Origin of the sequence: Paeniclostridium hominis (assembly GCF_014306135.1) — a bacterium.
In the GTDB taxonomy this organism is placed as follows: Bacteria; Bacillota; Clostridia; order Peptostreptococcales; family Peptostreptococcaceae; genus Paraclostridium; species Paraclostridium hominis.
Window position 1 is genome coordinate 57,672 of record NZ_JACRWD010000003.1, and the last position, 57,671, is coordinate 115,342.

The window sequence follows — 57,671 nt, forward strand, 5'->3', positions numbered from 1 at the left end:
CGATAATGATTTTTCTCAAGGAACAAAACTACCTACCGTAGAAACTCTTGCTTTAGACTATAATGTAAGTAAAAGTACTATAGTTAAGGCTTTAGAATCCTTAGTTCTTAAAGGAATAGTTTATCAAGTTCAAGGTAGTGGAATATTTGTAAGAAGAAGAAACCGTACTGGTTATATAGACTTAAATGTAACTGCTGGATTCACTAATACCCTAAAAGATTTTAAAGTTACTTCAAAAGTATTAAACTTTGAAGTAATAAATCCAAGTGAAGAAATAGCCCAGTCGCTTGAATGTTCTACGGAAGATGAAGTTTATTCTGTTAAAAGAATAAGATATATTGATCGTGAGATTATGTGTTATGAAGAGTCTTACTACAAAAAGAGCGTTGTTCCATATTTAACTAAAGAAATTGCCGAAAAGTCTATATTTGAATATTTAGAGGCTGCTTTAGGGTTAAACATAGGTTTTTCCGATAGATATGTTCATATAGATAAGTTAAGTGATGATGTAGCTAATATACTTGAATTAAATTCTGGTGATCCTGCTATGACTGTTCTTGAACAGATATATTTATCGTCTGGATTGACGTTTAACTTTACAAAATTGACTTATCATTACAAACATACACAATTTTTCCTTCAATCTTCGCCAATAAAATAAAGAGTATTGAAAGTAAAATTTCAATACTCTTTGTTCTATTCTGTTAAATTTTTTTCCATTTATATATTAATGTTATTTTTATTTCTTTTTTATAATATTCTTATAACACATTTTATATTTATTTAAACTAATTTTATTAGTTCTTTATCACTAATAATTAAATGTTCTCAAGTGAATTCTTTATATCCGATTGATATATTCCTCCATGATAACATATGACTTTATCAATATCATAATTTAGTAATTTATTTATAGATTTTTTAGCCTCTTTCATATTTAATGTATACTGTGGATTTGCAATGGCTAGTTTTTCATCCTCTATCACTAAAGCATCTCCGGCTATCAATGTTTTACTTTCCTTTACATAAATCGATATGTGTCCTGGCATATGACCTGGCGTTTCAATTATCTCTATACCACCACCCCAGTCAAATGTATCACCATCGTTTAAGGTTATATCTATATCAACATTATCTATTGATTCTAGTAATTTATTAAAATTAAGTGCTTCCTCTTTTTGTTCTTCTGGCAAATTATCATATATTGACTCTGCTTGTTGAAGTCTTAAAGACTTTTCTTTTCCACTAATATATTTTTCATCTTTTAATGAAGCTAATATCTGGATATTTGGATACTTTGACTTTAAATCAGCTGCTGATCCCATATGATCAAAATCATGATGAGTTATGATTAACTTTGTCAAATTACTTAAATCTATATTATTTTTAGTTGCACATTTTTCTATTAATGTTAAAAAATTAGAATATCCACAATCAATTAAAATCATTTCTTTATCATCACTTAATATAACTGGATATATTGTATTTGTCATTCCATTAAATTCAAAATTAACTTCTAATACATTTAATTTATTCATCTTACTCCCTCCATAATTAATAATCTTTTCTCTATAGATTATAATTATATCACTAAATATTTAAAGTAATATGTTCATAAACTACTCTGTATTATTCTTGATTATAAATAAAATACTTATTCTTTAATTTTTTGTTGTCTTATTATTCTTCTTATACTATTTTCAGTTAAGTAGTATTGATTTATTAATTCTTTAATCTCTATTCCTTTTTGATATTTATTAAAAATTTCTTTATTCCTTTCAGTTAGCTCTTTTTTTAATCCACTTCTTTCTCCCCAAGACTTTTTATTATCACTCTTAGTTGGGATATATAAATATTCTCCATCTACATATTCTTGAAGTAGTTCAATTATATGCTTAGGTAATATATCTTGTGTTTTTTTATATTTCATCTTCTTTGCTCCTATACTATTTTTTAATTCTATAAATAGTTGTTGCAAAGACTGCACAAAACATATAAGCCCTATATTTGATTAAGGCTCCAAACAACACTTTGCTATAATGTTTTACAGTCTTTGCTTGGAGCCTAATCCTATAATCATTTTTGATTTATTAAACATTTGAACACTTCCTTTTTTAATTTATATTAACATAAAATTAAAAACCATATTGACTATTTCATCAATATGGTTTTTGTGAATTTCAATGGTGGAGACGATTCATAGCAATCATATCCACGATTTCTCTAAAATTAAAATCAATCTCTAAGAATATTTTAATAACCTTTGTGTAAATCTATCTTTTGCCTGTTCTGTATAATTTTTTATCCTAGTATTAAAATATCTTGATGCTTCTTCTGATCTGCCCTCTATAGACATAAGTATTGATTTAAAAATTACTATAGTATTGCTAGATGATCCACTTCCATTTTCTTCAAGGTAATTTATGATGTCTTTCATGTCATCTATTCTTTTAAACTTTTCACATATATCAAATTTAACTATTCTAGCATAGTTTAACCTTGGATAATCTTGTATTGATTTGTTTACTAATATCAAGGCATCTTCTTCATTATTATTGCAGAATGCTTCAAATTGAGCCTTACATCTTAATAACATTTCATTAGCTTTCTCACTTTTAATTCTATCCAGATTAGAAATTAACTCTGTTAATATAGCCCTTTTATCGTCTATATTCATGTCACTTTTAATTAAGCAACTAAAGTATGCTTGGATATGATATGGATTTGTTTTATCATTCTCATAATGCTCCTTTGCATATTCCATAGCTTTCGAATATTCCTGCAAGTTCATAAATACTTGTACTAATTCTCTTTTAGCTTTATTGAAGCTACTTCTGATAGCTAAACTCTTATTTAATTCTTCTAAAGCCCTATCATTTTTACCTATCTGTCTAAAATAAAAAGCTTTTAAAAAATTATGGTCTTCCCCATTTATATATTGAACTTCTTCTAATAATCTAGCACTTTGAATCTTGGCAAGAGATAAGCATAGAAGATATCTTATCTCAAATATTATTTTCGCATCCATAAAGTTAATATTTTCTAAAGCTTTATCTGCAAATCTAATAACTTCCTTATAATTTCTCTTCTTCTCATATAATTCTGTCATTGTTTTTAAATATAATGATGGTATTATTAAATCATCATCAATTTTTTCACCATCTAGTAATGCCTTTTTAAGGGAAAATAGGAATTCCGGCATATTATACTCTTCTATATCAGTATTCTTTAAGAAAGAACTTAATTTTTCTTTCATTGCCTTTTCATGAATAGGAGACATCTTTATTCCATTTCTTTGTAAATAATTTCTTACAGCATCATTTACTCTAATGTACTCATTAGTTGCACCGATATTCTCACAAATTCCAAAATTAATAAATTCATTTAACTTATCACTATATTTTTCTTCATCTCCAACAATATCAAAAACAAAATCATATCCAATATAATCAAACTCCGCTAATAAATATAGAAATTCCATGCTTTCTTTATCATTTTCAAAATTTATTAATATTGTACTTACTTTTTGACTATTATAATCTACTAATAAGTGAGTGTTCTGTTTCAAATACTTTATTCCTTTAGATTTTATTATATCTACTGCAAAAAATATTTGCTCAGGATACCCATATAATAAATCACCTATGAATTTAATATCTTCAATCTCTAGTTCAATATTTTCAAATTGTGAATATCTTTTTAATAATCCATTTCTTTCTTTTTTATCAAGTTCTGAAATATGTACAGAGTATATATGCTCCTTTTTCCACAAGTCTTCAATAAATAATTTAAATTTAGATGCTATGCAGAAAGTAATTTTAGGAGTTTTTTTGATATTTTCTAGAATATCAAAAAACCACTTACTTAATTCTCCCTTGTGATTTATTATACAGCCGTTATCTCTAATTAATATTTTTTCATTAAGCTTTTGTATATCTTCTATTATACGTATTGCAATATTCACCTTATCTTCTACTGTTTTGCATATAAGATACTTTAAATCTATTTCTTCGGAGAATCCTAAGTCATATAGTTTCATAATAAAGTCTTCAAGGCTTTCATCAAAATTCAAATAAATTATAGGCATTTGATATGACTCTTTTATAATATTTGTTTTCTTGAAGCAATGCCTTATTAAGGCTGACCTTCCTATACTTTTAAATCCAGAAAAAATAAAACAGCTTGGAACTTCCTTCTCAAATGAGTCTATTCGTTCTTCAAAATTCCTTATATATTCATTTCTACCAACAAATATATTCTCTCTATCTTTTATTCTAGGATGAATCGTCCAACTTATTTCTCTCATTCTTTGAATTATCATATTTACGCTTTTACTTGGTCTACTAATATATTTTAAATTGTACTCCCTTAACCATTTTGGAATTCTTTCATCATCAAATGTTATGTTTTTATCTATTATTATAGGATATATTCTATCTAACTTCTCTCTAGTTAGTAATTTTTCTGATTTATCTAGTTCATACTTCACCCAATCTGATTCTAGAGATGAGTTTGATATGAATATTACGAATAGGTCTGACTTTTCCAATCCTCTGTCTATTTCTTCAATGGATTTCATTCCTTCTTCAAATGTATATTCATCATATACTACATTATGAAACCCCATCTCTTTAGTTAACTTATCTGCTACTATTCTTACATAACTTTCCTTATCTCTACTACTATGAGATAAAAATACTTTAGGCATATTAACCCTCCCCCTTTTATAAATTTATTTTACCATATTAAGGAATATTTTTACACTTATAGAGCATACTTTTTGTTAAGGAGTGATTTTATTGAATTATATTACATTATCTACACTACCATCATGTCAACTTAATGAGTTTAATTTAAATAGCGGTGAATTAGTATCAATTAATTCAAACACTATCTACGAAAATGTTAAAACTATATTTTTAGTTCATAACTTAAGCGGCAAATTTATAATACTTTATGATATTAATGGCTGTCGTAAAGCAAAAATTAGAGTTCCTATATCTGAAAATAACATCTATTATGATCATTCAGATTCAAATAAAACATTTAAACTATTATTTAATATGAAATGATCGTAGTTTTCTAATAGACTCATTTCATATTAAATATCATCCCCTGATATACCCCACTTAATAATGTTATTTGATAAATCAATTTTTTATTACTTTGTATAGCTTTCATCTAATAAAAAATCATGACTTACTATCTATATATTTATCTTTCTATTTTAGTAATGGACATGTAGTTTTCATAATATTAAAAACTATATAAATTTATGTACTTTGATATGCATTAAATATATACCTCCATTTGTAGTCCATTAATATAGATTTCTTCGCACCTCATATAGTCTTATTTTAATTTACTTTTTCCACACATAAAAAAACACATTGATAAAATATCAATGTGTTTTCGTGGATTTTAATGGTGGAGACGAGGGGAGTCGAACCCCTGTCCGCAAGTCTTTTCCTCGCTGCATCTACGTGTGTAGCCATCTGATTTAAATCTCGTCGCACACATCGCCCAGTGGCAAGCTATGTGATTGACCAGTCCCGATTAGTCCACTCTCGGTCGAGACACCCCGAAAGTAGTTCCCTGCATAGATGACGTCCAGGCCTAGCCGGCAGGAGGGCTTAGGCGGGACGAGCAGTCATTATGCTGCTAAAGCGTAATTATCGTTTGCGTTTATTTTAAATTCCCCAGTTTTTACGTGACCCAGAGTAACACGACACGCAGCCTCAAGTTCCAAACCCACGTCGAAACCATTACGCCCCCGTGGTAGTTTTATAGTCCTTAAGACTTTTTCGCAAACTTTTTTTCACCATTTATTATTATTAAGTTGTTATCTATATAATAAAACTTTTTAAAAACAAAAGCAATATTATCTCATTGGAATTAATACTAGTATCTACCAGATAATTCTCTTTCTATACGTCTATTAGCATCTTTTTTGGCTAAGTCTTGACGTTTGTCATATAATTTCTTACCTTTAGCTAAAGCAAGCTCTACTTTTACTTTACCATTTTTAAGATAAACACTTAAAGGAATTAAAGAATATCCTTTTATAGTAGTAGCCCCTATAAGCTTTCTAATTTCATGTTTATGAAGTAATAATTTTCTAACTCTAAGAGGATCAACATTAAAAATGTTACCTTGCTCGTATGGACTTATATGAACTTGTTTTAAAAATACTTCTGAATTATCAACAGAAGCATAACCATCAGTCAAGTTAAGCTTTCCTTGTCTAATAGACTTAACCTCAGTACCCTTTAACTCGATACCACACTCATAAGTCTCTTCTATAAAATACTCATGTCTAGCTTTTCTATTAGTAGCTAAAACCTTAACACCTGCCATACAATTCACCTCTTATCTTTATCCTTCATTTAATTACCTTAAAATATACCATATATAACCATACTAGTCAATAGTTACAAAATCCTAGTAAAATCATATATATAACTATATTTAATACTATTATATGTAATAACTACAAATCTATTACACATAATTAATATATTATTATATTAATACCCAAATAAATGCTTTAACAACATATAACTTAAATATTATTAAAAAATAATTTTTTAATAATTTAAATTTCTTATATTTTAAAATCTTTTTTATAAATCTTTTGCCCTTTCTCTTTCCCCTCAAAGTTAAGTTGCAAAAACAAGGTTTTGAATAGTTGTTGACGAAACACTTAAAGACCGCTTTTTTTAGGTCTTTGTGTGAAGGAAACAACTATTCAAAACCTGTCACTAGCAAGTAACTAACTACTCATCTATATCATTTTCAACTTTACCTAATAATGCAAAGTCAATTTCTTTAAAGTCAACATTAACCTTATCAACTCTTATCTTAACAACATCACCGATTTTATACATTTTCTTAGTTCTCTCACCTAAAATAGTAAAAGTATTTTCATCAAATATATAATAATCATCACTCATATCAGCAAGTCTAACTAAACCTTCAACAGTATTATCAAGTTCTATAAACATACCAAAAGAAGTTACACTAGAAACTATACCGATAAACTCTTCTCCAACTTTATCTTCCATATATCTAGCTTTGTAAATATCTTTAACATCTCTTTCAGCAAGTTCTGCTTCTCTTTCTCTTTCAGAAGATTGAGTTGAAGCATAATCAACTATTTGAGCTAACTGCTCTTGTCTTTTTTGACTTATCTTTCCATTTAAGAACTCTTTTATAATTCTATGGATTTGTAAGTCTGGATATCTTCTTATTGGAGAAGTAAAGTGAGAGTAATATTGTGCTGCTAATCCAAAGTGACCTATACACTCTGGTGAATATCTAGCTTGTTTTAAAGAACGAAGCATAATAGTACTTATAGCCTTCTCCTCAGTAGTTCCATGTATATTTTCTATAATCTTTTGTAATTCCTTAGGATGAACACTTTCTAAATCACCTTTTATAACATATCCAAAAGTAGATATAAACTTATTTAAAGTTTCTATCTTTTCATGTGCTGGAGTTTCATGGATTCTGTAAACAAAAGGCATGTTTAACCAGAAGAAATGCTCTGCAACAGTTTCATTTGTAACTAACATAAACTCTTCTATTATTCTATTTGATATTCTTCTTTCATATTGTTTTATATCTACAACATCCCCATCACCATTTAAAATTATCTTAGCTTCTGGGAAATCAAAATCTATAGCTCCACGCTTTTCTCTTCTTTGCATTAATATTCTTGCTAATTTTTCAGCATTATAAAAATCATCTACAAGCTTAGCAAATGTCTTTTTAAGCTTTTCATCATCTTTTTCAAGAATATCAGAAACCTCTGTATAAGTCATTCTAGCTTTAGAATTTATAATAGTTTCTTTTATATCATGTTTAACAACTTCACCTTTACTGTTTATTTCCATAAACACAGATAATGTAAGCTTATCTTCAAAAGGGTTTAAACTACATACTCCATTAGATAAAGTCTTAGGTAACATAGGTATAACCTTATCAACTAAGTACACTGAAGTAGCTCTTTTTAAAGCTTCTTTATCTAATTTGCTTTTTTCTTTTACATAATGAGTAACGTCAGCTATATGAACTCCTAGCTTGTAGTTTCCATTATCTAAAACTTCTATAGATACAGCGTCATCTAAGTCTTTAGCATCTTCACCATCTATAGTAAATATATTCATATCTCTTATATCTAATCTTCTATCTATTTCTTCTTGTGGTATTTCAATAGCTACCTTCTCAGCTTCATCTAATACTTTCTTAGGAAACTCTTCAGGTAATCCATGCTCTCTTATTACAGAAGCAATTTCAACGTATCTTTCACCTTTTTGTCCTAATACTTCTATTATCTTACCTTCTGGCTTTCTATCTTCCATTGGCCACTTTGTTATTCTACAAACAACTTTGTCATTTGCTTTTGCACCATTGAAAAACTTCTTAGGAACAAATATATCCTTATTAAATTTCTTATTATCAGGCACAACAAACCCAAAGTTTTTACTATCTTGGAAAGTTCCTACAACATCTGTTATAGCTCTTTCTATTACCTTAATTATTCTACCTTCTGCTCTTTTTTCGTCCGTTGCTGGTGTTGTTATTTCCGCTATTACTCTGTCATTATGCATTGCACCGTTTAAGCTATCTGAAGGTATAAATAAATCTTGAGTGTATTCTTCATCAGATTCTACAAATCCAAATCCTTTTTTATGAGATACTAATTTACCTACAAAAAGCCCCATCTTGTTTGGAGATGTATATTTACCTTTTTTAGTAAGTATTAAATACCCATCTTCTACTAACTCGTCTAAAAAGTTATAAAACATCGGTATTTCTGTGTGATGTATATCAAATATCATTGCTAACTCTTCTTTTTTTAGAGGATTGTATGCTGCTTCTGATATAAGTCCCAACAATTTTTGTTTTAGCTCTTCACCCATTGTTTTTCCTCCTCATTTTTATATTTGTTATTTAATTTATTCTATGCGTTTAATAAATATTTTTCCCAATTTATTTATATAAATTACATATATATTAACTATTCCTAAATTATATCACTAATTGGTTTATTTTGTAATTTTTTGTTTTTTTAAATAAAAAACAATTACGATTTTCGTAATTGTCATCTTTATTAAACAAATTTAATTTTATTATTTAACTAAAAGTAAAGCTATTGCATTTAAGAAAAATAATACTGATGTTATTTTTGTAACTCTTGATAAAAAAGCTTCTTTTCCTTTTGGCTTAAAATAGCTTTGTGTTCCTTCTCCACCGAATTCAGTAGGTACAGCATTTTTGCTATCTTGTGGCATTATACTTATTACTAAAACGATAGATAAAACTATTTGTAATCCCATTAAAACATTAGCCATGGTTATCCTCCTACGTTTATAATCTCTAATTATAACATAATTTTAGTGTAGCACAATAAAATGCTACATTCAAGTTATTAAGCCTATCTTCTTTATATTATATACCTAATATCATTAAAATTTTTTAGTTTATAAAGTTATATATTAAATTTTATTCTTATAAAGAATTATTTACATAAAGTAGTATTTTATTCTACTTATATAAAAATAAAGAGCCTTATAAAAATCTAAGGCTCCTTTTATATAAAATAATTTATATTATTATTTTTTTAAGTTATAGAAAGATTTTAAACCACAGTATCTAGCAGGTTCACCTATCATTTCTTCTATTCTTAATAATTGGTTGTATTTAGCAACTCTATCAGTTCTTGATGGAGCACCAGTTTTTATTTGACCAGCATTTACTGCTACTGCTAAGTCAGCTATTGTAGTATCTTCAGTTTCTCCTGATCTATGAGATATAACAGCAGTGTATCCAGCTCTTTTTGCCATTTCTATAGCATCTAAAGTTTCAGTTAAAGTACCTATTTGGTTAACTTTTACTAATATAGAGTTAGCAACACCAGCTTCTATTCCTCTTTCTAATCTTTCAGTATTAGTAACAAATAAGTCGTCTCCAACTAATTGTAATTTGTTTCCTAATCTTTCAGTTAATACTTTCCATCCATCCCAGTCTTCTTCGTCTAATCCATCTTCTATTGTTATTATTGGGAAGTTGTTAGCCCAATCTTCATATAATTCAACCATTTGCTCTGAAGTTAATTCTTTACCTTCTCCAGCTAAAACGTATTTTTTAGTTTCTTTGTTATACATTTCAGAAGCAGCAACGTCAAGTCCTAACATAACGTCTTTTCCTGGCTCATATCCAGCTTTTGATATAGCTTCAACTATTAATTCTAATGCAGCTCTGTTTGAATCTAAGTTTGGAGCGAATCCTCCCTCATCACCAACACCACAAGCTAATCCTTTTTCTCCTAAAACTTTCTTTAAAGAGTGGAATACTTCTGCACCCATTCTTAAAGCTTCTCTGAAAGATTTAGCTCCTACTGGTAATATCATAAATTCTTGAACGTCTACGTTATTATCAGCATGCTCTCCACCGTTTAATATGTTCATCATTGGAACTGGTAATTGTTTAGCATTTACTCCACCTAAGTATTGGAATAAAGGTAGTCCAACTTCTTCAGCAGCAGCTCTAGCTACAGCCATAGAAACACCTAATATAGCATTAGCTCCTAATTTACCTTTGTTTTTAGTTCCATCTAATTCTATTAATAATCCATCTATTCCTGGTTGGTCAGTTGCATCCATACCTTCTAATTCAGGTGCTATTATTTCATTTACATTATCAACTGCTTTTTCAACACCTTTTCCTAAGAATCTATCTTTATCTCCATCTCTTAACTCAACTGCTTCGAAAGCTCCTGTTGATGCTCCTGATGGAACTATAGCTCTACCAGTTGCTCCACTTTCTAATACTACTTCAACCTCTACAGTTGGGTTTCCTCTTGAATCTAATACTTCTCTAGCGTATACTAAATCGATTAATGACATAATTATGTCTCCTTTCAAGTTTACTATCAAATTTTTGAATTTATTTATATTATATTATATATTTTGGTAAATTATAGTTAATTTAGGCTAAATTTGCCGTATATAATTATTTTTCTATTAATGAAGTTCCAGTCATTTCTTCTGGTTTTTCTAAGTTCATTAAATCAAGTACTGTAGGTGATATATCAGATAATCTTCCACCTTCTCTTAGTTTAACTGATTTATAATCATCACCTACTACTATAAATGGCACAGGGTTAGTTGAGTGAGCAGTTACAGTAGTTTTAGTTTCAGGGTCTTGCATAAGTTCTGCATTACCGTGGTCTGCAGTTATTAAAGAAACTCCACCTTTTTCTAATATTTTCGCTGTAACTTGACCAACACATTTATCTACTTCTTCTACAGCCTTAACTGCTGCTTCTATAACTCCAGTATGTCCTACCATATCAGGGTTAGCATAGTTAAGTACTATAAAGTCGTATTTATCTTCATCTATAGCTTTTAATATTTTTTCTGTTAATTCATCAGCACTCATTTCTGGTTGAAGGTCATATGTTGCAACCTTTGGAGATGGTACTAATAATCTATCTTCATCTTTATTTGGTTCTTCTACTCCACCATTGAAGAAGAAAGTAACATGAGCGTATTTTTCTGTTTCAGCAGCTCTTAATTGAGTTTTGCCCTTTTCAGCTAAATACTCTCCTAATGTATTTTTTAAACTTTGCGGTTTAAATGCTACATTAACATTTTTTATAGTTATGTCATATGTAGTTAAACAAACAAAGTAAGTTTTCATGCAAGGTCTTTCAAATCCAGTAAAATCATCACATACTAATGCTCTAGTTATTTGTCTTGCTCTATCTGGTCTAAAGTTTCCAAATACTATAGAGTCATTTTCTTTTATAAGACCAACTGGCTTATCATTTTCAACTATTACAGTTGGTAATACGAATTCATCTGTTTTATCATCGGCATAAGCTTTTTCTATCGCTTCTTTTGCAGAAGTCGCAGTTTCACCTTTGCCATCTACCATAGCTTCATAAGCTAATTGAATTCTTTCCCATCTTTTATCTCTATCCATAGCATAGTATCTTCCTGATACTGATGCAAATTTACCCACGCCTACTTCTTTCATGTATTTTTCTACATCTTCGATATAAGTTAAAGCACTTTTTGGTTCAGTGTCTCTACCATCTGTAAATGCGTGAACATATACATTTTCAACACCATTTTCTTTAGCCATTTTTATTACAGCTTTTAAATGGTCTATGTGTGAGTGAACTCCACCATCAGATAATAATCCCATTAAATGAAGTGCATGTTCTTTTCCATTTTCCATAGCTTTTAGTAAGACTTCATTTTTAAAGAACTCACCATCTTCTATTGCTTTACTAACTCTAGTTAAATCTTGATATACTATTCTTCCTGCACCAATGTTAGTGTGTCCCACTTCTGAGTTACCCATTTGTCCATCTGGAAGACCTACATCAAGTCCACTAGCTTTTATTAAAGTATGAGGATAGTTTTCATGTAATTTATCTAAGTTAGGAGTCTTTGCACTTGCTACTGCATTTCCTACCTTTATATCACTACATCCAAAACCGTCCATTATTATTAATGCCACTGGTTTTTTCATGTTTTTCACTCCTTAGAAATTAACAAGCTCTACAAAGTCAGCAGGTTTTAAACTAGCTCCACCAACTAAAGCTCCATCTATATCAGTTTGATTCATTATTTCAGATACATTAGCAGGTTTAACACTTCCACCGTATTGTATTCTTACTTCTTCAGATATTTCTTCTCCATATAATCCTTTAACTACATCTCTAACATATGCTATTACATCGTTAGCTTGCTCAGCAGTTGCAGTTTTACCAGTTCCTATAGCCCATATTGGTTCATAAGCTATAACAACTTTTTTCATATCATCTTTAGATACGTTTTCTAAAGCTTTTTCAACTTGTACTTTACATACATCTTTAGTTTTATCAGCTTCTCTTTCTTCTAATGTTTCACCTATACATAATATTGGGTCTATTCCTGATTTTAAAGCTTTTAATACTTTTTTGTTTACTGTTTCATTAGTTTCATTAAAGTATTGTCTTCTTTCAGAATGTCCAAGTACTACATAATCTATGTTTAATTCATTTAACATAGGAGCAGATACTTCTCCTGTGAATGCTCCATTATCTTCATAGTGCATATTTTGAGCACCTATTTTTATATCAGTTCCTTTTGTAGCTTCCTTTAAATCTTTTAATAAAGTAAAAGGTGCGCATATAACTGCTTCCACATCTGTATTATTTACTTTTCCTTTTATTTCATTAACAAATTCTACAGCTTCAGCTATAGTTTTGTGCATTTTCCAGTTTCCTGCTATTATAGGTTTTCTCATTTTAATTCCTCCATTACTATAAACTCTATATAGTACTTTTTTTAACTATGGTAGTGGTGGTAGTTTTATCACTACCATAGTCATATATTTTAAATTATTGGTAACTACTAATTTTTCTTATTTGTTATCTAAAGCTACTATACCTGGTAATTCTTTACCTTCTAAGAATTCAAGAGAAGCTCCTCCACCAGTTGAAACGTGAGTCATTTTATCTCCAAATCCTAATTGGTTAACAGCCGCAGCAGAATCTCCTCCACCTATAACTGTTGTAGCATCAGTCAATGCTGCCATAGCTTTAGCAACAGCTAATGTTCCTTTTGCGAAGTTTTCAAATTCGAATACTCCCATAGGTCCATTCCATACTATTGTTTTAGAAGCTTTTACTGTATTTACATATTCTTCTATTGTTTTAGGTCCTATATCTAGTCCCATATATCCAGCTGGTATATTTGCATCTTCAGTTATAACTGGTTTAACATCAGCAAATTTATCAGCTACAGCATTGTCTATTGGTAATAATAATTTAACACCTTTAGCTTTTGCTTTTTCCATCATTTCTTTAGCATATTCAACTTTATCTTCTTCTACTAAAGAAGTTCCTATTTCATATCCTTGAGCTTTTAAGAATGTATAAGCCATTCCTCCACCTATTATTAGGTTGTCTACTTTTTCTAATAATTCATTTATAACAGCTATCTTATCAGAAACTTTAGCTCCACCTAATATAGCAGTAAAAGGTCTTACAGGATTAGCTACTGCTTCTCCTAAGAATTTTAATTCTTTTTGAATTAAGTATCCACAAGCTCTCTCAGCTAAAAATTCTCCAGCACCAACTGTTGAACAGTGAGCTCTATGTGCAGTTCCGAATGCATCATTTACGAATATTTCAGCTAAAGAAGCTAATTCTTTAGAAAAGTTTTCTTCATTTTTAGTTTCTTCTTTTCTATATCTAGTATTTTCAAGTAATACTACATCACCATTTTCCATTTTATCTACAGCAGCTTTTGCATTTTCTCCTACAACGTTTTCGTCAGCTGCAAATATAACTTCTTTACCTAACATTTCAGATAATCTTTTAGCTACTGGTGCTAAAGACAACTCTGGTTTAGCTTCTCCTTTAGGCTTTCCTAAGTGAGAACATAATATTACTTTTGCTCCGTTATCTACTAAGTATTTTATAGTAGGCATTGCCCCGTTTAATCTATTTTCATCAGTTATAACCCCATCTTTTAAAGGTACGTTGAAATCACATCTAACTAAAACTTTCTTACCACACACATCTATATCTTCTATTGTTTTCTTATTAAGCATTGACATAGTCATATCTCCTCTCAAAATAGTTCACACTATTTAGTATATCACATTTGTTGATTTTTGTATAAAAGTATATCACATTGATAAAGATTTGCTTCGCCTAAGCGACGTGTCGACGAAACATTTCATATCATCAATGACTTTATACGTTGCTAAAAAAGTCCGGAGCCCGTAGCGTTAAACTACAAACCCGGACTTTTTTGAAGCCTTTTACTTTTTATTTAAATTACTTAGCTAAGTTAGCGAAGTATCCTAAAGTTCTTATTAATTGAGAAGTGTAAGACATTTCATTGTCATACCAAGAAGTAACTTTAACTAATTGTTTTCCATCTACTTCCATAACTCTTGTTTGAGTTGCATCAAATAATGATCCGTATTCTATTCCTATTATATCTGTAGATACTAATGGTTCTTCAGTGTATCCGAAAGATTCATTAGATGCTTCTTTCATTGCAGCATTTATTTCTTCTACAGTTACATTTTTATCTAATGTACAAACTAATTCAGTTAAAGAACCAGTTACAACTGGAACTCTTTGAGCTCCTCCGTCTAATTTACCTTTTAATTCTGGTATAACTAAACCTATAGCTTTTGCAGCTCCTGTAGTGTTAGGAACTATATTAGCAGCAGCAGCTCTAGCTCTTCTTAAATCACCCTTAGCATGAGGACCATCTAAAGTATTTTGGTCATTAGTATATGCATGTATAGTAGTCATGAACCCTTTTTGTAATCCGAATTTATCATTTAAAGTTTTAGCCATTGGTGCTAAACAGTTAGTTGTACAAGAAGCCCCTGATATAACTGTTTCACTACCATCTAATATATCATGGTTAACGTTAAATACTACTGTCTTTAAGTCTCCTTTTGCAGGTGCAGATATAACAACTTTCTTAGCACCAGCTTCTAAGTGAAGACCAGCTTTTTCTTGAGATGTGAAGAATCCAGTACACTCTAATACTATATCAACATTTAATTCTTTCCATGGTAAGTCTTGTGGGTTTCTTTCTGCAGTAACTTTTATTTCTTGACCGTTAACTACGAAAGCTCCTTCTTTAACTTCTATTTCACCGTTGAATCTTCCTTGAGCTGAATCGTATTTGAATAAGTGAGCTAATGTCTTAGCATCTGTTAAGTCATTTATTGCTACTACTTCAAATTTATCAGTTTGCTCCATTAATCTTCTTAGAGCTAATCTACCTATTCTACCAAATCCATTTATTGCTACTTTAACCATTTTATTTGCCTCCCTAAAATAAATGTGTGTATATTTAGCTAGCTTTAGCTAGTTATTAACTAATTTATTTCTAATATTTTATAAGCACTTTCCTCATCTGTAACAATTACCATATTATCATTTACCTTTGAAATCGCAGTAACTGCTTCTGCTTTACTTGCTCCTGCAAATATAGCTATATTATTTTTTACAGATTTAAATGTTTCTAAATTAATTCCTACAGTATTTAATTCATATACTATTTCACCATCTTTATTAAAATAATATCCAAAAGCTTCTCCAACAGCTCCTTTAGATAATATTTCTTCTACTTGTTTTTTTGGTAATTTTCTTCTAGTAGCCATTTCATCTGCTCTTCCAATTCCAAATACAAGTATGTCTGTATCTACTATGTAATTTAAAGTTTTCTTTATCTCTGGTTCCAAACTAAGCGTTTTCATAGCCTCTACACCTAGCTCATCTGGTATATGAAGTAACTTATAGTGTGCTCCTAATTTTTTACCTAAAATTGCTACAATATTATTTGCTTGAGTTTCTACATCTTTTCCGACTCCTCCTCTAGCAGGAACTATAGTCGTTTGATTGTATTTTTTATCGCCTCTTAAACTATTTGCAAATTCTAACATAGTACTTCCACCAGTTATTGATACAATGTTTGTATCTTTTAATATACTTAAAAAATACTCTGCACCTTGTTTTGCAACATCTTTTAGTAAGCTTTCATTTTTTTCATAGTTGCCAGGAATTATTATAACTTTCTTTATTCCTAGTTTTTCTTTAACTCTATTTTGTAGCTTAGAAAGACCCATAACCTCATTCATAATATCTTTTAGTTGATCTAAAAGCTCTAATCCTTCTTCTGTAACTGTCATTCCTGATACAGCTACATTTATTAGATTTTGTTCTTTTAAAACTTCTGTTTCAGATCTTATTACTCTTTCGCTAATTTCTAGCATATTGGATAATGTACGTCTTCCTATTGGTTCAGTTAAAGATATTTGTCTTAAAATTAAATATCTTCTTTCCATAAGTTCTATTACTTGTGGAATTAACTTTTTTTGTATATTAATTAAGTCATTCATTAAAATCTTGCTCCTTCAATATTAATTAATGTTATAGGGACATTTTATGTCCCTTGTTTAATTTTTAGTCCCACAAGTTAATTTTATTTTATAGGAAATCCTTACTAATTTCAATAGTTTTTAAAATTTTTTTTATAATTTTATTATTAATATTCCCTTCTTTTGCTAGATGAAGGTATCTGAAGCTCTTCCCTGTACTTGGCTACAGTCCTTCTAGCCACTGAAATTCCACTATCTTTTAATATTTTTGATAATTGCTCATCACTTAAAGGTTTTTTCTTATTTTCCCCTTTTATTGTTTCCTTTATTATCTTTTTTATACTTGTGCTAGAAGCCATCTCATTTGAAGTAGTTTCTATAGCACTACTAAAGAAGTATTTAAATTCATATACTCCAAAAGGTGTTAGCATATACTTTCCATTTACCCCTCTGCTTATTGTCGATTCGTGACATTCTATCATGTAAGCTATATCTTTTAACTTTAATGGCTTTATAAATTGTGGCCCTTTATTAAAAAACTCTTCTTGAGATGAAACTATAGCTTCTGCAATTTTAAGTATGGTATGATTTCTACTTTGTATATTTTTAGCTAAATTTGTTGCAGAATTTAGTTTTGATTTTATAAAGTCTTTAGCTTCATTGTCTGAAGAAGAATTTTTCAAAACTTCTTTGTAGAAATTATTTATTTTTAGTACGTATGAATCTCTTTCATTTATATAAACAATAAATTCATCGTCTACTTTTTCAACTATAACATCTGGTTGCACGTATACCGTCTTGTCACTAGAACATAATTTTCCTGGTTTTGGATCTAATTTTTTTATCCTATTAACTAAGCTTATACACTTATCCATCGACAACTTATGTTTTTTACTAATTTCTTTTATTTTATTTGATGCTATTAAATTTAAATCTTCTTTTATTATTTGTATTAAATCTTCATCATAAATCCCTTGATTTTTAATTTGTATTATTAAACATTCAACTAAATTTCTTGCTCCAACCCCTATAGGATCTAATTGTTGAATCTTTGTTAAACAATTTTCAAACGTAAATTTATCTATCCCTAAATCTCCTAATATATATTGCTCTTCTATTCTTAAATATCCATCTTCATCTAAACTATCTATTATATAATTGCAAATTTCTTTTTCTAATTCTGTAAGTTTATATAATCCAATTTGGAGATTTAGATATTCATATAAATTAGTTTCTTCCCTGATAATGTTTTCTAAGTTTAAATCATTATCTGGATTATAAGATTTTTCTCCTTTATATCCATTATCAATATTATTTATATAAGCCTCCCAATTTATCTCTTCCTTACGCTCAATATCTAATAGTGGATTTTCTTCTGATTCTTTTCTTATTTCTTCTTCTAATTCAACTTTACTCATATTAAGGATTGCTAAGGATTGTTTCAACTGAGTTGTCATAACTAGCTTTTGTGATTGAACTAATTCCAACCTATTATTAAAGTTCATAAATTTACTCACCTCGCTTTATATCTATTGTCATATACTAAAAAAACCCTTTCGCATTAATATATTCTACCACTTGGTACAACACTTATGCAAAAGGGTTTTATCCAATCTTTTATTATTTATTCATTTTATCTAATATAGATTTTAATTCATCTTCATTAAATAAATATTTTGTATTACAGAATTGACATCCTATTTCTGCTTGTTTATCTTCTTCTATTATTTCAGATAATTGTTCTTTTCCTATAGATATTAAAACACCTTCAACTCTTTCTTTAGAACATTCACATTCAAATCCTACTTCACATTTATCTAATATTTGAGGATTTAAACCTTTAAGTACTATTTCAAGTATATCTTCAGGGGTCTTTCCATCTTTTAGCATGTTAGTTATAGAATCTAATCCTTTAACATTTTCTTCTAATGTTGCTATAGTTTCTTCAACAGCATCTGGCATTAATTGAACTATAAATCCTCCAGCATGCTCTACTTCTTCTTCTTTAGTTAATACACCTAAAGCTACTACTGATGGAGTTTGCTCTGATACTGCAAAGTAGTAAGTTAAATCTTGTGCTATTTCTCCACTAACTATAGGATATGATCCATTATATGGCTCTCTTAATCCTAAATCCTTAGTAACTCTAACTGTTCCTTCTGTACCAACAGCAGCTGCAACATTTAATTTTCCATTTGGATAATCTTCAACTACAACATTTGGATTGTCTACATATCCTTTTACCATTCCTTTAGAATTAGCTGTTGCTAATATGCTTCCTATAGGTCCTCCACCTTTTATTATAACTGTTATTTTATCTCCATCATTTTTCATCATAAGACCCATCATAGATGTTGCTGTTAGAGTTCTTCCTAATGCTGCAGTTGCAACTTTAGTAGTTTTATGCATTTCTCTAGCTGTTTCTACCATATTTTTAGTTGTAGCAACAAAAGCTCTTACTTGACCGTCTCCAGCTGTTGCTCTTATTACATAATCTTTCATACGTATTCCTCCAATCAATTTAAACTAATTAATATCTATTTTTTGCAAACAAAGAATATTCTCTCTGATTCTTCATTTGGTTTGTTAAATGTAAAGTCTCCATATACTTTTATATTCCCAAATCCAGATTCTTGAAGCATCTCTATTATTTCTTCTTCTGTATAAGCTCTTTGTTGATGAACTTCTTCGAATTTATCATATCTTTCATCTTCACCTTTTATAAAGAATGCTAATTCCATTTCTAATAAATTCTCTTCATCATCAAAATAGTTTTGCCATAGATATGAAACATCTTCTCTATTTTCTCCATATATATTTCCACCTAATATATTGGCAAGTTTATAATATGAACTTATATCAAATATGAATATTCCATCATCTTTTAATAGTTCATAAGTTGTATCAAATACATTTTGTAAATCATCATCATAAGTTATATAGTTAAATCCATCGCAAGCACATAATACACAGTCAAGCCCTGTTATATCAAAGTCTAGCTCTGCTATATCTTGTTGTAGTAAGACTAATTCTATTCCTTGCTTTTCAGCTTTTTCTTTAGCTACACTTAGCATTTCTTCTGATATATCTATACCTGCTATATCATATTCTTTTTTAGCTAAAGGTATAGTTATATTTCCTGTACCACAAGCTAATTCAAGTATATTTTTAACTTTAGCATCTTCATTTTTAATTATATCTTCTATATATTTAACCCATTTGTCATAATCAACATCGTTCATAAGTTCATCATAAACAAATGCAAAATCTTTATACTGATCCATCGCCTTCGTCCTTCTCTATTTTTTTCTTTTTCTTTTTACGGGACGTTAACATACCTCCAATACGCCCTGCTTCCTTGGCAGTTAATCCTCCCCAACCAAGCTCAGAAACCTTGTCCATTAAGCCAAGTTCTGATGCTATCTCATATTTCATTATATCATCATCTGTCAATATTCTTTTTTTCTTCCTAGCAGTTTTAGTTCTTGGTTTATTTATATCAATTTTTTTATCGTTCACAAAAATCACTCCTTCATTTTGTATTCTTATCATATAAGTAAAATTTATACAAAGTAAGGAGTGATTTAGTATTATAATAAAGCTTTTTTATATTTTAGTAATTTTATATATATATCTAGTGCATTTCCTAAGATGCTTTCATCAAAATTAAAATTTAAACTGTGAAGTCCATTTACAAATCCTTTTTCTTCATTTCTTGCACCTAACATAAAAAATAATCCTGGTATTACTTGTTGATAGTATGAAAAATCTTCAGATATCATTATAGGTTCTAGTTTTATTAACTTATCTTGCCCTATAGCTTTTTCAAATTCTTCATATAAAGCTTCATTATTATTAACAGCTGGATAATCATCTCTTATTTCAACGTCAATTTCACAGTTATATGCTACTTCATATCCTTTAGCAAGTTCTCTAATTCTTTTTTTGATAGTTTCATACACTTCTGGTTTAAAAGCTCTTATAGTTCCTTCTATTCTTATATTTTCAGCTATTATATTTCTTCTAGTACCTCCATGCATCTTACCTATTGTAAGTACTGCATTATCTAGGGGACTTATATTTCTAGATACTATAGTTTGTAAGCTTCCTATAAAGCTAGAAGCTAAAACTATTCCATCTATACCATTTTGAGGCATCGCTCCATGACCACTTTTTGCTTTTATATCTATGTCTAACTCCCCAACTTGAGCTAAGAAATAATTAGGTCTTGTGCCTACATAGCCTTCAGGTATTTCTGGGTATATGTGAAGTCCATAAATTTCATCTATATTATATTTTTCAACTATACCTGCTTTTATTAAAGGCTTGGCCCCTCCTGGACCTTCTTCTGCAGGTTGGAATATAAACACTATATTATCTACTAGATTTTCTCTTTGTTCATTTAAGTAAGTTACAAGTCCTAATAAAACACTCATATGACCATCATGCCCACATAAATGCATAGCTGTATCCCCCATAGTAAGAGCATCCATGTCAGATCTAAATGCTATTGTTTTAGTAGGATTTTTTCCTTTTATTATACCTACTACTGCTGTATCTAAATATTCTTCAAATTCAACACCTATATTTTTTAAATAGTTTTTTATATAATTACTAGTCTTAAATTCTTGATTACCAATTTCAGCTAGTACATGTAATTCTTTTCTATTGTTTTTCATTGATTCTTTTATATTAAATATATTGTTCATATAATTCTCCTTTTCAACAATTTATCTTTTTTTAATTATACCCAATATATATTACCTTGGTATTGCTATTAATGCTTAACTTTATAAAATTTATTGTTTTTAGTGCTATATTATTAGATTTTTATTAAAAAACAACTTAAGTATACATCTAAAAAATTAAGTTTTAGTAATAAAAAAAGATTGGATTAATCCAATCTTTTTTTACTATCTATCTTCATTAGTAACATTAAATACGTAAGGTACGTTTCTATAATAATCTCCGTAGTTTAATCCGTATCCTACAACAAATTTGTCTTCTATTTCAAATCCACAGTAGTTAGGTACTAATTCTACCTTTCTTCTACTTGGTTTGTCTAAAAGAACACAACATTTTATACTAGCTGGGTTTTTAGTTTTTAAGTGACCCATAACAAAGTTCATAGTAAGTGCTGTATCAGTTATATCGTCTACAACTAAAACATCATATCCTTCTATATCATCGCTTATATCCGCTACCATATTAACTTGGCCAGTACTACTTTCCCCATGTCCATAACTTGAAGTAGTCATAAATCCTATTTTAACAGGTATTGTTATGTGTCTTACTAAGTCTGCACAGAATATAAAACTTCCCTTTAATAAAGATATAACCATTAATTTTTTACCTTCATAATCTTTAGATATTTGTGCACCTAATTCTTTTAGTCTTTCTTGTATTTGCTCTTCAGAACATAATACTTCCCATTTCTTAGTTTCTATATCCATGTTACAACCTCCGGTATATAATATTATATCTATTTTATAGGAGTTTTCTTAATTTTGCAATGTCTTAGATAAATATTAGTTAGCTTTATTCATATCATCCATTACACTTATTATAACCTTATCAGTTGTAGTCATACCTTTATCACTTACTCTACCTAAGTTTTGTATACTTTGCTCTGCTCCAGTTCCAACTATTCCGTTCATTGGAGGTACTATACAATCTTGTTTAGCTATTATAGCACTTTGTACTGCTGCTGATGCTGCTGATGCAAGTTTTAAAGCACATCCTGCTTTAGCTCCATCACATATCATACCACTTAGGTTTGCAACCATATTTTCTATTGCACCTTCTATTTGAGTCTCGCTACATCCCATTAACCAAGCTAATCCTGCTGTAGCTCCTATACTTGCTGCTACTCCGCATCCACAAACTGCAGATAATCTTCCTGTATAGTTTTTAACGTATGCAGTTAATAAGTGAGATATAGCTAATGATCTAGCTAACTTATCTTCTGTTTGAGGGAATTTATCATTGTATGCAACTATTGGAAGTATAGCTGTTATACCATGGTTACCACTTCCGTTAGAACTCATAACTGGTAGTTTTACCCCTGCCATTCTAGCATCTGATGCAGCTGCTGTTATCATCATAGTGTAGTTCATTAAGTCATCACCTAATAATCCATCTTCTATTGATTTTTTGATACCAAATCCTACACCTACACCAACTTTTTCATTTAATCCGTACTTAGCTATCTCTTCATTCATAGTTATTCCATCTAATAAGAATTTTATTTCTTCAAAATCTACAGTTTCCATAGCTTTTACTATTTCTTTTATAGTTATAGTATCTAATATATTTTCTTTAGGCTGAGTTGATGTTGCTGCAACTTCAACTACTTCTTCATTTAATAAAACATCATCATTTTTTTGTACAAATACTATATTGTCATGTTTAGTTCTTATAACAACTTTAGAAGTATTGTTTTTACCTTCTAATATAACTTCTATATATACTTTTTCATCTGTATCTATTGGTGATATATTTATATCATTATTATCCATGAAGTCTTCTGCAACTTTAACATCATCTTTAGTTAATGTTTCTAATACTCTTAATCCATTTTCTGATTTTCCACCGATAAGACCCATTGCTGCAGATATTTTTAATCCTAATCTATCAGTTCCTGGTATACCTACGCACATACCGTTTTTATATACATTTGGGCTAAGTCCTATTGTACATTTTACTACATCTTCCCCTAATGTTTCTTTTGCTTTAGCACATGCTAATGCAACAGCAACTGGCTCTGTACAACCTAATGCTGGTTTAACCTCAGCTCTTAATATGTTAACTAATTTTTCTTGTAAATTTTTCATTTTTGATCTCCTCCTAGATAGCTATAAAATATTTATGTATTTTATTAAAAGCAAGAACCATGCCAAATGAAAATGTTTTTTTAAAGCTTGAAATTACTATATTTAAAATTATATTTCGACACTTTTTTATCATTTTAGTCTCATTTAGAAAAAAAATAGTCTCAAAATGATATTAAGTATCATTTTGAGACTATTTTATATTTATCTATTTTTCTATACAATGTAGCTCTAGATATACCTAAGGCTTTTGCTGCTAAATCTTTATCTTTTTTATAATTCTTATATTTTTCTAAAGCTTTTATTATTTCATTTTTTTCCAACTCATCTAATGTAACAATTTGTTCAGTTGTATTTATATTTAATTCATTATTTGAATGGCTATGTTTTATTCTATTTGGTATATTATCAAGATTTATTGTGCTACCTTCACATCTATTCACACTATACTCTATAACATTTTGTAATTCTCTAATATTACCTGGCCAACTGTATTCACAAAGATATTCCATTGCTTGAATATCTATACCTTCTACATTTTTACTTAACTTGTTTGAGTATTCTCTTATCATATATTCTATAAGAAGGTGTATATCATTTTTTCTTTGTCTTAAGGTTGGTAAAACTACAGGTATCACATTTAATCTATAATATAAGTCTTCTCTAAACGTTCCCTTTTTTACCATATCTTCTAAATCTTTATTAGTTGCTGCAATTATTCTAACATCTATAGTTACATTATGTTTAGCACCTATTTTGTCCACTTCTTTTTCTTGTAATACTCTAAGTAACTTAGCTTGTAAGTGTAAACTCATATCTCCTATTTCATCTAAAAATATAGTTCCTTTATCAGCTAATTCAAACTTCCCTAAACTTCCGCCTTTTTTAGCTCCAGTAAATGCTCCTTCTTCATATCCAAATAACTCACTTTCAAGTAAATTATCAGGAATTGCTGCACAGTTTATCGCGATAAAAGGATTTCCTGATCTATGACTATGATTGTGTATAGCTCTTGCAAATAGTTCTTTCCCTGTACCACTTTCTCCTGTTATCAAAACTGTAGAACTGGTTTTTGATGCCATTAAAGCTTCTTCTTTAGCTTTATTTATTGCATAACTATTTCCAATTATATTATCTAAAAATATTCTATGGTCATTACTCATTTTATTATAGTTTTTTATAGCATCTACCCTGTCTATAAAATCTAGGACATATCCTTTAAGTTCATCATTTAATATTATAGGCTTTATATTATAAATCCCCTTAAATTCTTTACTATCTCCTCTATAAATAAAGTTATAAGTTTTATCATTATTTATACTATTAAAGTTATTTAGTTTTATAAATTTTAATACATCTCCTATAAAGCTACCTATTATATCACTTTTTATATCAAATACTTCTTTAAACTTTAAGTTGTATTTTTCTATATTAGCATTTACATCTAAAGATACTACTGCCTTATCCATGTTATCTAATAAAGTTTCTAGTTTTTTCTTTTCTAATTCTACTTCATAGGTCTTTATTTCTGCTTTTAATTTACTAGATATTAAGTCTGCCATTTTATGTAGGAAATTCATTAAATCTTTTTTTCTAAATTTAATTACATCTGCTTGTTCTTTTGTAAATGCAATTAAACCTATTACCCCATAAGACTTATTATCATAAACTATCGGACAACATACTTCAGCAAATTCTTTGCATACTCCACTACTATAACATTCATTACATATTTTATTGCTTTTTGGGTCTTCTATTATTAATTCTTTTTTAGTTGTTAATGAATACTTAAATGCTGAATATGCCCTTAACTGTTGACCTATTTTCTTAAAATATGTACCTGTGCCTGCTATTCTTACTAAGTTTGAATCTACTATAGTTACATCAATTTCTAAAACAGATGATATAGCTTCTGCTATATTTTGTATGTCTCTTTTTATAAAGTTTAAATTAATCATATTTTCCATCCCTTAGTCTATCCTTGTACATTAGTAATTTCATTTCATTAAGTGTTTTGTATATCTTATTTAAAGTATACTGTATTGATACTAATATTACAAATAACATGACTATAATTATCATACTATAATGTATTTTCATTAAATTTCCTCCTATAACAAAAGACCAGGTATAACCTAGTCTTTAATAATTTTTCTTCCTATATAAATATACTTATCACTATTTAAATTTTCTAAAACACCTTTAAAGTTTGAATGTTCAAGCTTTTTTACAATCTCTTTAGGAGAATAATATTTTATACGTTCTCCGAATAATCTGTGTTTGATACATTTTAATTTTATCTTAAATTTTTCTAAATTGGGATCTTGCAAAATAACTTCTCCATCTGGATTTAAAACCCTGTGGATTTCTTTTAAAGCTTTATTTTGGTTATTAGTATAGTTGAATTGACTTAATACAATCACTTTATCAAAAAATTGGTCTGAAAAAGGTAATAATTCTAAGCAGCCCTTAACTACACTACAATTTTCATTGTGCACTAAAGAGTAGCATATGTCATGATATGCACTATCTTCAAGTATAGTAACATGGACGCCCATCATCCTTAATCTCTTACCTAAGGTACCTATATTTCCCACCAGAAGGATTTTTTCTCCTATAGTATATCTTATCATATTTAATATGTCTTCTTCGGCATCCTCTGCAGAGTAATTTGATTCGTAACTCCATTGTACTACGCTTTTCACAGTGCTCCCCCTTCTACTTTTCAGTGTTTGTTTTTACATCATAGAATAGATTATAATAAATCACGAGCAACTATTCAATAACCATTTTAAATAATTTTTTTAATATGGTTTTCCTAAACGTAATATATTTAGTTTATATTATTTTCATCTAATCTTTTTATTTTTGATATAGAAACTTCATAAGCAACTCTTTTTTCAACCTCTCCATTATCAAGTTTCTTTTCATAATCTCTGCTTTGAACCCTACCCCACATTTGTATTCTATCGCCAACTTTTAAATTCTTTGCAAATTTAGCATTTCTTCCCCATACTATAGATGGTATATAGTCAGATTTGTTATATGGTCTATTTATAGCTACAAGTAAATCTGTTATTTCTCTTCCTAAAGGAGTTTTTCTGTAAATAGGATTTTTACATACATATCCATCTAAGAAAATACTATTTGGGTCTTTAGTGTCTTCCTCTACATCTTTTATTTCTCTAGCAAAAACCGTTAATACTAATTTATTTTTGCTATCTATATTTTTGTTATATGATCTTAATTGACCAACTACATCAATTAAGTTATTTTCACTTAAATTAACTTCTTGTAATAGTCTTTCTGATATAGTTATAGGCAAAACATCATATGTATCACTTAATCTATGTATTTTAATTTTTGCACTATAAAATTTCTCCCCAAATATTTCATGGCTAAATGTCAATTCTTCTTCAAGTTCTCCTCTTAAATTTACTATGTTAGTATCTTCCTTTAAATTTATCATATTATTCCCCCCAAAATTGTTAATTACCATATTTTATCTTGAATCTATATAATAAATATATTTATATGTGCTTAATTTTATTACTGCTTTGTAAAAAGAAAATACAATAAAACACTTTTTATATGGCAAAAAATAAAAAATATACCGCATCTTAAAATACGGTACATTTTTTATTTTATCTAATTGTCTTATCTAAGCTCGTTTGCTAGTTAATGCTTTTTTTAACATAGTTATTGAAGTGTATGCTATTACAATTATAACTAACCATCTTAAGATTTCCATAGGCATTGATTTAACAAAGTAAACAGCTATTATTACCCCTATAACCCCACCTATAGATATAAGTAAAGAAGTTTTCTTAGCATATGCTTCTTCTTTTATGAACTTAACACTTGCTATTGGCATTAATAATGCACAAGATCCCATCATTATAGGGAATGCTACTTTAGGAGACATTCCTAAGAAATAGACCATAGCCATACATGGAGAATATAATCCAACTCCTGCAGTCATTAATGCTCCAAATATAAAGTTACCAACAATACCTATAACAAGCTTATAACCAGTTAATCCAGTATCATTTCCTCCTCCAGGCATTAATCCTAACTGAGCTAATAACATTAATATTGCTGTTACAGCTAATGCAAGTCCCATAACCATTTGTATTTTTCTTTCATCCATCTTAGCTATTATACCAGCTCCTATATAAGACCCTGCTACTGCAGCTGCTAATAAACTTATTAAAGTTATTGCATCTACATCTATAACAGTAGTAAATATAAAAGCCTCAACAACAACTGGTATAGTATGACATACATTTAATGTTCCTGGTAATAATCTATCATGTATATTTACTTTTAATACATTCATCATTGCCACTGTAGGCGCAAAAGAACCTATACCTAAGGCATCAAAAAAATCTGTTACAAATCCTGTTAAAAGAGCTTTCCATGCTGCTACGTTTTCAAACTTGTTTGATGCCTTAGCTTTTAATAAATCTCTAAAGAAATTAAAACTAAATAATGATATAAAAGCTGCTAATAGAAATCTTACTAAATTTAACATCCTATAATTCCTCCTACTGATATTAATTAAAAATGTCTTACACAATAAATATGATTAAATACTATAAAAGCATTTAATCATATTTATTATAAGTCAATTTTTAGCACTATACTACTTTAATATGAATCCATATTTTACCGGGTCTTCATCATCAATAACAAAATGGTTAAATCCTGTTATATATGCAGCTCCTGTTATTTCAGGTATTATAGCATCATAATCAGCTACTTTATCAGTTCCTACTACCCTTCCTTTAAATAGTGTTCCTAATATACTTTCATATACGAATAATTCGCCCTCTTTTAATTCACCTTTTGCATGTAGTGTTGCAAGTTTTGCACTTGTTCCTGTTCCACATGGAGATCTATCCACTTGTCCTTGTCCAAATATAACTACATTTTTATAAGTAGCTTCTGGATGAGTTGGCTCATCATATATTTCAACTAAATCTACAGTTTTTATATGAGATAATTCTGGATGTTGTATTTCTATAGTTTCATTTATTATATCTCTCATTTTTAAACCTATTTCAGTTAATTTTTGAGCATTTTTAGGTTCAACTTTTAATCCTAATTCGCTAGCTTTAACTATTGCAAAGAAGCTTCCACCAAAAGATATATCAAAAGTTACTGTTCCTATTTCAGGCATTTCTATTTGAACATCTCTTTTATATAAAAATGCTGGTACGTTTACTATAGAAACTCCTTTAACTTTTCCATTTTCTACTTTAGCTTCACCTTTTACTATACCTGCTGGAGTATCCATTACAACGTGAGTTACAGGCTCTTTCATTTCTACCATACCAGTTTCTACAGCAGCAGTTATAGCTCCTATTGAACCATGTCCACACATGTTTAGATATCCTCCACCATCCATGAAGATTATTCCAAAGTCTGCTTCTTCATGGCAAGGTTGAGTTATTATAGAACCAAACATATCATTATGTCCTCTTGGCTCTAGCATTATAGCAGTTCTTAAATGGTCTAGATTGTTTTCTAAGTAAGCTTTTTTCTCAGCCATTGTTTTTCCTTTTATATTAGGAATTCCACCTGTTACTATTCTTGTTGGTTCGCCCATTGTATGAGAATCTATCGCTTGTATACTTCTTGAAAATTTCATTGTACAGCCCCCTATATATTAATTTTTTTATTTCTTATTTTTCATTTTTAATTTTAGAAAAGCTAGTGCTTTTTTTGCATCTAACTCATTTACTGTGTTTTCGCCGACAACTTCAGTTTCTATCCCCTCATCTGATTTATTAAAATCTACTATTGTATCCATATATCTATTGGTAACCACAAACTTAGCTTGTGTTCCATTAAACGTAAGTCCAACTAGTGGGATATCTCTTTTTCCAATTTCCTCAATAGTATTAGCATAATCTACATGTGAGTTTCCCCACCCATCACAAGAAATTATAACTCCATCAGCTCTCATAGCTTCTAGCCATGCAGCTGTTCTTTGTCCAACAAATTCTTTATCTTTATTATCTTGTGGTGTTCCTACTACTACTATTCCTAAAAGATCTATATCTTTGTCATTCCCTACAATATCTAAAAGTGGATCTCTAAAGTGGTGTAGAGATGTTTCTTTGGTTGATGGTCCTATTCCCATAATCTCACCTCATTAAGTCATAGCTCTCAAGGCACCATCTCTATATTCATTAGGTGATATTATCATTGGCACATTTTTTATATCTATTATTGATGTACCATTCTCAAAGCCACTAGGTTCTTGAGAAAATAGCTGATTATCATACATTGCACCTTGTCCTGCAATTTGTTTTACTATGACAACTTTTTTAGCATTCGGTCTTATTCTGTCAAAATATTCACGAACTTGCGTAGCATCTCTTCCATCTTGCTGTTTTAAATCTTCTCTTATAGTTTGTATAAATTTATCACAAGCTCTAAAAGCTGCTAATGGAAGCTTTCTTTCATATGGTAAACCACCTTTAACAGTTACATCAAAATGTATTATATAATCGTTAACAGAAGGGGTTCCTGCTCGTCCAAATATCATCTGCTTTGATAATATTCCTTCAGAAGAACCAAATTCATGCATCTGTCTTCCATCTTCATCTACTCCTGTAAGCATTACATATACACCTGTCAAAGTATGTGTTATTCCTTCTCCAAGTCTTCCTAAAACTTTTGTAGATATAGGAATTATATCCATTATGGTATTAATTTCTTTGTCATAATCTCCAGGCTTGATTATATCTACTTTTATATCTGTTATTAATTCTTCCTGTTTAAGAATTTTTTTTATGTAATTGTTATTTATAGATAGAGTACCTTTTTTAATTGAGATTTTATCATTGAATTCAACATTATTTATATGAAATGGTTTAATGACTAATCGTCTAAGTATTTTCTCTTCCACGTATATCACCTTTTATATAAGCCCTCCTCTAATTATAGAGAAGGGCTATGTTATCTATTATACTTGAGCTACGTACTCGTATGGTAATTGTACTATTTTACCAGCAGATGGTATTTTAACTAATTGCTCTAAAGTATCTCTTAATATATGTGTTTGCATTTCTACGTTGTTTGGTTCACCAGCGTTAGCACCCATTGGAACTAATGGAGCAACTGCTCTTGGAGTTCCGTTTTGTCTAACTACTGGAGGAAGAGCTGCTATTATTATAGTTGGTATACCAGCTTCTTCTATTGCTCTCTGCACGATCACGGCAGTTCTATGACAAGTACCTCAGCCAGCTGTTAGAACTACAGCGTCTACTCCCTCTTCTTTTAATCTTTTAGCTATAGCAGGACCAGTTTCTTCAGTGAATTTAGTTTGGTCTCCACCACCACCCATAAATCCTATATGAACTGGAGCTACAGATTTTATGAAACCTTCTTTAGCTAATTCATGTAATCTATCTATAGGGAACATACAGTTTATATCTTTGTTAACGTCAGCATTATCATATCCACCATGAGATACCATCATCTCATCAGTAGTTGCTGTATCTGGTATTTCTCTATAAGTAAAGTCACCTGCTAAGTTAAATCTCTTATCAGATTTTAAGTGTACACCTGCTGCTGTAGCTAAAGCTATAGTCATATCCTTTAATTCTTTAGTTACAGGAGTCCAAACTGGAGGAGGTGTTATCGGAACATATATTTCAGATTGAAGTCCTTTTATTGTTGTAAGGCTCATATTTTTCCTCTCCCTTCTATTTATCTAAATCCTCTTGGTTTATTTTTTTATTTCTTTCTATTATGTCAACATATTTTTGATTAGGTTCTGGACTTAATACTTCTGGATAACTTAACATAAATCCAACCTCAAGACCAAGCTTAAGTTCATAGTCAGTTATAAGCATTCTTTTCGGTATTTTAAATTGGCCTAATCTGCCTTTTAAGTCTATAGTGACCCCACCGTCAGTTATCTCTACTATTACTCCTTCATACATTCTTTCAGTTGATATATATTTTAATCTATCCATTTTCATTCATCCTTCCATAATCAATTAACGTCTTTTACTATTTAGCGTCTTTTTCGTATATATTTTTTCTTTTTTCACTCATTGGTAATGTTTGCTCGTTTTCAACAAGATCTATTTTCTTACCAGTTTCTTTTTCTATTAATTCAACGTTATTTAATTTAACGTTAGCATTCCATTTTCTTTCAGGAGCTTTAACTTCTTCTCCACCCATTACTGTTTTTAACATTGCTAAAGATCTTATTGCATCTTCTGGGCATAATGTATTGTTTGATAATATTTCATTTTCAATACCTTGTTTAGATTTATTGTTATCTATCATGTATTTCATGTATTCGTTACCAACAACTAGAGCACCTTGAACAGCTGAGAAACTTACACCTACTACAGCTACTCCTCTTTTACCTATTTGTTCTATGTGAGAAGCAAAGTCTATATGATTGTTTCCGAATCCTTCAGTTGTTACTATAGCACCATCAACACCCATAGCCTCTATCATCATACCTAATCTCTTAGATACATAGAATTTCTCAGCATTAACTTGAGGAGATCCTACAAATATAACACCTACTAAATCTATTTCTTCATCATGCATAGCTTCTATTACTAATGGCTCTCTCCAATAATGTCTAGAGTTTTCTTTAGATGCAGGTCCTATACAAGTTAATGCATGTATACCACCATCTAATACTTCAAGTGGAGATAATACAACTGGTACGTTTCCTAAGTCAACGTTTGGCTTAGCTCCTAATGTTCCAACTGGCTCTACAGGTAATATTAAGTTATCATGCATTGCCCCTTGTCCCATTATCTCTTTAACTACAACAACTTTTTTCTTACCAGGTCTTCTATATTGAGTTAATTCTTCAGTATCAACTACTAAAGATTCATCAGCTTGTTTTAAAGCTTCTCTTATTTCTTGAGTTATATAATCAGATGCACAGTGAGCAGCTAAAGGTCCTGGTCTTTCCATGTTAGTTCCTGCTTTAACTGTTACTTGAGTTTTGATGAATATATCACCTTTGTCAGGAGCACCTGGTCTTCCCCACATTATATTAGTTTCTAGTACACCTTCTGAAGAACCGAATTCACCTATTTGAACTCCATTCTCATCTGTACCAGTTACCATCATTATAACTCCATCTATCACTCTAGTTACACCTTCACCTATTTCTCCTTCTTCTTTAGTAGCTATAGGTTGAACGTCCATTATAGTTTCGCTATATTTGTTATATTCAGCTGGAGTTATTATTTCAAGTTTCATATCAACAACTAATTCTTCTGAATCTACAGCTTCCTTAGTTAACTCTTCTGGTTTTCTTAAATATAAAGTAGTTCCTTCTATTTTAGTTTCTTCAGCGAAAACTACTTTGTCTATTTTAAAATGCTTTTTAGTTAAGCTTCTTATTGCTTTAGCTTCTTGAACAGGTTCAGCTTTAACTTCTACAGCTTCTACAGTTTCAGCTACAACTGGTGTTGCTTGTTGTGCTACACCCATACCTTGAGCTACTGATAGAGGTATTTCTAAGTTTATATCTCTACCTTCACCTATATGTATTTTTATAGTTTGTCCACTTGCTGCTACTGGAGCTACAGGTGCTACAGAAGCAACTGGTGCTACTTCCTTAACTTCTTCAACTTTAACTTCTTCTTTAGCTTCTTCTTCTACAACTATACCTTCTACACAATCAGGTGTTAGTGGAGTTAAAGCATCAACAGTTTTAGTTAATTTAGCTCCTAAAACTTGTTCTATTTTTAAACAATCATCAGTTATTGTTAATAATCCTGAATCCTCTAAGTCAGCAAATATTGCTGGATCTTCTAAATTTGATGGTTCTAGCACAGTCCCTGCTTCAAATCTACAGCAACAAACCGCTGGATCTTTAGCATGAGCTTTAGCTGTTTCTACAGTTATTGACATTTCTAATACCTCCTAGCATTATTTTTTTCTTCTATATAATCTATGTCCCGAAGCTCTTAATACATGGTCTGTACTATGGTATACAGGCAAACCTAACCTAGGCGCCACTTGCATAACTGTGTTTGTTCAGTCTTCGCAGTTACCTATTAGTACAGCTTCAGCTCCTTGACTCTTTAACTTAAGAACTTTTTCTGCTTGACCTGGGCATATACCTGGTAAATCACATCTAAATCTACCATTTACCTCTGTCATTCTCTTACATTTTTCTTCAGCTACAACTTCAGCACCCATTAAAGAGGCTATTTGTTTTAATCTGTCTTCTTGTGCCCCACATTCGCATGCTATTATTCCTAACTTTCTGCTTTCTTGTGGAAGTGGCATTGATACTAAAATTCCTCCTAGCGTCTTAGTGATAGGGCTTTCCTCTTCACCATGTCTTCCTGTGAAAGGTCCTCCTAAAACTATTTCTCCATAAGGTTTTATAAATCCACCACATTTTTGTATATATGTTATTACAGGCATTCCTATTGGAACATCCATAAATACCTTGCCATGATTTTCTGCCCCTACAACTCTTCCTCCAACAGTTATATCCTTAGTTATAAAAGGTTTTCTTTCTTCTATTGCTTCTACTATACGCTTTATTGTTTCAACGTTAGAAACTACAGTTTTAGCTTCTATTGGAAGTTGTCCTGGTACAAGAGTTATTCCTAATAATTCTCTTATTATTACTCTTTCATCACCAGCTGGGTACATATCTGGTAAATATTTTAATTCTATATTTGGTTCATCCTTACAAGCTTTTCCTAAAGCTAATATTGCTTTTTTATACTTAGGCTTTACAGCTATATATGCTTTATCTGCTTTAGTTATATCAAGCATATACTTTAATCCTTTTACTATTATTTCAGGATTATTTTCCATAAGTTCTACATTGTGCCCAAGTACTGGTTCACATTCAGCTGCATTTGCTATTATGCAACCTCCTGTAAGATCTACATTAAGTTTTATATGTGTAGGAAAACCAGCTCCTCCTGCACCAACTATACCTGCTTCTTTTATGGCTTCAAGATTATTTTCAGTTTCTTTAATCTTTACAAATTCTTCTGGTTGATTTTCATCCGCTTCTATTAATATAGCAGAGTCTGTTATATCAACTACTTTACCATAAACACTAGAGTGTATGTTAGCACCTAATCCTTGAGGTTCAGCTACAAGTTGTCCTTTTTTAACTTCACTTCCTACCTCAACTATCGGTTTACACGGAGCCCCTACATGCTGTCTTAATTCTATCTTAAGCATCATGGATTCTACCCCCTGACTATTTTATTTAACACTATTTTATTATTAGCAATTACCATGCCAACTTTTTAATGTTATTTATTTTTTTGATAATAAATCATTTATTTGTTTATAAAATAACATTTTTCGACACTTTTCCCACTTTTATATTCATATAAAATACCTACTTTATATTATTTATCATCAAAAAATCCCAACAAATTACGTTTTCCCACCTGTGCCGTCTAATTTCTGACACTTTTACAAAATCATTTGTAAAAATATTTAGTTATTTTTATCACAGACCTCTATATAACTACCCCTTAAGTTAACTTTAAATAATGTCAGTTTTTCGTCTACTGTCTATTTTTAGACACATTTATATTGTATTGTTCTATTTTATAATATAAAGTTGTTCTTGGTATATTTAATATTTTAGCGGCTTTAGCTTTGTTTCCACTTGCCATTTCTAATGCTTTTTTTATAGTTTTTATCTCTAATTTACTTATTGCTTGATTTAAATCTAGAGGATAATCTTCATTTATATTATTTTTATCGCTTGATTCTACAATGTACATAGGTATATCATCTTTCTCAATTATATTCCCTCTAGATAATACAACTATGTTCTCTATAGTATTTTTTAACTCTCTTATATTACCTTTCCAACTGTATCTTTGAAGGATATCCATAGATTCTTTGCTTATTTTTAATTTTTTTCTATTATTAGATTTGCAAATTTCTTCTATAAATTTATCTACTAATAGTAATATATCTTCTTTTCTTTCTCTTAATGGAGGCAAATCTACTTCTATTACATTTAATCTATAGTATAAATCTTCTCTAAACTTACCAGCTTCAACCAATTCTTGTAAATTTTTATTAGTTGCAGATATAATTCTAGCATCTATTTTTATATTTGTTTCTCCCCCGATTCTTCTCACTTCTTTTTCTTGTAATACTCTAAGTAATTTAGCTTGCATACTTAATGGCAAATCTGCTATCTCATCTAAAAATACAGTACCATCTTTAGCAAGTTCAAATATACCCATCTTACCTTTCTTATTGGCCCCAGTAAAAGCTCCAGCTTCATAACCAAAAAATTCACTTTCAAATAATTCTGATGGTATAGCACTACAGTTTACAGGTATAAATTGACCTTTTCTTTCGCTATAATCATGTATTGCTCTTGCAAAAACTTCTTTTCCTGTTCCACTTTCTCCATATATAAATATACTACTAGTAGTCTTTGATACCCTCTTTGCAACTTCTTTCGCTCTTTCTAACTTATAGCTTCTCCCTAAAATATTATCAAAACTTCCTTTTGATAAATTTTTCACTTCATCTTCTAAATATTTTAATCTATCATTTGCTTTATCTAATTTTTGAGAAAGCTTTTTAGCTTCAGTTATATCAACTTCCGTACATACAACTCCTACAAATTCAGAGTTTATAAATATAGGATTTGCATCTACCAATCCGTAAACATCACTATCTTCAATTTTATATATACCGCTTTCTCTAGTTTTAGTTTTTAAAACTTTAGATGATACAGTTGCTCTAAGATACGTTTCTATACTCTTTCCAACCACATGCTCTGACTTTATTCCATATCTATTTTCCATAAACTTATTCCAAAGAACTACTTTTCCATCTGTATTAATAGCACATATACCTTCTTTTATCTCACCTATAATATGCCTAATAGTTATTCCATAATCTTCTAGTTCCATGTATAAAAAATCTCTTATATGCCTTTGATTTATTACTCCTATTAATTTTTTATTTTCTAAAACAGGTAATACTCCTATATTATTTTTCATCATTATATTTCTGCATTCATCTAATTTTGCATACATATCTATAAATATTAAATCTTTACTCATAATATTTTTTACTAATTCATTTTTATAATCTTTGCATTTTGCAGATAAATTGCATATATCTGTCAGAGATATTATTCCTTTGATGCCCCCATTTCCATCATCAACCATAATCTCTCTTTCATTTTCTTTTACAATTAAATCTATAGCTTGCCCTAAAGTAATATTCTCATCTACCAATACGAATTTCTTACTCATTACGTCTTTTACAATTTTAGTTTCTGGTACAGAAAACATCATAACCTCCCTAAAAACACTTATTTATAAAATATATTATACTATATAGATTATATTAAAAAATATTTGAACCTAAATTTTTATATTTATTTAAGTGTCTAAAAAATTCACGTTATCCATATTAAAAATAAAATTTCTTTATTCATAACTACTTTACTACAAGTTTATTTTTTCAAAAAATTACTACTAAATTAATTTTGTTAATTGGGAAAATTAATTGTAATACATTATAAAGGTGGTGTTTATATTGAATAATTTAAGAAGTGAATTTGGTGTATTAAAAGGAAAAGCTGAAAATAATGAACAAAGAAGTGTAAAATTAAATAGTACTCATTTCCTAAGAGAGGCCCATGGAATACAGGAAGGTATAAGAAAAGATAGAAAAATAAAGATCAATAAAAAATTCAAATAAAATTTTTTAAATATGAATATAAAATTTTATTTTGGTTAAATTAATATCAACGATAACAACACAATTGTTATCGTAAGACATCTAACATTTAAGGAGGAAATTTACTATGTCATCATCATCTAGAAAAGCCGTTCCAGAAGCTAAAGCAGCATTAAATCAAATGAAATTAGAGATAGCTAATGAGTTAGGTTTATCAAACTATGAATCAATAGACAAAGGTAACTTAACTGCTAGACAAAATGGTTATGTAGGTGGATACATGACTAAAAAGCTAGTAGAAATGGCAGAAAAACAAATGGCTGGCAAATAAGTAGTAAATTAGACATCAAGGAAAAAGGCTACCTGTATAGGTAGCCTTTTTGAATGATTGCATATAAAAATCACATATATGGGCTTACGTAATTCTTAATTTGTACTTTTATTTTTATATGTTTTAGTTTAATATAATTATATAGAAACATTACACGGAGGATGATATTATGTTTGAAAACTCATCTGAAGAATTAGCTTACCATAAGTTATTAATTTTATATGTTTTACAAAAAACAAATATGGATTTAACTAATTCTCAAATTACTCAAGTTATTCTTGAGACAGAGGTAATGAATTATTTTTCATTACAGCAATTTCTATCACAACTTATGGATTCTAACTTCTTAAAAATATATGAAGATTCAAATAAGGAGTATTATACTTTAACGCAAAAGGGTATTGAAGCTCTAGAATATTTCCTATCTAGGATTCCTGCTCAAATTACGGAAAAGATAGATGAATACATTAAATTAAACAAAGAAAACTTATTAGCTGATACTCAAGTTAAATCTAGTTTTGTTAGACAAAGTGATAATGAATACATAGTAAATCTAAGAGTTATTGAAAATCAATCTAACCTAATAGATTTAAATTTAAATGTGTCTTCCGAAAAACAAGCTAAACTAATATGTGATAATTGGAAAAAGAACGCATCTTATATGTATGCTGAAGTAATAGACTTGCTTATTACAAGTAAAAAAGAGCCTACACAAATATAATAGTAGTAGGCTCTTTTCCTACCTTGATTTCATCCATTAACTTATTTTCATTTGTTTTATATACTTTTATACTATTATTAGTAGTATCTGTTACAAATAAATATTTGTTATCTTTAGATAACTCTAATCCTTGAGGATTTCCATCAATTTTTATACAGTTTAAATACTCATATGTATTATAATCTAAAATCCTTATAGCTTTATATCCTAAATCTGCTATATATATAAGTTCATTTTCATAGTCTATACAAATTTCAACAGGTATTAATAAATTCTCTATAATATCTACTATCTTTAATTCATACTTATCTAAAACTATTATTTTACCATCTAAGGTAGAAGTATATATTAAATCCTTTTTATTATCTATTCTTATATGCCATGCTTTATAGTCTATATTTATCTTCTTTTCTATACACTTTTTTATTATATCTATACACAATATAGAATCTATACATGGCACATATAATTTATTTGATTTATTATCAAACGCAAACCCATGAGGCATATTATCTACGCTAATAACACCTATAGGTTCTAATGTATTTTTATTTAAAACGTATATACTGTTAGAATCCTCATTTGCTATAAATAACTCATTTTCACAAAGAGATACTTGACTAAGATTTCCGCCTATAGATACAGAATCTATAATCTTGTCACTTTTCATATCAAAAACATATAACACTCCATCAAAAGAACTAGGTATATATATTATATCCTTTTCTCTATCTATACAAAAATGATGAGGATATATATCTGGTCCTAGGTTTATTTCTTTCTCCAAACTAAGAGTTTTATAATCTATGACACTTATGCTTTGTGATAAATAATTAGATGTATATAGCTTCAAAATAAAACCTCCTTACTAATAAATTGTACTACCATAGTATATTGCTTTAAATACTTGTCTTATTACTAATTTTGTTCTTGAAATAGATTGTCATTCTTTGATATTATTTATTTAACACAACTTGGGAGGAATTATAAATGAAAGTAAATTTTAAGCCATCAGGGGTTTGTTGTAAAGAAATAACATTTGATATTGATGAAAATAACATAGTGAAAAGTGTTAATTTTGTAGGTGGATGTCCTGGTAATTTAATAGGACTTAAACATTTAATCGAAGGAAGACCAGCAGATGAGATAGCTGAAAAATTAGCAGGAATACCTTGCGGAGGCAAATCTACATCTTGTCCTGACCAATTATCTAAGGCATTACGTGATCAATTATCTAAATAATAATAAAAGAGTTTGAAGCTGAGGTATTATAATCTCATTTTCAAACTCTTTTTTGTTACATATTATTAATTATTGTTCTAACAGTTCCTATCATATATAAAGATCCTGCACTTATTATTACATCTTCTTCATTAGAATTATCTAAAGCGTAAGTAACTGCATCTTTTATATTAGGTTTGCAAACTACTTCTATATTAAACTTATTTATTTTTTCTTTAAGTTTATTAGCATCTATTGCTCTTGGATTATCAGGTATAGTTGTTATCACCTTATTAAATCTAGGTATTAATATCTCTAATACTGAATCTATATCTTTATCTTCAAGCATACCTATTACTAAAATTTTATTTTTACCTTCAAAATATTTATCTATAGACTTTGCTAAAGACATAGCCCCTTCTTCATTATGAGCTCCATCTATTATAAACATAGGGTTTTCTTTAATTTTCTCTATTCTTCCTGGCCACTTAGTTTCAATTAACCCTTTTCTTATACTTTCTTCCGATATATTAATATTTTCATTTTCTTTAATATAATCTATAACATTAAGAGCTAATACAGAATTTTTTATTTGATGCTCTCCAATTAATTTTATCTCTAGACTTTCATACTTTCTTCCATTTACAATACAGTCATATTTTTGATAATTAACATTTGACTCTTTTATATTTATATCGTCAAAATTACATTCTATATATTTAGATTGTTTTTCACTACATATATCTTTTATAACTAATTTTGCTTCTTCCTTTTGTGGGTATGATATAGTTGTACAATTTTCTTTTATAATTCCACCCTTTTCATAAGCTATTTTTCCTAAGGTATCTCCTAGAATTCCTGTATGGTCTAAGCTTATCGATGCTATAACACTTACTAATGGTTTATCAATTACATTAGTAGCATCATATCTTCCTCCAAGCCCTACCTCTAAAGCTACAAAATCTACTTTTTCTTGATTATAGTAATAAAATGCCATTGCTGTTACTATTTCAAACTCAGTAGGATAGGAATATCCTTCGCTGACCATGACTTCTATCTTTTCTTTTATTATTTTCACTATCTTAGCTACTTCATTTTCAGGGATGTTTTCTCCATTAACTCTTATTCTTTCTGTAAAAGTTTCTAAAAATGGAGATGTATATAATCCAACCTTGTATCCACTCTCTTTTAATATCGTTGATATGAATGAGCATGTTGATCCTTTACCATTAGTTCCAGCTACATGTATTATTTTAAGGTTATCTTGAGGATTTCCTAATAGCTCTAATAATTTTTTTATATTGTCTAGACCCAATCTCATTCCAAACTTATGACTTTCATGTATATATTTTAATGCTTCATTATAGTTCATATCATTCCTCCATACTGCGTTAATTAAGTACTTTTATTTATATGATACTTAATTTCGTCAAAACACTTAATTAATCCTCTACAAATACATTGTTTTCACACACTAATTAATAATTTATTCTAAGTCCTTTTGGATAATGATTTTTTAATACTCCATTTGATTCTTTTCCCCATCCAATAGGAACTCCTTCTACTGATACTAAGACCCAACCTCTACTTTTTCCTGTATTTATTGTATTTCCTCTTAAATAGTCTAAAATTTGATTATCATCAACTTTGAATTCTTCTACATTCTTTACATCTTCTAATTTTAGATAATGAGATAGTGCATGAGATGGTTCAAATCTATTTTTCTTTAATACTCCTAAGTGAAGTCCATATCTTAATACCTTCAATTTTTTTGTATCTGGAGATTCTTCTGGAATTAGATATAAGTTTTCTCCTCTTAAATCAAATTTATTTCCTATATTTACATTTAAAAACTTCTTTTCAAAATCTTTATAATCTTTTATTTCTTTATCTAATCTTTTTGTTTTTAACTCTTTAGTATTACAGTCTTCATCTTCTAGTTTTTGTATTTTTGCTACAAAATGACCTTCTCCTTTTACTTTATGAGGCCATACTCTATCCATTTCTATTAGTTTTGCATTTTCAAATTCTTCTATAAATTCATTTATTATAGTTTCATTTTCTTCTTTTGCAAATGTACATGTTGAATATACTAATATCCCACCATTTTTAAGCATTTCATATCCATCTCTTATTATTTCTCTTTGTATAGATTGACACTCTAGTACCTTTGCATATGACCAATCTTTTATTGCTACTTCATCTTTTCTAAACATACCTTGTCCAGAACAAGGAGCATCAATTACAATCTTATCAAAATATCCTGTAAATACTTTTCTTAAGTTGTTAGAATCAGTGTTAGTTATGATACAATTTTTAGCTCCAAATCTTTCTAAATTTTCTCCTAGAGCTTTTATTCTTATAGGATTTATTTCATTTGAAACTAACAGTCCTGTATCATTTAATTTAGATAATATATATGTAGATTTTCCACCTGGAGCAGCACACATATCAAGCACCTTATCTCCTTCTTGTACATCTACTTTTGGTACAACACTCATAGCTGATGGTTCTTGTAAGTAATATGCTCCTGCTTCGTGAAGTGGATTTTTTCCCGGTCTATCTACAGTTTCATCATAGTAAAATCCTTCATTAGCCCAAGGAATTTGAGTTAAGTTAAATAAATTTAAATTTAGTAATTCTTCTTTACTAATTTTTAGGGTGTTAACTCTTAATCCAGTTGTTTTTGGTTCTTCATAACTTTTTATAAAATCATCATACTCATCTTTAAGTATTTCCTTCATGTCTTCTAAAAATTTTTGAGGTAGTGTTATTGTCAATGTGTATCGTCCTTTCTTTAATTCATAATACGTATTTCATGCTATATCTATATTAATCATATATATTCTATTTTATGATTTTATACAAACTATAAACATTATAATAGATTATCTACTTTATGTCATCAAACAAGATAAATCAACTATAATGGATGTATATAATCTTATTACATTTAATTTATACTTTTCTATTTTATAAAAAAAGAAGCTAATCTCTGTTACGAGATAGCTCCTTTAGATTTATTATTTTATTTTTGCTTCTATATTTTCTATTCTTTCAAGAACTGATTTCATCATTTCTTCGAATTTTTCTTTTTTAGCTTTTTCTTCATTAACTAAGCTTTCTGGAGCTTTAGCTAAGAATCCTTGATTAGAAAGTTTTCCGTTAACTCTCTTTATTTCGCCTTCTAATTTAGCTTTTTCTTTATTTAATCTTTCTAATTCTTTAGTAAAGTCAACTAACTCATCAAGCGGTATGAATATCTTAACTCCGTCTATAACAACACTTACTGCATCTTCTGGTATGTTAGTTTCATCTTCAACTATATCTACTATAGATGCAGATGCTAATGTTACAAAGTAATCACGTCCAGCTTCCATAGCTTCTTTCTTTTCAGCTGTTGGAACTATTATAACTTTAGCTTTCTTTGATGGTGGTACGTTCATTTCAGCTCTTACATTTCTTATGTTTCTTATACCATCCATTGTTAAATTCATCATTTCTTCTTCTTTAGCCATATTATCAGCTTCATTATAATGAGGGAATTCAGCCACTACTATACTTCCTTCTACAGTTGGAAGGTGAGTATATATTTCTTCTGTTATAAATGGCATGTAAGGATGAAGAAGTTTTAATATTTTTTCTAATACATATGTTAATGTATATAATGCTGTTTGTTTAGCAGCTTTATCATCAGAGTATAATCTTGGTTTAACTATTTCTATATACCAGTCACAGTACTCTGACCAAGCAAAGTCGTATATCTTTTGAGCTGCTATTCCTAAGTCAAACTTATCCATGTTGTCAGTAACTTCCTTAACAACATTATTAGCTCTAGATATTATCCACTTATCAGCTAAAGTCATATTACCTTCTACTGATTCTCTAGTTACACCTTTCATTATATCTTCATCTATATTCATGAATACAAATCTAGATGCATTCCATAATTTATTTGCGAAGTTTCTAGCAGCTTCAACTCTTTCCATATAGAATCTCATATCATTTCCTGGAGAGTTTCCAGTAGCTAACATGAATCTTAAAGCATCTGCTCCATATTGATCTATAACTTCTAATGGATCTATTCCGTTTCCTAGAGATTTACTCATTTTTCTACCTTCTGAGTCTCTAACTAGTCCATGTATTAATACATGTTCAAATGGAGCTTCTCCCATACAGAACATTCCTGCAAATGCCATTCTTACAACCCAGAAGAATATTATATCGTATCCAGTTACAAGAACACTTGTTGGATAGTAATAGTTTAATTCTTCTGTGTTATGAGGCCATCCTAATGTTGAGAAAGGCCATAATGCAGAACTAAACCATGTATCTAGTACATCTTCATCTTGTTTAAAGTGAGTATGTCCACACTTAGGACAAACTGTAGGCATTTCTTTAGCAACTACTACTTCATTACACTCTTGGCAATAGTAAGCTGGTATTTGATGTCCCCACCATAACTGTCTTGATATACACCAGTCTCTTATATTTTCTAACCATTGTAAGTAAGTTTTATCAAACTTATCAGGTACAAACTTTAATTCTTGTTTCTTTAATATATCTATAGCAGGTTTTGCTAATTCATCCATTTTAACAAACCATTGGTCAGATAATCTTGGCTCAACTACAGTTTTACATCTGTAGCAAGAACCTACATTATGGTTATGATCTTTTATAGCTATTAAGTATCCAGCTTCATCTAAGTCAGCTATAAGTTGCTTTCTACACTCATATCTGTCCATACCTTCGTACTTACCAGCTAACTTATTCATAGTTCCGTCTTCGTTCATAACATTTATCTTTTCAAGATTGTGTCTTTGACCTACTTCAAAGTCATTAGGGTCATGAGCTGGAGTCATCTTAACTGCACCAGTTCCGAACTCTAAATCAACATAATCATCTGCAACTATTATAAGTTCTCTACCTACTAAAGGAAGTATTGCATGTTTTCCTACTAAGTGAGTATATCTTTCATCTTCAGGGTTTACAGCTATACCTGTATCTCCTAGCATTGTTTCTGGTCTAGTTGTAGCTATTTCTAAAAATTCATCACTACCTGCTATTGGGTATTTTATGTGATAGAACTTTCCATCATGTTCTTCATGCTCAACTTCAGCATCAGATAATGTAGTTTTACAATCTGGACACCAGTTTATTATTCTGTTTCCTCTATATATTTGACCTTTTTCATATAGTTTCACAAAGAACTCTGTAACTGCTTCATTACAGCCTTTATCCATTGTGAATCTTTCTCTATCCCAGTCACAAGAATCTCCTAATTGTTTCATTTGGTCAACTATTTTTCTACCAAATTCATTTCTCCAATCCATAGCTCTTTTTAAGAACTCTTCTCTTCCTAACTCGTACTTAGTTTTTCCTTCTTGTTCTTTTATTCTTTCAACAACTTTAACTTCTGTTGCTATAGATGCATGGTCTGTTCCTGGTTGCCATAAAGCTTCATAACCGTCCATTCTCTTCCATCTTATAAGTATATCTTGTAAAGTATGGTCAAGAGCATGCCCCATGTGTAATTGTCCTGTTATATTTGGTGGGGGAAGCATTATTGTGAATGGCTTTTTATTTGGGTTTGGCTTAGATTTAAATAATCCTTCTTCTACCCACTTTGAATATAATCTTGATTCAAAGTCTTTCGGATTATACGTTTTTGGTAAATTAGTATTTTCCATATAGATTCCTCCTGTTATTTTTGTATTTGAAAATAATTTTTCTATAAATTAAAAAAGAGCTCTTCATCCATTTAAGGACGAAAAGCTCGCGTTACCACCTTAATTTTATATAAATCTTAAATTAAAATTTATATAACCCTTAATAAATTTAACGATTCTCACCGTCTAAACCTACTACTATTTCAGCTTAGAAACTCCAAAGCTACCTTCTGCAATTCATTTCTTAGAAAGTTTTTCAGCCGATGAACTTTCCTCTCTGTAAGTTGAGTTTGCATACTCCTCTTTTTCTTAGTTTTTAATTATTCTATTTATCTTTTAATTATATATAATCACTATTATTATTGTCAATATTTATAAATATTATATTCAATTAGTTAAGTTTTGTTCCCAATAATTTTTAGGTTTATCTCTTTCTTTTATCGGAAGTATTGTATAACCTTTTTCTCTTAATATATCTATCATTCCTTGAAGTGCCTTAACACTTTGTTCTTTTTCGTGCATAAGTAATACTACTTCTTTATGTTGTCCTAAATATGTCTCTACATTTTTTATTATCTCTTTATCTGTAGCTCTCCAATCTTGTGTATCTAAGTTCCAATCCCATATTTTATATCCAGCTTCTACTAGTGCATCATAAGATTCTTTTGGTGCATAAGGCTTACTTCCATATGGTAATCGTATTAACTTTGATGTTTCATTTGTTATTTCTTCTAGACTATTATTACATTTATCAAATTCAGATACTGTAGTCTTTGGTGTTTTGTATAAAATATTTATGTCATGACTTACGCTATGAAATCCCAAAGAATGTCCATCACTTTCTATTCTTTTTAATTCATTAGAATATCTATTCATATTTTTATCTATCATAAAAAAAGTAGCTTTTATATCATTTTTATGTAATATATCAAGTATTTCATTAGTATATTTTGATGGCCCATCATCAATTGTTATATACGCAACTTTTTCAGGCTTTGGTTTAGGTCCTCTTTCATTTACTTTAGTTGTACTAATCATAAGCTGTGTTAATGTCATATTTTCACTATTTAGTAAAACTATTTCTTCTTCATCATAACTTTTCGAAGTTTCAATTATATTATCACATTTAATAAATATTAAAAATAAAAGTACTCCTACTATAAACACATTTAAAAAAATAGGTTTTATTCTTCTACTCATCCCAAATTCCCCTTCATATTATTAATAAACACTATATTATTAATGATTATTGACACTTATCTTAATGTATATAGCCTTATTTTTTAATTTGATATTATATTTAAATAAATATGTTTATAGTCTTAGAAATATTAATACAAAAAAATAAAACTACTTAATTCTGTAGTTTTATCCAATCTCCACCATATTACCTTTTAAGGCATATATTATTTTTTCACATATATTTGTAGTATGATCTCCTATTCTTTCTAAATATCTACCTACAAATACTATACGTACGCCTTGGTCTATATTCATTTCTTTTTCATGCATTACTTTAAGTGTATGAACTTGCACACATTCATATAAATCATCTACTACATCATCTTTTAATGCTACTTTATAGGCAAGTTCTGCATCTCTATTTTTCAAAGCGTTTTTAATATCTTCTAACATATCTATACAAACATCTTTCATCTTCGGAATATCCACTAATTCCTTTATATATTCTTCACTACCTATTTTTATAACTTCATCAGCTATATTAACAGCATAATCTCCTATACGCTCTAATTCTATGGATATGCTACCTAAAGAATATATAAATCTTAAATCTTTAGCCATAGGTTGCTTTAATGCCATAAGTTCAATACTTCTATCTCGTATATAATCTCTTAAAGTATCTATTTCATCATCTTTATCCGCTATTAATCTAGCGTTTTTTATATCTTTATTTATCATACACTTCATTGAATCTTCTAGAATTTCCTCACATTTATCAATCATTTTTAGTGTATAGTTAATAAGAGTATTTATACTTAACTCCAAGCTACTGTTGATCATGTTAAAACTCCTTTTTATAAATTGTTTTATATAATAAATCTGATTTTAACCAAATCTTCCTGTTATATAATCTTCTGTACGCTTATCAATTGGGCTCGTAAATATAGTTTTTGTTTCATCAAATTCAATAACCTCACCAGATAAGAAGAATGCAGTTTCATCAGATACACGTGCCGCTTGTTGCATATTGTGAGTTACTATTACGATAGTATATTTATCTTTCAATTCATTAATTAATTCTTCTACCTTAGACGTAGATATTGGGTCTAGCGCAGATGTTGGTTCATCCATTAATATTACTTCAGGCTTCATAGCAATAGTTCTAGCTATGCATATACGTTGCTGTTGACCACCAGATAAACCTAATGCTGACTTATTTAATCTATCTTTCACTTCATCCCAAATAGCAGCTCCTTTTAAACTTTCTTCAACTATTTGATCTAAAATTTCCTTATCTTTTATACCATGCACCCTTGGTCCATATGCTACATTATCATATATACTCATTGGAAATGGATTAGGTTTTTGAAAAACCATACCTACTTTAGTACGTAATTTTATAACATCATCAGATTTATATATATCTTCTCCATCGACAAATATTTCTCCTTCTATATTTACATTCTCTATTAAATCATTCATCCTGTTTAATGTTCTTAAAAATGTTGATTTACCACATCCAGAAGGACCTATTAACGCTGTAACTTTTCTTTCCTTTATTTCCATGTTTATGTTTTTTAAAGCTTGATTATTACCATAAAATAGTTTTAAGTTTTTTACATTTATTTTAATGTTCTCCATCCTAATAAATCTCCTTACTAAATTTTTTAACTATAAACTTAGCTAAAGCATTTAAGCATAATACTATTACTATTAAAACCACTCCTACACTAGCAGCTGCTTGTATATTTCCAGTTTCTTTAGCCAACAAATATGATTGAACTGTTAATGTTCTAGCACTATCAAATATTCCAGTTGGCATCTTCGCAACTGTTCCAGCAGTTAGCAATATTGCTGCTGATTCTCCAACTATACGCCCTATAGATAATATTATTCCTGATAATATTCCAGGCGCTGCACTAGGAATTATAACTTTACATATTGTTTGAAATTTAGTAGCTCCCATGGCTAAAGATGCTTCTCTATAACCTATTGGAACTGTTTTTAATGATTCTTCTGTTGTTCGTATTATTAAAGGTAAAATTATTATAGATACTGTTAATGACCCAGCAAGTATTGAATATCCCATTTTAAGAGTTATTACAAAGAATATTCCTCCAAATAATCCATATACTATAGACGGTATACCTGCTAAACTCTCTGTGGCAAATCTAACAGAGTTAACAAATTTACCTTTTTTAGCATACTCCTGTAAATATATCGCAGCTAATACTCCTACAGGAGTTGCAACTAATATAGATAAAAATACTGTATATAAAGTTGTAATTATCATAGATAATATTCCTCCGCCTTCTCCAGCAGAGTAATCACTTGTTAAATATTTAAAATTAATCCCACTAATACCTTTTATAATTATAAATCCTACTATCACTACTAACACACTTATAGTAAATATTGCTGATAATAAAATTAAAGCTTTTAATACATTTTCTTTTAATCTTCTCATATTACATGCCTTCCTTATTAGAAAGTTTATTTAATAACAAATTGAGTATTAATATAAATGCAAACAAAACTACTCCTGTTGCAAATAACATTTCTTGATGTGTTCCAAATGCATATCCCATTTCTAATGCTATATTCGTAGTTAGGGGTCTTACACTATCCATTATAGAGTTAGGTATAACAGGTGAATTACCTGCAACTAACATAACTGCCATAGTTTCTCCTAACGCTCTTCCTGTTCCCAATACAACTGCAGCTAATATTCCTGATTTTGCTGCTGGTAAAACTACCTTAAAAATAGTCTCTATCTTTGATGCTCCTAAAGCTAAAGACCCTTCTCTATATGCATTTGGTACAGCTTTTATAGCAGTTTGTGAAACAGATATAATTGTAGGTAACATCATTATAGATAAAACTATTATTACAGCTAACAAACTTTGTCCTTTTGGTAAATTAAATAACTCTTGCATTGTTGGAACTATTACTGCTAATCCAAATAAACCATACAAAACAGATGGTATCCCAGCAAGTAAATCAACACCTGAACATATTACTTTAGCTACTTTTTTAGGAGCAACTTCAGCAATAAATACTGCTGTAAGAATACCTATGGGTGCTCCTATTAAAAGAGCTCCTATAGTTGATATTATTGATGCAACTATCATTGGTAAAATTCCAAATTTATTTGCACTTGGAACCCAAGTTGTCCCTGTTATAAAATCTATAAATGAATACCCTTTTGCTATAAATGGTGTAAGCCCTTTATAAAAAACAAATCCTATTATAAGTAGCAAACTTATTACTGCTAATAATGCACTCGCCATAAATACATTCTTTGCTAATTTTTCTATAGTATATTTTGTTTTATTATCTTTAGAACTAACTAGTTGCTCCTTAGCTAACATAAATACCTCCATTTAACTCTTAAAAACTTAGAAATTATTTAACTCTTATCAATCCTTTTTCCTCTACTATCTTTTGTCCATCTTCACTTAACACATAGTCTATAAATTGCTTTCCATTTTCTGATATCGAGTCTTCTTTATATACTAATAAAAATGGTCTTGCTAATTTATATTTTCCGCTCTTAGCATTTTCTGCAGTCGGTTTTACACCATCTATTTGAGTAGAATTTATACTTTCATCTAAATAGCTAAATGAAGTATATCCTATTGCATTTTCATTTCCTGCCACTGTAGATTTTATATTTCCATTTCCATCACTTATTTGAGCTTCTTTTGTTAATTGTGTTGAATCATATCCAACTATTTCTTGGAATGCATCTCTAGTTCCTGAACCATCTTCTCTTGAAACTACTACTATTGGAGCATCTTTCCCTCCAACTTCTTTCCAATTAGTTATTTTTCCTGTATATATATCTTTTACCTGATCTATAGTAAGAGATTTTACATCATTGTTTTTGTGAGTTATAACGCCTATACCATCAATAGCCATCTCTGATTGTGAAATACCTGAACTTTTTTCTTCATCTTTTAAATCTCTTGATGCCATCCCTATTTCCGCTACGCCATTTATCGCATCTTTTATTCCAGCTGATGAACCTAATTGGTTTACTTCTATTGATACATCTGGGTTTATTGACTTAAATCCTTCTGCTTCTTTTTCTATAACTGGTCCTATTGAAGTTGATCCTGATATTGATAATTTAGCTGAACTTAAATCTGATGATCCACATCCTACTGTTAATAATCCTGTAGTTACCGCACTTAATAATAAAACTCCTATCCTTTTTCTTAACATAATATCTCCTCCAAATTTTTAATATTATTTATAATTGCTTAGCGTTTTATATCTGACCTTTATTATTATTTTTGTTATCTACTTTATACTTTAATAATAAATTTTTAATGTTAAATTCAAATTAGATATATGTTAACTGAAAGTAAATTGGGTTAAATAAAAGTAAATTAGTATTAAAAGAAAGTAAAGTATACTTTTACAATTAGAATTTAACACTACATATTAAATTCTAATTGTAAGAAATAAAAAAAGAGAATGTTAATTAACATTCTCTTTCTAATTCTTCTACTAATTCCTTAAATACTCCTAAAGCTTTCTCTATTGATTCTTTCTTTTCCATATCTACGCCTGCTGCTCTTAGTTGGTTAAGAGGATATTCTGATCCTCCACTTTTTAAGAAGTTTAAGTATTTTTCAACTGCACTTTCGCCTTCATTTAATATTTTTTCACTTAAAGCACTTGCTGCTGAAAATCCTGTTGCATATTTATATACATAGAAATTAGAATAGAAATGAGGTATTCTAGCCCATTCTAATCCTATTTGCTCATCTACAACACAAGACTTACCATAATACTTTTCATTTAATTTATAATAAATATCTGTAAATTCTTTAGCTGTTAATGGTTCTTTAGCTTCAACTCTTTCATGCGTTATTTTCTCAAATTCTGCAAACATAGTTTGTCTATACACAGTAGTTCTAAATTGCTCTAAGTAATAATTTAATAGATATATTTTTTCATCTTTAGATGTTGAATTTTCTAATAAGTAATGTACAAGTAATAACTCATTTAAAGTTGAAGCAACCTCTGCAACGAATATTTTATATGAAGAATATAAATATTCTTGGTTAGTTCTAGAGTAATAACTATGCATTGAGTGTCCTAATTCATGTATTAATGTAAATAAAGAGTTTAAATCATCCTTATAACTCATTAATATATATGGAGATGAATCATAACTTCCCCATGAATATGCTCCACCTTGTTTACCCTCATTTTCATACACATCTATCCATCTTTCACTAAAAGCTCTTTTTACTATACTTAAATATTCTTCACCTAAAGGTTTTAATGCTTTTAAAATTATTTCTTGTGCTTGTTCATAAGTTATTTTCATATCAAAATTAGAAGTTATAGGTACATATAAATCATACATATGCATTTTTTCTAATTTAAGATATTTTTTTCTTATATCTATATATTTATTTAAAGCATCTAAACTTTCATCAACTGCATCTATAAGATTGTTGTATACATCTACACTTATATCATCTTGAAATAAAGAACTTTCTATAGCTGATTTATAGTTTCTCATTTTTGCATAAAAAATTTCACTTTTTATACCTCCATATAAAGTAGATGCAAAAGTATTTTTATATTCATCATAAGTTGAATAAACAGCTTCAAATGCATCCTTTCTTACTCTATCATCTTTGCTCTTTAAAAGTGATGAATAATTACCATGAGTAATTCTTATATTTTCTCCATCTTCTCCTTTTATTTCGGGAAATTTTAAATCTGCAAAAGAGAACATTTCATATACATTTTCAGCTACTCCACTTAAGTCAGATGCTGCAGCTAGAATTTCTTCTTCTTTTTCTGTAAGAGTGTGTGGTTTTTCTCTTAAAATTTCATCTATATATTTCTTATAAAAACTTAATTTATTATCCTTTAAATATTCTTGTAACTTATTTTCATCCATAGCTATTATCTCTGGCACCATATATGATGTAGCCATAGCTAATTCAGTTGAAAGCATTTCTGTTTTCGTAGCATTAGCTTGATTTTCATTTTTTCTAGTATCTTCATGTTGTTTCATATGAGTGTATACATATAAGTTTTGAAGTATTCTAGATGCATTTTCAGAATCACTAAGTACCTTGTAAAGATTTTCTTTACTATCTGCAAGTTTACCTTTGTAACTTTTTAACTCAGATATAAACATATCTATCTTTTTAATATCTTCTTTTATTGATTCTGGGGTTTTATACATATTATCAATGTCCCATTTAAATTTATCTTCTATCGAAGCTCTATCTACCATTATTACTTCACTCCTTTTTTTAGCTTATTAAAGCACTGCTATTAATATAGCCCCTTCTGATGTGTATGTTCCCATAACTGGACCTATACTTGATATTATTATATCCTTATATTCATAATTTTCTTCTATTTGTTTTGCAATTTTATAAGCTTTTTCTTCACAATTTGAGTGACCTATAACTAATGTCTTGTTTGTTGTATCATTAACATTATTTTTAACTATTTCAAGTAGTTTTTTTACACTATTACTTTCCCCTCTAGCTTTATCTATAGGTTTAACTACTCCTCCTGAAATCTCTATAATAACTTTAAAATTAAGTGCATTTATTAACTTCCCTGCTATTGGGTTTACTCTTCCACCTTTTATAGCATTATCAAGGTTATTTAATACCCCATAAAATGCTAAGTCTGTTTTTATATTTTCTAGGTATTCAGCTACCTCTTTTAACGATTTCCCTTCTTGTATTAATTTATTAGCTTTATAAACCATCAATCCAACCCCTATAGATCCACTTAGAGAATCCACAACTGCAATTCTTTTATTTACCCCTGGATTATGTTCTAAATATATATTTTTAGCTAGTACCGCACTACTATACGTACTAGATAATTTAGAAGTTAATGTTATAATTAATATTTCTTCTTCTTCACAATCAAACATTTCTATAAATTTCTCAGGCGATGGGCTAGATGTTTTTGGTAACTCCTTACAGCCCCTCATTTTTTCGTAAAACGTTTCCTCACTAATGTCTACTCCACCTATATAATTTTCATCTCCAAATGCTATGTTTATTCCTACGACCTTTACCCCCATTTTATCTAAAAGTTCTTTGGGAAAATCTGTAGATCCTTCTATTATTACTCTCATGTTTGTCTTCAATTCATACACCTCAACTTTTTTATAGCTACCTCTTATTTTATATATTTTAATGTAAATAATCTATACTTATTATACTTTTTAGTTCATTTAACTCTAATATTATTTTTTCTACCATAATTCGCCTATCATAAACAATAAAAAAATTGATAATATAACAATAATCGTCATTTACTACATCAATATTACTTATTTTTATCTGAGATTTTTCTAATTTGTTATAAATTGTAGATATAATATTGATATTATCTACTTGTATAGTAAGTATATTTTGCTTTTTTCTAAAAACAATCTTATCTATATTCTTTAATATATAAAGAGTTGCCATTACAAAAATCCAAGCAGTTATTCCTAATATATATTGACCATAACCTATAGCTATCCCTATACATGCAGTTGCCCATATACCCGCTGCAGTAGTAAGTCCTCTTATACCACTTGAATTTTTAATTATTGCTCCCGTACCTAAAAACCCAATTCCAGATAATACCTGAGCTGTCAATCTTGATGGGTCTACACTTGTTTTACTTCCATAATCCATAAATAATATTACAGATGTTACAGACGTAATGCATGAACCCATAGATACTAATATATGAGTTCTAAATCCTGCAAATTGATATGATTTTTCCCTTTCAAGTCCCGTTAATCCTCCTATAATAAGAGCTATTAATAATCTCGTTATAATTTCTTTAGCTGCTATAATTACCCCCCCTCTCATAGATAGATATATTTATTTATATTTGTGTGAGCTAGTCATTATTACGACTAGAATTTAATTGAAATAAAAAAAAGAACTATTTAAAATAGTTCTTTTTTTTATTCATCTTTATCATTTTTAATAATATTTATATGAGTAGGATATGCTATGTTTATACCATTTTCTTTAAGTGTAATAAGTATTTGAAGTCTAGCATCTTTTATGACTTTAAAATACTTATTAGATTGAACAGTTCCCGTTATCGTATATTTTGCACCAATAGGATTCTCTTCTATATCAGTTATTCCATATACCTTAAATGACCCTAATGCTTCTTTTCCTTTTTTTATAGATAGAATATCCTTATGTCTTTCATTTAATATATCACATACTTGTTCTAAAGCTTTTATAACATTTCTAGGATCTTCTTCATAAGGTATTCTTACACTTGCAACGACTCTCATTTTAGTTTTACTATAATTTTTAATACTAGATATATTTCCATTTGGAAGAGTTACTCTTCTTAAGTCCCAATCCCTTAAGCTAACACTTCTTAACCCAATTTCTTCTATTGTACCTCTGAATTCTTCATTTATTATAACAAAATCTCCAACTTGTATCTGTTTCTCGAATATAATAAAAAATCCGTTAAATATATCCTTTAATATACTTTGAGATGCAACTCCAACTATAAGCCCTACTATACTAGCTCCTGTTACTAAAGTCCCAAATTTAGTAACATCAACTATACCAAATTCTTTAAGCAAAAGTATTATAGTAAAAATAAATATAATATAATATGCCATTGAGCATAAAAGACTGTTTAAAGTATTTTCATATCTAACGTCAAATCTTGTGAACTCAAATATTTTCTTTAGAAAATATTTTATTAAATTTAATAAAATATAAGCACAAACAATTATAATAATTGAGTTTATTATTTTTGCTAAAATCATGATTAATACCTTTCTTTCAACAATTAATATATATCCTCAATCATAAATTATTAACTTAATATTTAAATAATATACTCACTATAAATATTTAACTTAAATAAAAAAAGCCTTCTTATTATTTAGAAGACTCTTCACTTAATTGTATATACTTATTTATTGCCTCATCAATTTTAGCACTGGTACTAACTAATTCTTCTTTAAATATATCTGGGTATTCTATATAGGTATTTATTTCTTCTCTTAATACCTCTATTTCTTTTTTTAGTAAAGCCAATTCATTATTAGTCATATCATCACCACAGTTAAAATTTTATGTATCCACTTATATTTTAACAAGGTTTTCACCACCATGTCAATAACGGTTTTTGCCAATATATGGTAGTTTATTTATCATATATTTAGATGTAATACCAACGAATATTCCAGTAATTACAGATGCAATTAACATATATGGTAAATATCCAAACATCATAGCATTTTTAATAATCAAACTAGCTACAATTAACTGTCCTATATTATGTCCTATAGCTCCTATAACACTTACCCCTATAATAGAAAATTTATCTACTTTTAATGCTATCATCATAAATAGTAAACTTAAATATGCCCCTGATATACTAAACATCAGATAAGATATAGGTCCTGCAAATATAGATGACATCAATACTCTAACAGAAACAATAATAAAGGTATCTTTTATACCGAATATCACTAAAGAAGTTAAGGTAATTATATTTGTAAGTCCTAACTTAGCTCCTGGAAAAATTGTTATTAAAGGATTAGGTATATATCCTTCTATTATATATAATATCAAACTATATCCAACCATCAATGACATATAAGTCATCTTCTTTGTATTCATTAATAACCCTCCCCAATTTGAGATAAACGTTTTAATTATATATTAACATAATAAGATAATTAGATTACTTATTTTTTTATTAAATAATTCACTATTTATTGACTTTTTGAACATTAAATGATATATTTATAGTATAATTAATTGAGAATGAAACTCATTAGGAGGTGTTAATGATGACTGTTTACGATTTAAAAGTTGGCCAAAAAGGCATAATTGATAATATATACGGAAACGAAAAATTAGCGAAAAGATTATTAGCTCTTGGATGTACCAATGAAACTGAAATAGAAGTAAGAAAAATAGCTCCTTTAGGAGATCCTATATTAGTTCGTTTTAGAGGTTTTGATTTAGCAATAAGAAAAAGTGACGCAAAAAATATTAGCTTAAAATAAGGAGGTATTACCTTGATTAATGTAGCATTATTTGGTAACCCAAATGTAGGTAAAACAACAGTATTTAACCTACTTACTGGTTCTAAACAATATGTAGGAAACTGGCCTGGTGTTACTATCGAAAAAAAAGAAGGATTTATAAGTGAAGATATAAAAATAGTCGATCTTCCTGGTATATATGCAATGGATACATTCTCAAATGAAGAGAAAGTTTCTAAGCAATTTTTAGAAAATGAAAATGTAGATTTAATATTAAACATCGTTGATGCATCTAGTTTAGATAGAAACTTATATCTAACTACACAACTTATGCAATACAATAAACCAATTATATTACTACTTAATATGATTGACGTTGCAGAAGCTAAAGGTATCCATATAGATGCAAAAAAATTAGAAAAAGAGTTAGGGGTTAAAGTAATTCCTATAATAGCCAAGAAAAAAGAAGGCTTAGAAAATATAGAAAGTGATATAAAATCAACTTTATCATCTAAATTTAGTTACAAAAAAGATTTCGGAAATGAAATTAACACATACAGAGAAATAGAAAAAATATTAAGTAAATCTATGAAATCAGGATTTGAGAATAAAGAAAGATTAAGCAGCAAAATAGATAATATAATATTACATCCTATATTAGCTTATCCTGTATTCGTAGCTGCTTTATTAATATTATTCAAGTTTACTTTTGACTGGGTAGGTGGACCGCTTCAAGAGTTAACAGAAACGTTAATAGATACTTATATAGCTACACCTGCTGATGCTTTATTTGCAAGTTCTAGCCCTTGGTTCCATTCATTAATAGTTGATGGATTAATAGGTGGATTAGGTGGTGCATTACCATTCTTCCCATTAATATTTGTATTATTCTTAGGTATGTCATTCTTTGAAGACAGTGGTTATATGGCTAGAACAGCATTCTTAATGGATAATGTTATGAAAAAAGTTGGATTATCAGGTAAAGCTTTTATACCTATGATAATGGGTCTTGGATGTGCTTCTCCAGCAATTATGGCTACTAGAACTTTAGAAAGTGAAAAAGATA

Annotated in this window: 54 protein-coding genes, 1 other RNA gene, 1 pseudogene and 1 other annotated feature (2 of these 57 cut by a window edge); of the genes and pseudogenes, 8 read left to right on the forward strand and 48 right to left on the reverse strand. The window is 29.1% G+C overall.

Features of this window, described 5'->3' with window-relative positions; translation table 11 throughout:
- On the forward strand, positions 1–661 hold the 3' portion of the coding sequence (locus H8891_RS10000) for a GntR family transcriptional regulator (RefSeq protein WP_187006350.1). The gene continues 47 nt to the left of window position 1, outside the view; 661 of the gene's 708 nt are visible here — the last part of the coding sequence; the start codon falls outside the window, past its left edge; it ends in the stop codon at positions 659–661.
- A 157-nt stretch (positions 662–818) separates the two neighbouring features.
- On the opposite strand, the gene H8891_RS10005 is transcribed toward H8891_RS10000, so the two are convergent.
- From H8891_RS10005 to H8891_RS10015, 3 genes are all read right to left on the reverse strand, one after another.
- Positions 819–1,538, reverse strand: a complete 720-nt coding sequence (locus tag H8891_RS10005) for an MBL fold metallo-hydrolase (protein ID WP_187006351.1) — start codon at positions 1,536–1,538, stop codon at positions 819–821.
- A 116-nt stretch (positions 1,539–1,654) separates the two neighbouring features.
- The gene (locus tag H8891_RS10010) at positions 1,655–1,987 is read right to left on the reverse strand and encodes a CD3324 family protein (protein WP_330604973.1); all 333 of its coding nucleotides are present in this window, start codon (positions 1,985–1,987) and stop codon (positions 1,655–1,657) included.
- Positions 1,988–2,242: 255 nt separating this feature from the next.
- Entirely contained in the window at positions 2,243–4,708 is a 2,466-nt protein-coding gene (locus H8891_RS10015; RefSeq protein WP_187006353.1) for a toll/interleukin-1 receptor domain-containing protein, read from the reverse strand.
- Between the two features lie 91 nt (positions 4,709–4,799).
- On the opposite strand from H8891_RS10015, the gene H8891_RS10020 reads away from it, so the two are divergent.
- Positions 4,800–5,072: a hypothetical protein gene (locus tag H8891_RS10020; RefSeq protein WP_187006354.1), complete on the forward strand. Its 273-nt coding sequence runs from the start codon at positions 4,800–4,802 to the stop codon at positions 5,070–5,072.
- Between the two features lie 353 nt (positions 5,073–5,425).
- On the opposite strand, the gene ssrA is transcribed toward H8891_RS10020, so the two are convergent.
- The 29 genes and pseudogenes from ssrA to prdR all read right to left on the reverse strand — a co-directional run bounded on the left by ssrA (position 5,426) and on the right by prdR (position 37,054).
- Positions 5,426–5,775, reverse strand: a transfer-messenger RNA (tmRNA) gene (gene ssrA / locus H8891_RS10025).
- Positions 5,776–5,901: 126 nt separating this feature from the next.
- A complete protein-coding gene (gene smpB / locus H8891_RS10030; RefSeq protein ID WP_147546722.1) occupies positions 5,902–6,357 on the reverse strand; it encodes an SsrA-binding protein SmpB in 456 nt (151 codons plus the stop codon).
- A 419-nt stretch (positions 6,358–6,776) separates the two neighbouring features.
- Positions 6,777–8,924: a ribonuclease R gene (rnr, locus tag H8891_RS10035; RefSeq protein WP_187006355.1), complete on the reverse strand. Its 2,148-nt coding sequence runs from the start codon at positions 8,922–8,924 to the stop codon at positions 6,777–6,779.
- 210 nt (positions 8,925–9,134) lie between these two features.
- The gene (gene secG / locus H8891_RS10040) at positions 9,135–9,356 is read right to left on the reverse strand and encodes a preprotein translocase subunit SecG (RefSeq protein ID WP_147546726.1); all 222 of its coding nucleotides are present in this window, start codon (positions 9,354–9,356) and stop codon (positions 9,135–9,137) included.
- A 261-nt stretch (positions 9,357–9,617) separates the two neighbouring features.
- A complete protein-coding gene (gene eno, locus H8891_RS10045) occupies positions 9,618–10,910 on the reverse strand; it encodes a phosphopyruvate hydratase (RefSeq protein ID WP_147546729.1) in 1,293 nt (430 codons plus the stop codon).
- 106 nt (positions 10,911–11,016) lie between these two features.
- A complete protein-coding gene (gene gpmI, locus H8891_RS10050; RefSeq protein WP_187006356.1) occupies positions 11,017–12,546 on the reverse strand; it encodes a 2,3-bisphosphoglycerate-independent phosphoglycerate mutase in 1,530 nt (509 codons plus the stop codon).
- A 12-nt stretch (positions 12,547–12,558) separates the two neighbouring features.
- Positions 12,559–13,305 (reverse strand): triose-phosphate isomerase, encoded by a 747-nt coding sequence (gene tpiA, locus H8891_RS10055; protein ID WP_147546734.1) that lies wholly within the window; start codon positions 13,303–13,305, stop codon positions 12,559–12,561.
- 117 nt (positions 13,306–13,422) lie between these two features.
- Positions 13,423–14,622: a phosphoglycerate kinase gene (locus H8891_RS10060; RefSeq protein WP_187006357.1), complete on the reverse strand. Its 1,200-nt coding sequence runs from the start codon at positions 14,620–14,622 to the stop codon at positions 13,423–13,425.
- Between the two features lie 223 nt (positions 14,623–14,845).
- Entirely contained in the window at positions 14,846–15,853 is a 1,008-nt protein-coding gene (gene gap, locus H8891_RS10065; RefSeq protein ID WP_147546738.1) for a type I glyceraldehyde-3-phosphate dehydrogenase, read from the reverse strand.
- Between the two features lie 59 nt (positions 15,854–15,912).
- Entirely contained in the window at positions 15,913–16,935 is a 1,023-nt protein-coding gene (locus H8891_RS10070) for a sugar-binding transcriptional regulator (RefSeq protein WP_147546740.1), read from the reverse strand.
- Positions 16,936–17,081: 146 nt separating this feature from the next.
- Positions 17,082–18,419 carry an RNA polymerase factor sigma-54 gene (gene rpoN / locus H8891_RS10075; RefSeq protein ID WP_187006358.1) on the reverse strand — a complete coding sequence of 446 codons (1,338 nt, stop codon included), beginning with the start codon at positions 18,417–18,419 and terminating at the stop codon, positions 17,082–17,084.
- Positions 18,420–18,534: 115 nt separating this feature from the next.
- A complete protein-coding gene (gene hslO / locus H8891_RS10080; RefSeq protein ID WP_187006359.1) occupies positions 18,535–19,416 on the reverse strand; it encodes an Hsp33 family molecular chaperone HslO in 882 nt (293 codons plus the stop codon).
- 35 nt (positions 19,417–19,451) lie between these two features.
- The gene (locus H8891_RS10085) at positions 19,452–20,198 is read right to left on the reverse strand and encodes a class I SAM-dependent methyltransferase (RefSeq protein WP_187006360.1); all 747 of its coding nucleotides are present in this window, start codon (positions 20,196–20,198) and stop codon (positions 19,452–19,454) included.
- Positions 20,185–20,433 (reverse strand): small, acid-soluble spore protein, alpha/beta type, encoded by a 249-nt coding sequence (locus H8891_RS15330; protein WP_330604972.1) that lies wholly within the window; start codon positions 20,431–20,433, stop codon positions 20,185–20,187. The genes H8891_RS10085 and H8891_RS15330 overlap by 14 nt, the downstream gene beginning before the upstream one ends.
- Positions 20,434–20,504: 71 nt before the next feature.
- The gene (locus H8891_RS10095; RefSeq protein WP_187006362.1) at positions 20,505–21,623 is read right to left on the reverse strand and encodes an amidohydrolase; all 1,119 of its coding nucleotides are present in this window, start codon (positions 21,621–21,623) and stop codon (positions 20,505–20,507) included.
- A 204-nt stretch (positions 21,624–21,827) separates the two neighbouring features.
- Entirely contained in the window at positions 21,828–22,367 is a 540-nt protein-coding gene (gene hpt / locus H8891_RS10100; protein WP_021126538.1) for a hypoxanthine phosphoribosyltransferase, read from the reverse strand.
- Between the two features lie 75 nt (positions 22,368–22,442).
- Positions 22,443–23,747, reverse strand: coding sequence for an L-cysteine desulfidase family protein (locus tag H8891_RS10105; RefSeq protein ID WP_187006363.1), 1,305 nt, complete (start codon positions 23,745–23,747; stop codon positions 22,443–22,445).
- Between the two features lie 179 nt (positions 23,748–23,926).
- Positions 23,927–25,702 carry a sigma-54 interaction domain-containing protein gene (locus H8891_RS10110; RefSeq protein ID WP_330604971.1) on the reverse strand — a complete coding sequence of 592 codons (1,776 nt, stop codon included), beginning with the start codon at positions 25,700–25,702 and terminating at the stop codon, positions 23,927–23,929.
- Positions 25,695–25,844, reverse strand: coding sequence for a hypothetical protein (locus H8891_RS10115; protein ID WP_187006365.1), 150 nt, complete (start codon positions 25,842–25,844; stop codon positions 25,695–25,697). Before H8891_RS10115 ends, H8891_RS10110 begins: the two co-directional genes overlap by 8 nt.
- A 35-nt stretch (positions 25,845–25,879) precedes the next feature.
- Entirely contained in the window at positions 25,880–26,449 is a 570-nt protein-coding gene (locus tag H8891_RS10120; protein WP_330604970.1) for a class I SAM-dependent methyltransferase, read from the reverse strand.
- Positions 26,450–26,577: 128 nt separating this feature from the next.
- Positions 26,578–27,213 carry a single-stranded DNA-binding protein gene (locus tag H8891_RS10125; protein ID WP_147546756.1) on the reverse strand — a complete coding sequence of 212 codons (636 nt, stop codon included), beginning with the start codon at positions 27,211–27,213 and terminating at the stop codon, positions 26,578–26,580.
- Between the two features lie 192 nt (positions 27,214–27,405).
- Positions 27,406–28,278: a sulfite exporter TauE/SafE family protein gene (locus tag H8891_RS10130; RefSeq protein WP_187006366.1), complete on the reverse strand. Its 873-nt coding sequence runs from the start codon at positions 28,276–28,278 to the stop codon at positions 27,406–27,408.
- Positions 28,279–28,389: 111 nt separating this feature from the next.
- Positions 28,390–29,397 carry a proline racemase gene (locus tag H8891_RS10135; protein WP_021130144.1) on the reverse strand — a complete coding sequence of 336 codons (1,008 nt, stop codon included), beginning with the start codon at positions 29,395–29,397 and terminating at the stop codon, positions 28,390–28,392.
- Positions 29,398–29,424: 27 nt separating this feature from the next.
- A pseudogene (prdD, locus tag H8891_RS15335) lies at positions 29,425–30,663 on the reverse strand (proline reductase cluster protein PrdD).
- A 57-nt stretch (positions 30,664–30,720) separates the two neighbouring features.
- Entirely contained in the window at positions 30,721–31,446 is a 726-nt protein-coding gene (gene prdB / locus H8891_RS10150; RefSeq protein WP_147546764.1) for a D-proline reductase (dithiol) protein PrdB, read from the reverse strand.
- 16 nt (positions 31,447–31,462) lie between these two features.
- Entirely contained in the window at positions 31,463–31,735 is a 273-nt protein-coding gene (locus H8891_RS10155; protein ID WP_055340599.1) for a CBO2463/CBO2479 domain-containing protein, read from the reverse strand.
- Positions 31,736–31,772: 37 nt separating this feature from the next.
- A complete protein-coding gene (prdA, locus tag H8891_RS10160; protein WP_187006367.1) occupies positions 31,773–33,653 on the reverse strand; it encodes a D-proline reductase (dithiol) proprotein PrdA in 1,881 nt (626 codons plus the stop codon).
- An 18-nt stretch (positions 33,654–33,671) separates the two neighbouring features.
- Complete coding sequence (gene prdC / locus H8891_RS10165; RefSeq protein WP_187006368.1) at positions 33,672–34,958, reverse strand: proline reductase-associated electron transfer protein PrdC; 1,287 nt, start codon at positions 34,956–34,958, stop codon at positions 33,672–33,674.
- Between the two features lie 332 nt (positions 34,959–35,290).
- The gene (gene prdR / locus H8891_RS10170; protein WP_187006369.1) at positions 35,291–37,054 is read right to left on the reverse strand and encodes a sigma-54 dependent transcriptional regulator PrdR; all 1,764 of its coding nucleotides are present in this window, start codon (positions 37,052–37,054) and stop codon (positions 35,291–35,293) included.
- A 247-nt stretch (positions 37,055–37,301) separates the two neighbouring features.
- Here prdR and H8891_RS10175 point away from each other — a divergent pair, with 247 nt between their 5' ends.
- The 3 genes from H8891_RS10175 (at position 37,302) to H8891_RS10185 (ending at position 38,497) form a co-directional block, all read left to right on the forward strand.
- A complete protein-coding gene (locus H8891_RS10175) occupies positions 37,302–37,466 on the forward strand; it encodes a hypothetical protein (protein WP_187006370.1) in 165 nt (54 codons plus the stop codon).
- Between the two features lie 106 nt (positions 37,467–37,572).
- The gene (locus tag H8891_RS10180) at positions 37,573–37,776 is read left to right on the forward strand and encodes an alpha/beta-type small acid-soluble spore protein (protein ID WP_187006371.1); all 204 of its coding nucleotides are present in this window, start codon (positions 37,573–37,575) and stop codon (positions 37,774–37,776) included.
- A gap of 169 nt (positions 37,777–37,945) precedes the next feature.
- The gene (locus H8891_RS10185) at positions 37,946–38,497 is read left to right on the forward strand and encodes a DUF4364 family protein (protein ID WP_147546774.1); all 552 of its coding nucleotides are present in this window, start codon (positions 37,946–37,948) and stop codon (positions 38,495–38,497) included.
- On the opposite strand, the gene H8891_RS10190 is transcribed toward H8891_RS10185, so the two are convergent.
- Positions 38,484–39,350, reverse strand: coding sequence for a YncE family protein (locus tag H8891_RS10190; protein ID WP_187006372.1), 867 nt, complete (start codon positions 39,348–39,350; stop codon positions 38,484–38,486). The two genes, H8891_RS10185 and H8891_RS10190, sit on opposite strands and share 14 nt — an antisense overlap.
- A gap of 137 nt (positions 39,351–39,487) precedes the next feature.
- On the opposite strand from H8891_RS10190, the gene H8891_RS10195 reads away from it, so the two are divergent.
- On the forward strand, positions 39,488–39,739 hold the full coding sequence (locus H8891_RS10195; RefSeq protein WP_187006373.1) for a TIGR03905 family TSCPD domain-containing protein: 252 nt from the start codon (positions 39,488–39,490) through the stop codon (positions 39,737–39,739).
- 55 nt (positions 39,740–39,794) lie between these two features.
- Here H8891_RS10195 and H8891_RS10200 read toward each other — a convergent pair whose 3' ends face one another.
- From H8891_RS10200 to H8891_RS10270, 15 genes are all read right to left on the reverse strand, one after another.
- Entirely contained in the window at positions 39,795–41,090 is a 1,296-nt protein-coding gene (locus tag H8891_RS10200; RefSeq protein WP_187006374.1) for a bifunctional folylpolyglutamate synthase/dihydrofolate synthase, read from the reverse strand.
- 106 nt (positions 41,091–41,196) lie between these two features.
- A complete protein-coding gene (locus tag H8891_RS10205) occupies positions 41,197–42,492 on the reverse strand; it encodes an RsmF rRNA methyltransferase first C-terminal domain-containing protein (RefSeq protein WP_408637164.1) in 1,296 nt (431 codons plus the stop codon).
- A gap of 249 nt (positions 42,493–42,741) precedes the next feature.
- Positions 42,742–45,408 (reverse strand): valine--tRNA ligase, encoded by a 2,667-nt coding sequence (locus tag H8891_RS10210; protein ID WP_187006376.1) that lies wholly within the window; start codon positions 45,406–45,408, stop codon positions 42,742–42,744.
- Between the two features lie 70 nt (positions 45,409–45,478).
- Positions 45,479–45,707: a binding site (T-box leader), on the reverse strand.
- 67 nt (positions 45,708–45,774) lie between these two features.
- Complete coding sequence (locus tag H8891_RS10215; RefSeq protein WP_187006377.1) at positions 45,775–46,587, reverse strand: polysaccharide deacetylase family protein; 813 nt, start codon at positions 46,585–46,587, stop codon at positions 45,775–45,777.
- Positions 46,588–46,755: 168 nt separating this feature from the next.
- Positions 46,756–47,409: a phosphate signaling complex protein PhoU gene (gene phoU, locus H8891_RS10220; RefSeq protein ID WP_187006378.1), complete on the reverse strand. Its 654-nt coding sequence runs from the start codon at positions 47,407–47,409 to the stop codon at positions 46,756–46,758.
- A gap of 45 nt (positions 47,410–47,454) precedes the next feature.
- A complete protein-coding gene (gene pstB, locus H8891_RS10225; RefSeq protein WP_187006379.1) occupies positions 47,455–48,210 on the reverse strand; it encodes a phosphate ABC transporter ATP-binding protein PstB in 756 nt (251 codons plus the stop codon).
- A 1-nt stretch (position 48,211) separates the two neighbouring features.
- Positions 48,212–49,036, reverse strand: coding sequence for a phosphate ABC transporter permease PstA (pstA, locus tag H8891_RS10230; RefSeq protein WP_187006380.1), 825 nt, complete (start codon positions 49,034–49,036; stop codon positions 48,212–48,214).
- Between the two features lies 1 nt (position 49,037).
- Positions 49,038–49,940, reverse strand: a complete 903-nt coding sequence (gene pstC / locus H8891_RS10235; RefSeq protein ID WP_187006381.1) for a phosphate ABC transporter permease subunit PstC — start codon at positions 49,938–49,940, stop codon at positions 49,038–49,040.
- A gap of 34 nt (positions 49,941–49,974) precedes the next feature.
- Entirely contained in the window at positions 49,975–50,796 is an 822-nt protein-coding gene (locus tag H8891_RS10240; protein WP_187006382.1) for a phosphate ABC transporter substrate-binding protein, read from the reverse strand.
- A gap of 262 nt (positions 50,797–51,058) precedes the next feature.
- Complete coding sequence (pepF, locus tag H8891_RS10245; protein WP_187006431.1) at positions 51,059–52,843, reverse strand: oligoendopeptidase F; 1,785 nt, start codon at positions 52,841–52,843, stop codon at positions 51,059–51,061.
- A gap of 24 nt (positions 52,844–52,867) precedes the next feature.
- Entirely contained in the window at positions 52,868–53,719 is an 852-nt protein-coding gene (locus tag H8891_RS10250; RefSeq protein ID WP_243207832.1) for a DegV family protein, read from the reverse strand.
- Positions 53,720–53,765: 46 nt separating this feature from the next.
- Entirely contained in the window at positions 53,766–54,437 is a 672-nt protein-coding gene (locus tag H8891_RS10255) for an MgtC/SapB family protein (RefSeq protein WP_187006383.1), read from the reverse strand.
- Between the two features lie 98 nt (positions 54,438–54,535).
- Positions 54,536–55,372 carry a mechanosensitive ion channel family protein gene (locus H8891_RS10260; protein WP_187006384.1) on the reverse strand — a complete coding sequence of 279 codons (837 nt, stop codon included), beginning with the start codon at positions 55,370–55,372 and terminating at the stop codon, positions 54,536–54,538.
- A 115-nt stretch (positions 55,373–55,487) separates the two neighbouring features.
- A complete protein-coding gene (locus tag H8891_RS10265) occupies positions 55,488–55,661 on the reverse strand; it encodes an aspartyl-phosphate phosphatase Spo0E family protein (RefSeq protein ID WP_147546805.1) in 174 nt (57 codons plus the stop codon).
- A 63-nt stretch (positions 55,662–55,724) separates the two neighbouring features.
- Positions 55,725–56,234 (reverse strand): Gx transporter family protein, encoded by a 510-nt coding sequence (locus tag H8891_RS10270; RefSeq protein ID WP_187006385.1) that lies wholly within the window; start codon positions 56,232–56,234, stop codon positions 55,725–55,727.
- A gap of 173 nt (positions 56,235–56,407) precedes the next feature.
- On the opposite strand from H8891_RS10270, the gene H8891_RS10275 reads away from it, so the two are divergent.
- Both H8891_RS10275 and feoB read left to right on the forward strand, forming a co-directional pair.
- The gene (locus tag H8891_RS10275) at positions 56,408–56,626 is read left to right on the forward strand and encodes a FeoA family protein (protein WP_147546809.1); all 219 of its coding nucleotides are present in this window, start codon (positions 56,408–56,410) and stop codon (positions 56,624–56,626) included.
- A gap of 12 nt (positions 56,627–56,638) precedes the next feature.
- Positions 56,639–57,671 carry the 5' portion of a ferrous iron transport protein B gene (feoB, locus tag H8891_RS10280; RefSeq protein WP_187006386.1) on the forward strand. The gene runs 896 nt beyond the window's last position, so the window shows 1,033 of its 1,929 coding nt (coding positions 1–1,033); its start codon is at positions 56,639–56,641; its stop codon lies beyond the right edge, outside the window.

Bases quoted from the DNA above. Each gene is read 5' to 3' on its own strand.
- H8891_RS10005 (WP_187006351.1), bottom strand. From the start codon at position 1,538: ATGAATAAATTAAATGTATTAGAAGTTAATTTTGAATTTAATGGAATG.
- H8891_RS10015 (WP_187006353.1), bottom strand. From the start codon at position 4,708: ATGCCTAAAGTATTTTTATCTCATAGTAGTAGAGATAAGGAAAGTTAT.
- smpB (WP_147546722.1), bottom strand. From the start codon at position 6,357: ATGGCAGGTGTTAAGGTTTTAGCTACTAATAGAAAAGCTAGACATGAG.
- rnr (WP_187006355.1), bottom strand. From the start codon at position 8,924: ATGGGTGAAGAGCTAAAACAAAAATTGTTGGGACTTATATCAGAAGCA.
- secG (WP_147546726.1), bottom strand. From the start codon at position 9,356: ATGGCTAATGTTTTAATGGGATTACAAATAGTTTTATCTATCGTTTTA.
- eno (WP_147546729.1), bottom strand. From the start codon at position 10,910: ATGTCATTAATCGATTTAGTATACGCTAGAGAAGTATTAGATTCAAGA.
- gpmI (WP_187006356.1), bottom strand. From the start codon at position 12,546: ATGAAAAAACCAGTGGCATTAATAATAATGGACGGTTTTGGATGTAGT.
- tpiA (WP_147546734.1), bottom strand. From the start codon at position 13,305: ATGAGAAAACCTATAATAGCAGGAAACTGGAAAATGCACAAAACTATA.
- H8891_RS10060 (WP_187006357.1), bottom strand. From the start codon at position 14,622: ATGTCAATGCTTAATAAGAAAACAATAGAAGATATAGATGTGTGTGGT.
- gap (WP_147546738.1), bottom strand. From the start codon at position 15,853: ATGGTTAAAGTAGCAATAAATGGATTTGGTAGAATAGGTAGATTAGCT.
- H8891_RS10070 (WP_147546740.1), bottom strand. From the start codon at position 16,935: ATGAATGACTTAATTAATATACAAAAAAAGTTAATTCCACAAGTAATA.
- rpoN (WP_187006358.1), bottom strand. From the start codon at position 18,419: ATGAACTTTAATAATAGGTTGGAATTAGTTCAATCACAAAAGCTAGTT.
- hslO (WP_187006359.1), bottom strand. From the start codon at position 19,416: ATGAAAGATTATGTAATAAGAGCAACAGCTGGAGACGGTCAAGTAAGA.
- H8891_RS10085 (WP_187006360.1), bottom strand. From the start codon at position 20,198: ATGGATCAGTATAAAGATTTTGCATTTGTTTATGATGAACTTATGAAC.
- H8891_RS10095 (WP_187006362.1), bottom strand. From the start codon at position 21,623: ATGAACAATATATTTAATATAAAAGAATCAATGAAAAACAATAGAAAA.
- hpt (WP_021126538.1), bottom strand. From the start codon at position 22,367: ATGGATATAGAAACTAAGAAATGGGAAGTATTATGTTCTGAAGAGCAA.
- H8891_RS10105 (WP_187006363.1), bottom strand. From the start codon at position 23,747: ATGAAAAATTTACAAGAAAAATTAGTTAACATATTAAGAGCTGAGGTT.
- H8891_RS10110 (WP_330604971.1), bottom strand. From the start codon at position 25,702: ATGATTAATTTAAACTTTATAAAAAGAGACATACAAAATATAGCAGAA.
- H8891_RS10115 (WP_187006365.1), bottom strand. From the start codon at position 25,844: ATGAAAATACATTATAGTATGATAATTATAGTCATGTTATTTGTAATA.
- H8891_RS10125 (WP_147546756.1), bottom strand. From the start codon at position 27,213: ATGATAAATTTAAAGGAAGATACTAACATAGTAAATTTAAGAGGAGAA.
- H8891_RS10130 (WP_187006366.1), bottom strand. From the start codon at position 28,278: ATGTTAAATTTAGTAAGATTTCTATTAGCAGCTTTTATATCATTATTT.
- H8891_RS10135 (WP_021130144.1), bottom strand. From the start codon at position 29,397: ATGAAATTTTCAAGAAGTATACAAGCGATAGATTCTCATACAATGGGC.
- H8891_RS10155 (WP_055340599.1), bottom strand. From the start codon at position 31,735: ATGGATAGATTAAAATATATATCAACTGAAAGAATGTATGAAGGAGTA.
- prdA (WP_187006367.1), bottom strand. From the start codon at position 33,653: ATGTCAATAACTGTAGAAACAGCTAAAGCTCATGCTAAAGATCCAGCG.
- prdR (WP_187006369.1), bottom strand. From the start codon at position 37,054: ATGTTTTCTGTACCAGAAACTAAAATTGTAAAAGACGTAATGAGTAAG.
- H8891_RS10180 (WP_187006371.1), top strand. From the start codon at position 37,573: ATGTCATCATCATCTAGAAAAGCCGTTCCAGAAGCTAAAGCAGCATTA.
- H8891_RS10185 (WP_147546774.1), top strand. From the start codon at position 37,946: ATGTTTGAAAACTCATCTGAAGAATTAGCTTACCATAAGTTATTAATT.
- H8891_RS10195 (WP_187006373.1), top strand. From the start codon at position 39,488: ATGAAAGTAAATTTTAAGCCATCAGGGGTTTGTTGTAAAGAAATAACA.
- H8891_RS10200 (WP_187006374.1), bottom strand. From the start codon at position 41,090: ATGAACTATAATGAAGCATTAAAATATATACATGAAAGTCATAAGTTT.
- H8891_RS10210 (WP_187006376.1), bottom strand. From the start codon at position 45,408: ATGGAAAATACTAATTTACCAAAAACGTATAATCCGAAAGACTTTGAA.
- H8891_RS10215 (WP_187006377.1), bottom strand. From the start codon at position 46,587: ATGAGTAGAAGAATAAAACCTATTTTTTTAAATGTGTTTATAGTAGGA.
- phoU (WP_187006378.1), bottom strand. From the start codon at position 47,409: ATGATCAACAGTAGCTTGGAGTTAAGTATAAATACTCTTATTAACTAT.
- pstB (WP_187006379.1), bottom strand. From the start codon at position 48,210: ATGGAGAACATTAAAATAAATGTAAAAAACTTAAAACTATTTTATGGT.
- pstA (WP_187006380.1), bottom strand. From the start codon at position 49,036: ATGAGAAGATTAAAAGAAAATGTATTAAAAGCTTTAATTTTATTATCA.
- pstC (WP_187006381.1), bottom strand. From the start codon at position 49,940: ATGTTAGCTAAGGAGCAACTAGTTAGTTCTAAAGATAATAAAACAAAA.
- H8891_RS10240 (WP_187006382.1), bottom strand. From the start codon at position 50,796: ATGTTAAGAAAAAGGATAGGAGTTTTATTATTAAGTGCGGTAACTACA.
- H8891_RS10255 (WP_187006383.1), bottom strand. From the start codon at position 54,437: ATGAGAGGGGGGGTAATTATAGCAGCTAAAGAAATTATAACGAGATTA.
- H8891_RS10260 (WP_187006384.1), bottom strand. From the start codon at position 55,372: ATGATTTTAGCAAAAATAATAAACTCAATTATTATAATTGTTTGTGCT.
- H8891_RS10265 (WP_147546805.1), bottom strand. From the start codon at position 55,661: ATGACTAATAATGAATTGGCTTTACTAAAAAAAGAAATAGAGGTATTA.
- H8891_RS10270 (WP_187006385.1), bottom strand. From the start codon at position 56,234: ATGAATACAAAGAAGATGACTTATATGTCATTGATGGTTGGATATAGT.
- H8891_RS10275 (WP_147546809.1), top strand. From the start codon at position 56,408: ATGACTGTTTACGATTTAAAAGTTGGCCAAAAAGGCATAATTGATAAT.